Here is a 56,881-nt window from a genome sequence, read left to right as displayed (position 1 = left end):
ACGCTGCGCAAGGCCCTGCGCGCCAACGAGATCGCGTTCGACAACCGACTCCCGGTGGTGAACCTGGTCGAGTCCGGCGGTGCCGACCTGCCCAGCCAGAAGGAGATCTTCATCCCCGGCGGCGCGCTGTTCCGCGACCTCACCCGGCTCTCCGCGGCCGGAATCCCCACCGTGGCCGTGGTGTTCGGCAATTCGACGGCCGGCGGCGCGTACGTGCCCGGCATGTCGGACCACACCGTGCTGGTCAGGGAGCGCGCCAAGGTGTTCCTCGGCGGCCCGCCGCTGGTCAGGATGGCCACCGGCGAGGAGGCCGACGACGAGTCGCTCGGCGGCGCCGAGATGCACGCCCGCACCTCCGGCCTGGCCGACCACTTCGCGGCGGACGAGGCGGACGCGCTGCGGCTGGCCCGCCGGATCGTCGCCCGGCTGGACCACCGCAAGCCGGGCCCGTCGCCGGACCGGCTCGCCGAGCCGCCGAAGTACGACGAGGAGGAGCTGCTGGGCATCGTCCCGGGCGACCTCAAGGTGCCCTTCGACCCGCGCGAGGTGATCGCCCGGATCGTCGACGGCTCCGACTTCGACGAGTTCAAGCCGCTCTACGGCACCAGCCTGGCCACCGGCTGGGCCCGGCTGCACGGCTACCCGGTCGGCGTGCTGGCCAACGCGCAGGGCGTGCTGTTCAGCGCGGAGTCCCAGAAGGCCGCCCAGTTCATCCAGTTGGCGAACCAGCGGGACATCCCGCTGCTGTTCCTGCACAACACCACCGGCTACATGGTCGGCCGGGCGTACGAGCAGGGCGGCATCATCAAGCACGGCGCGATGATGATCAACGCCGTCGCCAACTCCCGGGTGCCGCACCTGTCGGTGCTGATCGGCGCGTCCTACGGCGCCGGCCACTACGGCATGTGCGGGCGGGCGTACGAGCCGCGCTTCCTGTTCGCCTGGCCGAGCGCCAAGTCCGCGGTGATGGGCCCGCAGCAGCTCGCCGGGGTGCTGTCGATCGTCGCCCGGCAGTCGGCCGCCGCGAAGGGGCAGCCGTACGACGAGGACGCGGACGCGGCGATCCGCGCCATGGTCGAGCAGCAGATCGAGGCCGAGTCGCTGCCGGTCTTCCTGTCCGGGCGGCTGTACGACGACGGCGTGATCGACCCGCGCGACACCCGTACGGTGCTCGGCCTGTGCCTGTCCGCGATCCACAACGCGCCGGTCGAGGGCGCGCGCGGCTACGGCGTCTTCCGGATGTGAGACGGAGCCGCGAGACGGAGCTGTGAGGCCGAGCTGTTCGACCGAGCCGTGAGACTGAGCCGCGAGACCGAGCCGCGAGGCGGAGCTGTGAGGGGCACCCGAGACATGATCACCAACCTGCTGGTCGCCAACCGTGGCGAGATCGCCCGCCGGGTCTTCCGCACCTGCCGGGCCCTGGGCGTCGCGACCACCGCCGTCCACTCCGACCCGGACGCCGGGGCCGCGCACGTCCGTGAGGCCGACGCGGCCGTGCGGCTGCCCGGCGCCGCGCCCGCCGACACCTACCTGCGCGCCGACCTGATCGTCCGCGCCGCGCTGGCGGCGGGCGCGGACGCCGTCCACCCCGGGTACGGATTCCTGTCGGAGGACGCCGGGTTCGCGCAGGCCGTGCTGGACGCCGGGCTGGTCTGGGTCGGCCCGCCGCCGGCCGCGATCGCCGCGATGGGCTCCAAGACGGCCGCCAAACGGCTGATGGCCGCGGCCGGGGTGCCCGTGCTGGACGCCCTGACCGACCCCACCGAGGCCGACCTGCCGCTCCTGGTCAAGACGGCGGCGGGCGGTGGCGGACGCGGCATGCGGGTGGTGCGCACGCTCGCGGAGCTCCCCGGCGAACTGGCCGCCGCCCGCGCCGAGGCGGCGAAGGCCTTCGGCTCGGACGAGGTGTTCTGCGAGCGCTACCTGCCCGCCGGGCGGCACGTCGAGGTCCAGCTGCTGGCCGACGCGCACGGCACGGTCTGGGCGGTCGGCGACCGCGACTGCTCGCTCCAGCGCCGGCACCAGAAGGTGATCGAGGAGGCCCCGGCCCCCGGTCTGCCCGAGGCGGTGCGCGCCGGGCTGCACGCGGCGGCCGTCAGCGCCGCCCGGGCGATCGGCTACACCGGCGCCGGTACGGCCGAGTTCATGCTCGGCGAGGACGGCCGGTTCCACTTCCTGGAGATGAACACCCGCCTCCAGGTCGAGCACCCGGTCACCGAGGCGGTCACCGGACTGGACCTGGTGGCGCTCCAACTCGCCGTCGCCGAGGGGGAGCGGCTGCCCGGGCCGGTCCCGCCGCCCGCCACCGGCTGCGCGATCGAGGCCCGGCTGTACGCGGAGGACCCGGCGAAGGACTGGCAGCCCGCCACCGGCACCCTGCACCGGCTCGAACTCACCGTTCCGCACCAGGAGTTCGACGGCCAGGGCGTCCGGCTGGACTCCGGCGTGGCGGCGGGCGACGAGATCACCCCGCACTACGACGCGATGCTCGCCAAGGTGATCGCCTGGGCACCGACCCGCGCCGCCGCCGCCCGCCGGCTGGCCGACGCGCTCGCCCGCGCCAGGGTCCACGGGCCCGCCACCAACCGGGAGTTGCTGGTCCGGGCGCTGCGGCACCCGGCCTTCCTGGCCGAACGTCTGCACACCGGCTTCCTGGCCGAGCACGCGGCCGAGCTCACCGCCCCGGACGGCAAGGAGGCCGCGCGCGCCGCCCTGGCCGCCGCCCTCGCCGACGCCGCCGCCCGGCGCACCGGGCCGCACGGCGCACTGCCGTCGGGCTGGCGCAACCTGCCCTCGCAGCCGCAGTCCAAGCGCTACCGCACCGACGACGGCACCGAGTTGGAGGTCCGATACCGCCTCACCCGGGACGGCCTGCGGGCCGACGACCACCCGCAGACGGAGCTGTTGGACGCCTCGCCCGAGCAGGTCACGCTGCGCGAGGGCGCCGTCCGGCGCGGCCACCGCGTCGCGCGCTACGGCGACCGGGTGTACGTCGACACCCCGAACGGCGGCATCGCGCTCACGGCCCTGCCGCGCTTCCCGGACCCCGCCGCCCGGGCGGACCCGGGCGCGCTGCTCGCCCCGATGCCCGGCACCGTCGTGCGCACCACCGCCGCCGTCGGCGACACCGTCACCGCCGGTCAGCCGCTACTCGTCCTGGAGGCGATGAAGATGGAGCACCGCGTCACCGCCCCCGCCGACGGCGTGTTGGTCGAACTCCGCGCCGCCCCCGGCCTTCAGGTCGAGCTCGGCGCCCTGCTCGCCGTCGTGCAGCCCGAGGCCGGGCTCACCGCCGAACCCGAGGCCGGGCTCACCGCCGAACCCGAGGCCGGGCTCACCGCCGAGCCCGAGGCCGGGCCCGCCACCGAGCCCGCCACCGAGCCCGCCGCAACAGCCGCCGTCCAGCCCGCCGCAGAAGCCTGAGGAAGGACCCCGCATGTCCACCATCGGCAGTCAGCTCATCGAGACCCCCGAACGCCGGGCCCTGCGCCAGGCCGTCGGCGACCTCGGCCGCCGCTACGGCTCCGCCTACTACATGGCCAAGGCCCGGGCCGGCGAGCCCGCCGACGAGCTGTGGGCGGACGCCGGCAAGGCCGGCTACCTCGGCGTGAACCTGCCCGCCGAGTACGGCGGCGGGGGCGGCGGCATCACCGATCTGGCCATCGTGCTGGAGGAGTTGGGCACGGCCGGCTGCCCGCTGCTGCTGCTCATCGTCTCCCCGGCGATCTGCGGCACCGTGATCGCCCGCTTCGGCACCGAGGAGCAGAAGCGGCGCTGGCTGCCCGGACTCGCCGACGGCAGCCGCAAGATGGCCTTCGGCATCACCGAGCCGGACGCCGGCTCCAACGCGCACCGGATCTCCACCGTCGCGCGCCGGGACGGCGGGGACTGGCTGCTGACCGGCCGCAAGGTGTTCGTCTCCGGCATCGACCACTGCGACGCCGTGCTGTTCGTCGCCCGCACCGAGGACGCTCGGACCGGCAGGCTCAAGCCCTGTCTGTTCATCGTCCCGCGTGACGCCGCCGGCTTCGAGTACCGGGCGATACCGATGGAACTCGTCGCCCCCGAGAAGCAGTTCCAGGTCTTCCTGGACGACGTCCGGCTGCCCGCCGACGCCCTGGTCGGCGACGAGGACGCCGGCCTGCTGCAACTGTTCGCGGGCCTCAACCCCGAGCGCGTGCTGACCGCCGCGTTCTCCCTCGGCCTGGCCCGCCAGGCCCTCGGCAAGGCCGTCGAGTACGCGAAGACCCGTACCGTCTGGTCCACCCCGATCGGCGCCCACCAGGGCCTGGCCCACCCGCTGGCCCAGTGCGCGGTGGAGATCGAGCTGGCCCGGCTGATGACCCAGAAGGCCGGGCTGCTCTACGACGCGGGGGAGGACCTGGCCGCCGGGGAGGCCGCCAACATGGCCAAGTACGCGGCCGGCGAGGCCGCCGCCCGCACCGTCGACCAGGCGGTGCAGACACTGGGCGGCAACGGCCTCACCCAGGAGTACGGGCTGGGCGCGCTGCTGGCCGCCACCCGGGTCGGCCGGGTCGCCCCGGTCAGCCGCGAGATGGTGCTCAACTTCGTCGCCCAGCACACCCTGGGCCTCCCGAAGTCCTACTAGTCCGCCTCCATCCAGGGCGCACCGCAAGCACCTGCCGAACCCACCGGACCCACCGGACCCGCTGCACCCACCAGACGCACCGGGCGAGCCTCCGGTGGGTCACCAGAGGGACTTCTCGGCGAACTTTGCAGTGGCGGACGTCATGGTCCGTATGCTCCTGTTCGTACCCTCGGTCGACCTTTCGCCGCGCCAGTCGATGCGTCAACTACCTTCCTGGAGGCTTACTTTGGTGTTCCGCAGCGAATTCCCGGACGTGCCGACGGTGGACCTGCCGATCCATGACGCGGTGCTCGGCGGCGCGGCGGCGTACGGTGACGGGCCGGCCCTGATCGACGGCGTCACCGGGGAGCGCGTCGGCTACGCGCGGCTCGCCGCCGGCGTCGATCGGGTGGCCGCCGGACTGGCCGAGGCCGGGGTGCGCCAGGGCGACGTGGTGGCCCTGTTCAGCCCCAACACGCTCGGCTACCCGACGGCCTTCTACGGCGCAACCCGGGCCGGCGCCACCGTGACCACGGTGTCCTCGATGGCCACGCCCGCCGACCTGGCCGGGCAGCTCGGCGACAGCGGCGCCCGCTGGCTGGTGACCGTCTCCCCACTCCTGGCGACCGCCCGCAAGGCCGCCGCCCTGCTCGCCGAGCAGGGCGGCCCACTGGCCGAGATCCTCGTCCTGGACGGCGCCGAGGGCCACCGCTCGCTCGCCGACCTGCTGGCCACCACCGGCCCCGCCCCCGGGATCGCCATCGACCCGGGCCGGGACGTCGCGGTGCTGCCCTACTCCAGTGGCACCACCGGACTGCCCAAGGGGGTGATGCTCACCCACCGCTCGATCGCCACCAACCTGGCCCAGTGCGACGCCCTCTACCGGCCCGCCGTGGGCGAGCGGGTGCTCGCCGTGCTGCCCTTCTTCCACATCTACGGCCTGACCGCGCTGCTCAACCAGCCGCTGCGCTGCGGCGCCACCGTGGTGGTGCTGCCCCGCTTCGACCTGGAGCAGTTCTGCCGCACCATCGAGGAGCAGCGGGTGCAGGCGCTGGTGGTCGCCCCGCCGATCGCGCTCGCCCTGGCCAGGCACCCGGTCGTGGACCGCTTCGACTTCTCCTCCGTCGAGTACCTGCTGTGCGCGGCCGCCCCGCTGGATCCGGAGCTCGCCGCCGCCTGCGCCCGCCGTCTGGGCCTGCCGCACCTCCTCCAGGGCTACGGCATGACCGAGCTGTCCCCGGTCACCCATGTGGTCTCCCCGCTGGAGAGCGACCCCTCGCCCGGCTCGGTGGGGCGGCTGATCCCGTCCACCGAGCTGCGGGTCACCGCCCTGGACGGCGCCGGCGAGGACCTCGGGCCCGGCGAGCCGGGCGAGCTGCTGATCCGGGGCCCGCAGGTGATGAAGGGGTACTTCGGCCGCCCCTCCGACACCGCCGCGGTGGTCGACGCCGAGGGCTGGCTGCACACCGGCGACGTCGGCTTCGTCGACGACCGGGGGTACCTGTACATCGTCGACCGGGTGAAGGAACTGATCAAGTACAAGGGCCACCAGGTGGCCCCGGCCGAACTGGAGGCCGTGCTGCTCGGACACCCGCAGATCGTCGACGCCGCCGTGATCGGCGTCCCGGACGCCGACGGCACCGAGTGCCCCAAGGCCTTCGTGGTCCGCGCTCCGGGCAGCGGCCTGAGCGCGGAGGACGTCACCGGCTTCGTGGCCGGGCTGGTGGCCCCGTACAAGAAGGTCCGCGCGGTGGAGTTCGTCGAGGCCGTCCCCAAGTCCGCGGCCGGCAAGATCCTCCGCCGCGAGCTGCGGGCCCGCGAGGCCTCGCGCCGTGCGTCGGCGACCGCGGCCGCCGCACCCAGCGCCCCCGAGGCCTCCCGCTGAGCGGCCGGGCCCCCGGCGGCCGAAGACCGGCGCCCGTCTGTGAGGATCGACCCGCCGAGCACGGCGGGCCCGCCGACCGTAGCGGGCCCGCCGGGCACGACCGGCCCGCCGAGCCCCCACCGGAACAGGAACCGCCGCCAGCCATGACCAGCCACCCCGCCGCCCGCACCCCCCAGCAGGACCGCAGCCGCGCCACCCGCGCCCGGCTGCTCGCGGCGGCCGTGGACTGCCTGGCCGAGCTCGGCTGGCACGGCTCCACCGTCACCGTGGTCGCCGAGCGCGCCGGAGTGTCCCGGGGCGCCGCCCAGCACCACTTCCCGACCCGCGAGGACCTGTTCACCGCCGCCGTCGAACACGTCACCGCCGAGCGGCTGGCCGCCGTCCGCGCCCACACGGACGAGCTGCCGGCCGCCGGCCCCGACCGCACCCGGGCCGTCGTCGACATGATCGTGCGCCTCTACACCGGCCCGCTGTTCCGCGCCGCCCTGCACCTGTGGACGGCCGCCGCCACCGAGGAACCGCTGCGCGAGCGGATCATCGCCCTGGAGGGGCACGTCGGCCGGGAGGCCCACCGGGCCGCCGTCGAGTTCCTGGACGCCGACGAGGCCCGCCCCGGCGTACGCGAGTCCGTGCAGGCCACCCTCGACCTCGCCCGCGGGCTGGGCCTGGCCAACCTGCTCACCGACGACAGCGTCCGACGATCCGGGGTGATCCGGCAGTGGACCGGCGTTCTGGAGAGTACGCTGCGGCCGGTACGCCCATGACTTCCGTACTACCGGAGCGGCCGGACGACCCCTGACCAAGGGGTCGCCGGGCGGCCGATGTCCGTGCAGTCTGGAGAAGAATCCCGGCCGGCACGGACCGTGAGGCCCCCGGCCGGGCACGAGCCGAACCGGGGTGCTGCCTGATCATGCACGGAAACGAGTGGGACGTGACCTCCGCCGCCGGCCCCGCACCGGGCGGCACCCCCGTACGCCCCGAAGGCCACCGACTCGTCCCGCTCGCGACGGCCCTGCTCCAGGGCGACGGCCTGATCCTGCACTGGAGCGAGGACGCCGAGGCGCTGCTCGGCTACTCCGCCGAGGAGGCCGTCGGCAGCTACGCCGCCCAGCTGCTCACCGACGGCACCGACCGCCCCGAGGTGCTGTCCCTGTTCGCCCACATCATGGGCGGCTCCACCGGCTGGTCCGGCGTCTTCCCGGTCCGCCACCGCGACGGCCACAAGGTCGACCTGGAGTTCCGCACCTACCCGATCGCCGGCCCGGCCGGCACCCTGCTGCTGCTCGCCACCGCCTCCGACATCCGCGCCCTCCAGGCCGTCGAGGCCGACCTCGCCGTCCTCGACGGCGTCTTCGACCGCTCGCCGATCGGCATGGCCGTCTACGACACCGAGCTGCGCTACGTCCGGCTCAACGAGGCGCTCGCCCGGATGAACGGCGTCCCCGTCGCCGCCCACCTCGGCCGCCGGATACCCGCGGTGCTGCCCGGCATCAACAGCGTCGAGATCGAGCAGACCATGCGGCAGGTGCTCAGGAGCGGCAAGCCCGTGGTGGACGCCCGCTCCCACGGCCGGGTGCCCGGGGACCCGAAGCGCGACCGCGCCTGGTCCGCCTCCTACTTCCGGCTGGAGGACTCCACCGGCCGGGTCTTCGGCGTCTGCTCCTCGATCATCGACGTCACCGAGCGCTTCCAGGCCGAGGCCCGCGCCGCCCGCGCCCAGGAGCGGCTCGCCACCATCGCCGAGGCGACGGCCCGGATCGGCACCACCCTCGACCTCCAGCGCACCGCTGAGGAGCTGATCGAGGCCGTCGTCCCCCGGTTCGCCGACTTCGCCACCGTCGACCTGCTGGAACCGGTGCTGCGCGGCGCCGAACCCACCCCCATCCCCTCCGACCGGACGGTCACCCTGCGTGCCGTCGCGGTCGGCGAGTCCTACGAGTCGGGCCTCGCGCACGCCGTCGACACCGTCGGCGAGACCTCCGAGTACGCCCCCGACCGCAGCTACACCCAGTGCCTGCGCAGCGGCCGCCCCCTGCTGCGCGCCCACGTGGACGCCGAGGTGCTGCGCGGCCTGGTCTCCAGCGAGGACCGGGTCGAGCCCGGCATCGCGGCGGGCATCCACTCGTACCTGATGGTGCCGCTCACCGCCCGGGGCATGGTGCTCGGCGGCTCCGAGTTCATCCGGATGCGCAACTCCGAGCCGTTCAGCGACGCCGACGTGGCGCTCGCCGAGGAACTGGTCGCCCGCACCGCGCTGGCCATCGACAACGCCCGGCTCTACCGGCGCGAGCGGGAGACGGCGCTCACCCTCCAGCGCAGCCTGCTGCCGCAGGAGATCCACCGCACCCTGGGCCTGGAGATCGCCTACCGCTACCTGCCCAGCAGCGTGGTCAGCGAGGTCGGCGGCGACTGGTTCGACGTCGTGCCGCTGTCCTGCGGACGGGTCGCCCTGGTGGTCGGCGACGTGATGGGCCACGGCATCCGGGCCGCCGCCACCATGGGCCAGCTGCGCACCGTCGCCCGCACGCTCGCCACCCTCGACATGCCGCCCGAGCAGGTCCTGACACGTCTGGACGAGACCGCCTCGGGCATCGGCGAGGGCCAGTTCGCCACCTGCATCTGCGCCGTCTACGACCCGCTGGAGCGCACCGTCCAGATCGCCTCGGCCGGCCACCTGCCGCCGGTCAAGGTCGCCCCCGACGGCACCACCAGCCGGGTCGAGGTGCCGCCCGGAGTGCCGCTGGGCGTCGGCGGGGTGGCCTTCGAGTCGATCGAGTTCACCCTGCCCGAGGGCGGCATGGTCACCCTCTACACCGACGGCCTGGTCGAGCGGCGCGGCCAGGACCTCGACGACGGCATCGACCTGCTGGCCGACACCCTCGCCGGGCCCGGCCGCACCCTGGAGGAGAACTGCGACGCCGTCCTCGGCGCCCTCGTCACCGACGGCACCGAGGACGACATCGCGATGATCATGGCGCGGGTGCTGCCGCTGCCCGCCGACCGGATCGCCACCCTCCCGCTCACCGGCGGCGGCCGGCTGCCCGGCCAGGCCCGCCGCTTCACCCGCGCCACCCTGGACGCCTGGGGCCTGACCGCCCTCTCCGACTACGCCGAACTGCTGGTCAGTGAGCTGGTCACGAACGCCCTGCTGCACGCCGGGGCCCCGCGGCGGCTGCGGCTGTTCCGCGACCGGGTGCTCACCCTGGAGGTCTCCGACGCCGGCGGGGCGGCCCCGCAGCTGCGCCCCTTCGCCGAGCAGGACGAGGGCGGGCGCGGCATGTTCCTGGTCAGCGAGCTGGCCCAGCGCTGGGGCAGCCGGCTGACCAGGGACGGCAAGGTGGTCTGGGCCGAGCTGGAACTGCCCTTCGGGGCTGTTTAGTTCCCCGTCGGCGCGGGTTGGTCCCCCGTCAGTGCGCTTCCCCGGTCAGTGCGCGGCGAGCGGGTAGTGGTCGGAGAGGTCGGTGTAGGTGTAGCTCTTGCCCCAACTGCTCACCGTCCACGGCGCGCTGTGCGTGCGCAGGACCTGGTTGGTGTACTGCTGCGGGCGGGCGTGGTCGGCCCGATAGAGCACGTAGTCCAGGTCCTCCTTGGGCTCGCCCGGGTAGCGGTAGGCGGCGATGGAGTTGTCGGCGGTGTCGAAGGAGTACGGCCAGCCGGTGCGGGCGGAGGCCGGTGCCAGGTTGGCGTTGTCCAGCAGGGCCTGGTACTCGGAGCCGTGCGAGTCGATGTTGAGGTCGCCGGCGAGCAGGATCGGCTCGTTCGCCGGGATCTGCTTGGCGTCCAGGAAGCCGCGCATGGCCGTGAGCTGCTTGGCCCGGATGGCGGCCGGCTGGCCGCTGGAGCAGCCCGAGTCGGTGGACTGCAGGTGGGTGCCGACCACGTGGGTGCGCTGGCCGTTGACGTTCAGGACGGCGTAGACGAAGCCCTTGTTCGAGAAGTAGTCCGAGCCGCAGGCGTCCTTGAAGACGTACTGCTCCTTGCGCAGGATCGGCCACTTGCTGAGCAGCGTCACGCCGCCGTCCTCGGGGGTGGCGGAGCTGTAGCTGCCGGAGGTCGCGTCCCAGCCGCTGGTGGAGCGGCCGACGACCGGGGTGTGGTACGGGTAGGCGGCCGAGGCCTTGGCGGTCAGGGCGTCGGAGGCCGCGTTGTCGAAGGCCTCCTCCAGGACGACCACGTCGTGGCCCTGGAAGAAGTCCGCCGAGGCGATCGCCTGCGCCCGGTACTGCTGGCCCCAGTTGGGGTAGAGGGTCGTGCTCATCAGGAACGTGTTGTACGTGAGGACGTCCAGCGCGGGCGCGGTGACCGGGGCGGACTCGGTCGTGGCGCCGGTGGCAGCCGTGGCGGGGGCGGTGGCGAGCGCGCCGAGCACGGCGGCGGCAGCACAGGCGGCGGCGGCCTTGCGGAGGGACGACAGCGGCATTGGGGCTCCGTGAGGGTGTGACGTGAACGCGACGGTCAGCGGATGTTGTACATCCAACGTTGCCGCCCGCACGGTGCACAAGACCGCGCACGAGCATTCGGTGAACGCAGTTGAAACACTGTCACCACCCAGAACGCGCGAACCCCACTACCCGGAGTGGGTAGTGGGGCTCGCGAGAGTCGTGTGCGTCAGACCTCGCCGAACTCGCCGGCCCGGACGGCGGCGACGAACGACGACCAGGCGGCGGCGGGGAAGACGAGAGCAGGACCCTCGGGGTCCTTGGAGTCACGGACGGGCAGTACACCCGGGAAGCCAGGAGCCACCTCGATGCAGTTGCCCCCGTTGTTGCTGTAGCCGGACTTACGCCACTCGGCACTGGCCAGGTTGGGGATGGGGCCGGTCATTCATAGTCCTTCCGAACAGTGCGGATCTTGGCAAGCGAAGCCACCTTGGAAAGTGACTCCACCTGGAGCTGATCGTAGTCACGGCTCCACGCCTCGACCGTCTTGCGGTCCCGTTCCAGGATGCCACGTGCCTGTGACTCCGCATAGCCGATGGTGGAGCGATCCGGCAGGGTCAACAGAACGATGGGCATCGTGAACGGGATGTGCTCGCCAAGCGTCACCGGGGCTACCTGGAGTGTGAGAAACGGGAGTTCGGCCAGGCTCTCAAGGTGCCGAAGCTGTGCCTGCATGACGGCCGGGCCTCCGACGGGTCGGCGCAGGCAGCTCTCGTCCATGACCGCGTGAAGCACGGGGATGCGTTCGGCTCGGATGATTTGCTGCCGATCCATGAGGAAGGCGACTCGTTGTGCGGCCTGCTCCTTGGTGATGCTGCCTCGGAGAACTGCGGCGTTCGCCAGGGCGCTTGCATACTCCTCGGTCTGGAAGAGTCCAGGGACCACGTTCAGCTCGAACGTCCGTATCTTCCGGCAGCGGGCCTCCTCCCTGGCGAACTCTTCGAACCCCTCCAGCAGGCTGGCGTGCTCGATCTGGCGGAACAGTTCCCGGAACTTGTCCCCTGTATCGAGCGCTTGATCGGCTGCCGTGGCGAAGTTAATGGTTACGGGCTTCTTAGCTCCTTCGACGTACGACACCAGGGCGTGACTGAAGCCCATGATTTTGGCGAGCTTGGTCTGGGAGAGGTTCCTCGCACGCCGTGACCTGCGAAGCTCGTTTCCGAAGCGAATGGCCGGAGATGACGGTTGATCAGTCTCCTCGAACTCCATGATTCACCGTGCCTTGTAACTCGACGAAACGGTCAACGGTTAAGCCCTTCCGATCGTAGAGGCTGTCGCGCCACCATGGCTACACCAAGTGACACGCCAAGAGCGAAGCGCTACGGAGACCCCCATGCCCGAAGACCCGAAATCCGTGCTGCCCGACTTCGTCCGCAACGAGGTGGTGCGGGACCTGAAGCACCGAGACGACGATGGCCAGCCGAAGGAGGGGGTCTTCATGGAGATCCTCTGCGGGGCGGCCTTCCTGAGGCCGCTCGGCGGGGGGTGCGAGTGGACGACCAGGCCCGATCAGCTGCGACGGTGCGACCCCAGGGAGATCGCGCCGGGCACGGGCAGCAACTCCCAGCGTCGGCCGATGTTTCCGGAGCCGGCGTGACCTCGGGGGAGTTGCTGCTCGCCGGGCTGCACCTCAGCTCGTTGGCGGCCGGCGGCTTCACCGTGGTGGCGGGGACGACGCAACGAAACGCGATCGAGCCGACCACCGAGCCGACCGCCGAGCCGCCGGTTCAACACCCGTGCAGCTGCGGCACGTTCATGCCGGACTGACAACACGCTCCCGCCACCGCGCCGCGAGTGCTCATCCCGCGCGGCGGCGGGGTCCAACGCCCGTCCGTGAAGGACAGTCACGGACGGGCGCCGGCAGGCCTACCTCCCCTGCCGGCCGGCTCCGAGGGCACGTTGGCGCCAGACCCTCGCCGAGCCGCACCGCTCCCCGCCAGTGGCCCCCTCTGGCGGGGAGCGGCCACCCCTCGATCACCGGTCGGTGGAGTCGAGATCACGTTCCTAGAACAACGTCTTTGGCTGCCAGAGCCAGAACGCTCTGGGCCGAGTAGGGGAGCCCGAGGCGATTCCAGTGGAAGATCACGTGATGGGTGATCACCGCGCGCAGGCCTCGGCCAAGTCGGCCCTCGGACCACACTAGGTACAGCGCGTGGCCCGTCTCCTCGGCGGCGTCCAACCAGGTCGTGCTGAGGTCTGCGGACTCGTCGGAGGCCGAGATGAGTCCCGACCGGGGATCGGCAACGAGCAACTGGCGCACGGCGTCCCGGAGCTTGCGCATCTGGTCTTCGGTCGCGCCGCCGGTGTTCGGCCGGTTCTCTGCCACGCGGGCCCAGACGTCGCCTTGCTCGTACCAGTCGAGGCCTGCACCGCGCATCAGCGCCGCGCACAGCAGCACCGACAGCTCCCGGCGGCGGTCCGGGCCGGGGAGTCGCAGGTAGTCCAGGACGTGTTGGCTGTCCTGGTGGAAGAACTGGTGGGCGGTGTTCATCGCCTGCTGGCCGCCGAAGGCGTGGATTTCGGGCTCGTAGGTCTTCTCAACCCAGCTTTCGACGGCACCGTGCTCCCGCATGGTTTCCAGTGCGCCCATCACCACGGCCTTGGCTGCGGTGGTGGCGGCCTGGTTCGTGGAGTTGTACCGCAGCCGCCACTCGCCCTTGCGGATGAAGAACCAGGACTCCACCGGCCCGGTGCCCGTCACCCGCAGCGCATCCCCGAGGTGGTCAGCCGCCGCCTGCTCGGTGCGGTGGCGGTCCGAGAACCGGATGTCCACCTGTTGCCACAGCTCGTGTCCGTCGTCCATCCCCATCCCCTTTCGCCGGTATGTCAGTTGAGCAGGAGACAGCTGTCCCACCCGGTGGCCGGAGCGGTTCCCGTCGCGGTGTGCAGGGCCAGCGTGAGCCCGGCCGAACCGTCCAGGAACCCAGAGTGGGGGACCTGCGGGCCGCTGACCAGGTACGGCAGCAGAGTGGCCAACCGCTCGGTGATCTCGGGGCCGGCCGCGTCGGCGGCGACGCGGCCGGCGGCCTGGAACAGCCCGGCCCAGCCGTGACACAGACCGCCGTCGGTGATCCGTGCCAGTTGGGCCGGGTCGGCGAGGCAGTCGAGCAGCGCGGTCTCGGCGAGCCGCTGGCGGGCAGGGTCGTCGGTGGCCTGTCCGGCGAGCTGTTGGGCCCGGGCCAGCCCCGGGGTGCCGTAGCACCAGGACGGCCGCATGGGTGCCTGTTGGTGGACGACGCCGGTTCGATGCTCGTCCAGGGTGATCCACTCCGGCCACCATGCCCCGGTGGTGGTGCGCTGCTGCCACTGGTCGAGCCAGTTGCAGATCCGGCCGATCGCCTGGGCGTGGCCGTCCACCGTGATCCCGCGCTTCATGGCCAGGCTCAGCAATGCGAGGGGCCCGGCGATGCCGTGGGCCGTGCCCTGGTTCGCGTGGCCGTCAGGGAACTGCGGCGAGAGTTCGCCGGAGGGAGCCAGGTCGGTCCACCAGCCGGGCAAGCCGTACGGGGGCACACCGATCGGTTCGGTCAGGCGCACCAGATAGGCGAGCACATCGCGGAGCACCTGGCCGTGCGGATCTCGGCGAAGGTGGTGGGCTCCGAGCCCGGTCAGGCCGTAGATCAGATCGAACTCGGCGAGGGCGGGCCGCTGGCGGCGGTCGATGCGGGCGTGAGCCGCCTTCAGCCGCTCCCGGGTCACGGCGGTGGTGGCGGAGTCCAGCACCGTGAGTGCCCGGTCGTAGCGACCGGGGTGAGCTGCGCCGTGGAAGGTGAAGGCGAGGGCCGGGGCGCCGTAGAAGAGCGTGGCGTGCTCGCCGGTCTCCGCACCTTCGCGGATCGAGGCGGCAAGCCAGTGGTGCGCGGTATCCCAGCTGCCCCGGCCGGCGGCGGCGCGCTCGACGGCCAGCAGCGCGAGGGCGGCGGTGCCGCGGATCAGCGACTGCGGGTCGAGATCGTCGTCGACGTCAGGGTGCACCACCTCCTCGGCAAGGCGGTCGGCCGCGACTTCGGAGACGCTCGCGGTCACCGTCGACTCCTCCCGATCCGGTTTGTCCAGGAGAGCGCGGCTGCTCGGGCGAGGCGGTTGGCCGCGCGTTCGCCGTCGCGGTCCAGGCCGTGGGTGCGGATGTGGTGCAGGTGCAGCAGGGTCGGCAGTACCTCGCCGGCCTCAAGGCCGCCAGTGGCCGCCAGACGGTCGCGGTAGGCCGCGAGCGCCAACCGGCGCTCTTCCCAAAGCTGGAGAAGTCCGGGATCGAGCAGGGTGCCGCGGGTGTCCGGGGCGGCCAGCTGGACAGCCTCGGCGAGCACCGCCCGGCCCAGCGGTTCCTTGTGGCCGGTGCTGATGTGGTTGACGAGCCAGTTCATCCCGGTCGGGGCGTCACCCAGGAAGGCGGTCGCCAGGTCTAGGAAGCTTGCGGCCGTCAGCGCGCCGGGGTCGGTGTGGCCGTTCGTGGCGGTGAGCTGGGCGACGGCGGCGGCGGAGTCGGCGACGAACACCCGCTCGGCCGCCGCCATCGCCTCGTTGCCGCCGAAGCGACCGGACTCCGGAAGGTAGGTATCGAACTGGAGGCGTCCGACCAGGCCCAGCCCGCGCAGGCGCACGGCCCAGGCGCCAACTCGGGCGGCGACGGGCCCGAAGTCCTCGGGGCCGCCGAGTCGCAGCCGCAGCCGCAGGTGGTGCTCGGGATCGGCGTAGCGCAGAAACCACCATCGGGGCCGCTCGTCGAAGCCGTCCAGAAGTTCCGGCAGATGGGCGGTGAGGATCTGCGCCTGGCGGGCAGGGTGGCCGTACACCTTGGCGTACAGCCACGTTGAGTGGCCGGGCAGGTGCCCTCGGACGGTCCCGACCGCCTTCCGGTGGACGCGGCGCAGGCGACCGGGCGGGGTGGTGGCGCTCAGCGGCAGGACGATCTCGTGCGTCCGGCCGTCCAGCCAGCCGTCGTCGTCCGGTTCGCCGGCCTCGGTCAGCACGGCTGTTCCTCGTTGGTCGAGGTGGGCGCGCAGCAACGCGAGGTGGGCGGGCTCGTCAAGATCCAGCCGCAGTTGGAGGCCGTTGTCGTCCAGCTGCACGAGGTCGGGCACGCGTAGCCGCGCCCGCCAGCCGTCCACCGCAGCGGCCCAACGTGGCCACGCTTCGCCGTGAACGGGCAGTCCGGCAGAGGCGAGGGTCCAGCGAGCGGGGGAGAGCACGGTCCGGCCGTACCGGATTCGGGGCAGGAACGGCAGCTCGTCGCCCGCACCCCAGTAGAACGCCTGGAAGGTGGCGGTGTGAGAGCGGACCAATTCGCACAGGAACCGGGCGACGGGCTGAGTGTGGTGGAGGAAGTCCACCGCGTTCATCACGGTGGGCTCGACCGAGCGGCCGGTCGAGAGGGAGACGAGCCGCAGACGGGAGCCGTCGCTGGTGACCGCCAGGTCGTCCAAGGGGATTGTCCGATCACCCGCCGGGGCGTGCTCGGCGAGCGGAATCACGGTGGGCAGCACGGCGGGGGAGCGATGGACGTTGCCGGTGCGCACGTACATCGGTGGACCGGACACCTGGGCCAGCACCGCGCCCTCGTCCATCGTTGCCAACCGCGCGTAGGCGGCGGCCATGCGGTCCCGATCCGCCGGGTCGAACAGATGGAGGAAGCGGCCGGCAGTCGCCCCAGCGGCCCGCATCGCACCGAGCACGACCAGCCGGAACGCCCCGCTGTCCAGAGCGGCGTGTGAGGCAGCCTGGAGACGGAACGACAGCTCGACGTGAGGCGTCGGCTGGGCGTTTGCGCTGCCGTCGACGGCGAGTTCGGCCACCGTCCGATCGTCCAGTACCACTTCGCCCCGGCCGTCGATCGCGGCATACTGCGCCAGGGCCAGGAGCCGGCGGTCACGCCGGGACACATCCGATGCGGGCTTCTTGAGGAGCGAACCGCGGTAGGTCGCAGGGAAGCCGAGCCCCGTGTCGGCGTGGACCAGGTCGGTTACGGGGATCAGCGCACCGGGCCCGTAGCGCTCCACGAACTGCTGGTGGTAGGCCCCCCACACCGAGCTGCCGAACGGGTACGGCGTCAACCGGGCCAGCACCCCGGCTGCGGCTGCGGCCTCACGGGCGACTTCCTCCGGTAGCGTGATCGCGCAGTCCAGCCGAAGGTCGGTCATCAACGGCTGAGCCACCGAGCTGCACGAGGCCCGCATGCGGTCGACGGCATGCCGACCGATGCGGCGCCGGTCGGCATCGGTTGCGGTGTTGTGCGCAGCCAGGGCCTCGCTGATCCCGCGGAGTTCGTCCAGCAGGATCTGCGCCTGGGGCAGATCCTTGGCGCCGGCGCGCTCCAACTGCTCCACGAGGTGGCTGAGTGGATCGGTGACGGTGGCCGGTGCGTGCAGGGCGGTGATCAGGAACCGCTGCTGGATGAGGCCGGCCAGTACGCCGGTGATCGCGGCAGTCGGCGCGTCGGGGAATCCGGCAGCCAGCAGCTCGCCGAGTTCGCGCACCGTCAGGGGGGTGCGGGCAGCGGCCATCACCGATTGGACGGGCCGACTGTGGCGCACGGCGACCTCCGACGGGCTGATGTCGTCGTTGCCGTCGGTGCTGGGCTGGAGCGGCAGTACCAGACGCTCGTCTCGGACGAAACAAAGGTTGTTCGCCACCACCGGTAACTGCTCCCGCAGTTCGGGTATCGCCTCCAGCTGCCGGATCGTCTCGTCCAACCACGCCGCGTCCGGCCTCGCCGAGGCGCGGTGCTCACCGCCCCAGTGGGTGGTGCTGTGCGACCCGAGGCCGACGGGTGCCACCCCGGCGAACAGACCGAACGGGGTGGCACGGCCGGTGAGCCTGAGCAGATACCGGACGGTGGACAGTACGGTCCGCCGAAGGTGCCGCTCAGACAGAGGACGACCGTCGCAGACCTGCCCGATGTGCTCGGCCAAACCGGGGCTGGCCACCTCGATAGCCTCGACGACCGTGGGAAGCTCCCGGACCTGGCACAGCCAGTCCCGCCAGCGCTCGGCCTGGCCGGGAGTCCGGTCTTCGCCCAGATGCGGCCACGGCGGCAGCCGCAGACCGGCGGGGTGGGAGACGGCCCGGATCAGGGCCGCATCGACGTGCTCGTACAACGTGCCACCTCGTGATTCTCCGCAGCCCCGGCCCGGTGCTCCAGGCGCACCGGGCCGGACGTGACCACTTGATGCAGGTGGATCAGGCGAGGATCAGGCCGCCCTCGCCGCCGCCACCACCGCCCTCGCCGCCGCCACCACCGCCGTTGCCGCCCCCACCGCCGGCACCGCTGGCGCACGCCGGGCAGGTGCTGCCGCAGCCGTCGTCGGTGCTGCGCATGATCGCCGACAGGACGTTGGTGTTGCGGACGATCGACACGTCGAGGTCGAACTCGGTCGTGCTGTCCATGACCTTGTTGGCCACTGTTGATCCCCTCTTTGCGTAGTGGTGATCAGGAGCACCTGGTCCCTCAGCAGGGCCAGGAGACGGTGAACCGGGTGTGTTTCTTGTCGATGACCAGGCTCCCGGGAAGCTGGTCGTCGGGAGTGCCCACCGGGTAGGCGCTGATGACCGGGGCCGCGCCGTTGCGGTGGCGGCTGTTCCAGGCGTTGACCTGATCGACCACCCTGGCGGCCAGGCCCTCGGCGTCGGTGCCGTGTCCGTACACGCCGAACTCGTGGCGGTCCGGGCCCAGCTGCCGCAGCACGACGTAGGCGAAGGTGCCGTCGCAGAACACCGCCGAGCTTCCCCAGGGACGGGCTTGGACGATCCCCTCCGCCACGGCAGAGTCGTGTGCCGTCAGCAGGCAGAAGCCGGGCAGGGTGGTCGCCAGGAACATGTCCAGGTCATCGAAGGGTTCCTGGTCGCCGACGGTGACCCCGGTCCACGCTTCCACCCGTGGCTGCTTCAGTGCGGCGGCCAGAAGAGCGCCGTTGGCCTGCTGCCCGTCGTCCACCCGGAGAGCCACCGTGTCGTTGTGCAGGTAGACCACCTCTTCACCGAAGGCGCCGGCTCCCTGCATCGCGACGAATCCGGCCCGCTCGATCGACCGGCTGACCAGGTGACCGCCGTCCAGCTGGAAGGCCGCCGAGCGGTTGAGGCTGCGGATTCGGATCGGCACGACGATTCGGCCGCCCGGGGCCAGCTGCTCCCACCACGCGGCCGGGATGTCCCATGCTCCGACGGTGACCACGATGCGGTTGAACGGTGCGTGCTTCGGGGCGCCGAACTCGCCGTCGGCGAGCACCACGTTCACTCGCCCGTACCCGGCCTCCGGCAGGAACCGCTTGGCACGGTCGATGACGAACGGGTCGATGTCCATCGTGGTGACCTCGCCGGCCTCGCCGACCAGCTCCGCGATGTACGCGGCGTTCACCCCTCCCGAACCGATCTCCAGAACGCGCATGCCCGGCTGGATGTCGGCTTGTTCCAGCATGAACGCCTGGATGCGGGGCGCGGAGACCGTGCTGATTGCAAGGCCACGCTCATCGCGCTTGGTCACGATGGGCTGGTTCGAGTAGACCTCCTCCACGGGAGCCTCGGGGGCGAAGACGTGGCGGGGGACGGCTCGGAAAGCGTCCGCTACCCGATCGGTGCGGATCGCGTTGAGGTCACGCAGCTGGTCGATGAGAGCCGCACTCAGCGACCCGAAGGGAGTGACGATCTTGTCACTTTCGGTGGTCATGTCGGGGAGCTTAGGCACTGTGGTCCCTTCGGTTGGGCACGTGCGGGTGATCTCGTGCGATGCAAAGCATTTGAGGCGTGGCACGGTGCGAGACTGGGCGCCCGCGAGGTCGGCGCGAGCCGATGCGCCGTGTGTGTCGAGCTCTCCACCCAAGTGGTCGCGGCCTGAGTGGCACCAACGACGGTAGGGAGTAACCAGTCGACCACTCAACGCACTTGCATCTGATTGCAGATTTAGTCGAGAGAGTCCAGCGCGTTCGTGATCAACTGTCGGGCCTTCGCTCCGTGGACCGCGAGTTCACCAAGTTCCGCGAAGGCGCGGCCGTACATCGCGATCTCGCTGGGCTGGGTAACGGTGAGGTAGCCGGAAACCAGCTCGACGCTGACTTGTGCGGTGTCGTAGATCCAGAACCCTTCGACAGGCCAGGCCCTTTCGCGATCCGATCGGAAGGGGATCACGCCGAGGCTGACCGTCGGGAGCCGGCCGATCGTCAGCAGGTGTCGGAGCTGGAGCGCCATCACCTCGGGCCCGCCGAGTCCGCTCCGAAGGACGCTCTCCTCGATCAGCAGCACGAAGCGATGGTTGCCGTCGTGGACGACACGCTGCCGGGCCATGCGCTCTTCCACCGCAGCGGGTACGTCGTCCACCAGGCCGCGGCGGTCGCGGATCGCGGACAGGATGGCGGTGGTGTAGCCACGGGTCTGCACGAGCCCCGGAAGAATCCACGGGGCGTAGGCGCGGAAGCGCTGAGTCCGCTCGTAGAGGGGGCGTACCGATTCCTGGGCGGCTCGAAGCCCGGTGCGCTCCATGCGCCGCCACTCCAGGAACATGGAGTCCGCCGCGCGGCTCTTGGCGATCAGATCGGCGGCTTGGTCCTCAGCTCCGCAGGCGGCGCACCACGCCCTGATATCGGAGTCGGACGGCGCCGTCTTCGCATTGATGATGCGACTGGTCTTGGCGGCGTTCCAGCCGCACAGGGCCGCCAGCTCTTGCCCTTGAAGCCCAGCGTCCAGCATCAGTTCACGGAGGCGGTCCGCGACGGCCTTCTGGGCGGCCTGAGCGCTGGAGGACGGAGATGTGGGCATTGGCTGACGGCCTGGCGTTGGATCAGATCTCGTACTGCTCGTGGTCGATGGCGCGGCTCCAAACTGAATCGAAGGCGGAGCTGCACAGCTTCACCACCGCGGGATCGGTGGTCGTCTCCATGTCCGGATCGGCCCACTGCCCGTTGCCCGTGAAGTGGTTGAACAGGGCCACTTGGTCATCGAACAGCCAGAAGTCCACGCCGGGCAGTGCGAGGTCCGTGGTGTTCCGGCGGGGCAGCCAACGAACCTGCTCGCCGGCGAGGATGTTCGGGAACGTCACGTCGTACTCGTACCGGATGTAGTCGTGCACCGGCTCCGAGACGACCCGTGCGCGGCGGAACTCCACACCGCGGGCGGCAGCGGTGGCGACGGTGTCACACCACGGGCGCCACCACGAAGCCCGATCCTCCCGGTTGATGCGGTAGCCCTGCTGCCAGCGGATGAACTCGGGGTCGTCCAGCATGTAGGAGTCGCGGAGTTCGAGGTGCAGCGCGGAGCGCCGGGCGCCTGCCAGGGCCTCAAGAAACATCGGGGTCCTCGTCGTCGGGCCGGGGGATGAACTGGATCATGTTCTGTGGAAGGCGAAACACGCCCTCGTGGGGCGGGACATCAGTGGTGTGCCCGGGGATGGAACCTACCTCCTGGGCCTTCTTGATGGTCGCCTCGTCAGCGAACCAGGACTGGATGATCAGGTCCCCCGTCTCCTCCTCCAGCCAGATGGTCGGCGATCCGTTGTCGGGGGTGTTCGGCCAGATCCCCAGAAACCTTAGAGCCACGGTGCCCTCCCGTACCAAGCCGGTTGCGCGTTCTTGCAAGCCAGGTAACCAGTCTGGTTGCCGTCGAAACTCCGGGGGGCAGAACGGCCCGAAGTGGTCGTCCCCGTTCGGGGCTCCAGCTATCGGGGCTTGCGTACGTGTCCGGAGAACTCGTCGACATCGGCCACCGGCACTCCGCAGACTCGCGGGGCCGTCTCCGTAACAGCCCACCGGGGGCGCCGAGATGGAGTGACAGCCGGGCGCGGGGCATTCAACGATGACGACCGCATGCGCATTCCGCGCCAACCGGGGCCCGGCTCAGCCGGGCGGGCCTATGCGTCGACCCGATGCGCGAGCCCCACTGCCCGTTGTGGGCAGTGGGGCTCCGACAAGGTGCGCGTCAGATCTCGCCGAACTCGCCGGCCCGGACGGCGGCGACGAACGACGACCAGGCGGCGGTGGGGAAGACGAGGGCAGGGCCCTCGGGGTCCTTGGAGTCGCGGACGGGAGCGAGGTGGGGGACGTCGGTGGCGACCTCCACGCAGTCACCACCGTTGTCGGAGTACGAGGACTTGATCCAGGAAGCGCCGGACAGGTCTGCGCGGTCACTCATGACTGGAATTCCTTTCGGGCCCGATGGCGAACTGTCAGGTGCAGTAGGGCTACCCCGGCGGCAAGACGGACAGGCGTTGGCGGTCAGCGGTCAGCGGTCAGCGGTCAGCCCGCGTCGACTTCCGCCCTCCACATGGTGCGGAGTTGCGCGTCGACGTCGTCGGCCTGGCGGAGGCCCGCCTGGTAGGCCGGTTCCCAGGCCGCCAGGTCGCCCGGGTCTGAGCCGAAAGCTCGCACCGAGGCCGGGTCGGGGCCGATGGTCACCACGGCGTCCGCCCCCACTGCCGCCAGCTGCTGGTTGAGCGGTTCCCGGGGGAACAGGTGGGCCATCGGCTCGACCACGACCAGCGTGCGGGCTCCGGCGGCGAGATCGGCGTTGGGGCCCGCGCGCAGCGCGCCGTCCATGTACCGCCGGCCGTCGATGGCGACGGGCGGTGCGGCTCCGGGGAAGGCGCTGCTCGCCGCCACCGCGTGCACCAGCGGCACGCCGCTGTCGCGGTCCCACACCACGGGCTCACCGGTGGTGGCGCAGACGGCGGCGATCAGCAGCCGTCGCTCCGGCCACGTGCCCGCACCGATCAGGGCGGCGCGTCCTGCGATCAGCGCCTCCTCGGCCTGGGGGTCGACGCCTTCGAGCGCGAGGCGGCCGACGCGACGCCTCGCCTCGCCGGGTTCCAGGCTGCGGTCGCCGAGTACGGCGAACACCGCGCCCATCCGCTCGGGGTCGGGCTTGACCCGGTGAGCGGTCCGGCGAGCCGAGGAAGCGAGCCGCCCCGGGTCCTGCCCGGTGGCGAGCAGTGCTCCGACGATCGAGCCGGCTGACGTGCCGACGATCAGGTCGGCCTCGCCCAGATCGACGCCGTTGCGGCGCAATCCGTAGGCCAGTCCGGCCGTCCAGGCCGTGCCGACGTGACTTCCGGGGCCCAGGACGAGTGCGCGGTCGACGGTGTGCATGCGGTCTCCCCTCGTTATTGAAACAGTCGTACCATATACTCGCCAATGCCGTTTCAACTCCGATGCGCCGAAGGGAGATCCACCGTGGGGCGACCCGCCGACCCCGCCCGTCGCGAGCGCACGCTGGCCCGGGCGACCGACTACGTGCTGGCGCACGGCCTGGCCGGGCTGAGCCTGCGACCACTGGCCGCGGCCCTCGACACCAGTCCACGGATGCTGCTCTACGACTTCGGCAGCAAACAGGAGTTGGTCGCGGCGGTCCTCGCCGAGGCCCGCCGCCGGGGCGCGGTGCGTCTGGCCGGGAACCCTCCGCAGATGAAGGGCTCCGTGCAGGAGCGGCTGCGGGGCATCTGGGGGTGGATGAGCGCGGACGAACGCGCGCCGTTCGTCCGGCTGTTCTTCGAGGTGCACGCCGACGGCCTGGTCCACCCCGAGAACTACCCCGACCAGGCGGAGGCGATCACGGACTGGTTCGACACTCTCGGCACCACCTTCCGGGACGTCTCCACCGGCCCTGACGACACCGTCACGCCCACGCTGGTCATGGCCGTCATCCGGGGTCTGCTGTTCGACCTCACGACCACCGGCGACCGCCGGCGCACAGATCTCGCGTTGGACCGCTTCGCCGAACTCCTGGGGCGGTGAACGCGCGAGAGCGGTCAACGCACAAGAGGCGTGACGGGCGAGAGGTGTGACGGACGGGGCTTCGTGCGGTGACGGTGACGGTGACGGTGACGTCAGCGAGGCCGCGGAAGGCGCACGTGCCGGTCCTGCCCCGCGCCGTACCCGGCCGCCGCCATGGCGATGCCGAGGACGGCCAGAACGATGAGCGGAAGCGTCCAACTGCCCGTGCTGTCGTGCAGGATGCCGAGGAGGAGCGGGCCGGCGGCCGCCACGAGGTAGCCGATGGACTGCGCCATGCCGGCCAGTGCGGCGGCCTCGCCGGAGCTGCCGGCGCGTTCGCTCTGGAAGGTCAGTGCGAGGACGAGGCACGCGCCGCCGCCCAGCCCGAGCAGGGTGCACGCCACGACGGACAGCGCGGGGGCGGACACCAGCACGGTGAAGCCGCCGGCCACGATGACCGAGGCCCCGGCCGCCGTCCACCGCTGGTCGTGGCGGCCCCGGGTGAGCAGGGGCAGCAGGCCGCTGGTCGCCAGGGAGATCAGCTGGTAGTAGAAGAGCATCCATCCGGCCGCGGTGCTGCTCGTGCCGTGGTGGATCAGGATGCTGGGCAGCCACGCGACGGCGGTGTAGAAGGCCAGGGACTGCAGGCCCATGAACATGCTGACCTGCCAGGCCAGTCCTGACCGCCAGGGGGCCGGACTGCGGGTCGCGCCGGTGGAGGCCCGGGCCCCGTCGCCCCGCATCCGGGGCAGCCAGACGAGGAGCGCCGCGACGGTGAAGGCGATGCCCCAGGCCAGCGCGGTGTGCCAGGAACCCGGCAGGGAGTGGGAGAGCGGGGCTGAGATCCCGGAGGAGACGGCGGCCGTGACGCCCATGACGGTGACGTAGAGCGCGCTGATGCCCTGGATGCGGTGGGCGGGCACGCTGCGCCTGATCATGGCGGGCAGCAGCACGTTGCCGAACGCGATGGCGGCGGAGAGGATCACCGTCCCGGCGAACAGGCAGCTCACGGAGGGCAGCGACCGGACCACCGTTCCGACGGCCAGCGCGCCGAGGGCCGCCACCAGCAGGCGCGCGCTGCCGAACCGGTGGGAGGCCCGGGCCACCAGGGGCGACGTCGCGGCGAACGTCAGCAGGGGGAGGGTGCTCAGCAGCCCGCCCCAGCTCGCCGTCAGGCCGCTGCCCTGCTCGATCGCCGGCAGCAGCGTGCCGACGCCGGTGAGGCTGGTCCGCAGGTTGGCCGCCACGAGGCAGATCGCGAGGACGAGCCCGATCGACACGGCGGGCCGCGTGCTGTCGGTGGCCGCCGGCCCGGAGACGGAGTTCGGTCCGGAGGCGGAGTCCGGTCCGGAGACGGAGTGCTGACGGGTCGTCGAGGACAGTTGTGGACTCATTGCTGCTCCGTCGCCGGTGATGTCTGGACCTCGCGGTCGTGGGTGGTGTGTTGCATGGAGGCAGCCTATACAAACATCAGACATTTGAACATCGGATGTTTCTGGGCCTGAAGTGGCCTCGGTTCCGGCCGCCCGGCACGCGGTACGCCGCCGGCGGGAACGGCCGTGGCCGTTCCCGCCGGCGGGTGCGGAGGTGGGTGCGGAGGGAGAGGGTGGACCGGCTACAGCAGGTGCTGCGCCCGGAGGTCCGCCACGTACTTGGTGATCAGGTCCCGCGACAGGTGCGGGATGTCGTTGTCCTCGTTGAGGGCGGCGGCCCGGACCGCCGCGCGGAACCGGTCCGCCGGCAGGGCGGATCCGGGCAGCGGCTCCGACGGCGTGGCGAAGGCGTGCAGCAGGGGGAGCAGCGAGTGCTGCCGCTGGCGGTCGGGCAGGGCGCGTATGGCGCTCTCGAAGCGGTCGAGCCACTCGTCGTAGTCGTGGATGCGCGTCAGCGGGTGTCCGGCGGCCACCAGCCAGTCGACGAAGGTGTCGAGGGAGATTCCGTCCTCGTGCGGGTTCACGATGTTGAAGGTCCGGTACCCCTCCCGGGTGTCGTCGCCCAACGCGGCGACGGCCTGCGCGGTGAAGTCCACGGGCAGCGCGTCGTAGTGGCCGCCGCCGTCACCGGTGCCCCGGGCGTAGAAGCTGCCGGGGGCGATGCCGGTCGCCAGCAGGCTCAGCAGGAGGCGGGTGAACACGTCCGGGACGTTCAGCTGCCCCCGGTAGCGCGGGTGGGCGAGGATCAGGTTCGAGCGGAACACGGCGACCGGGAGGCCGAACGCGTCGTGCGCCTCGCGCAGCAGCACCTCGCCCGCCCACTTGCTGGCCGCGTAGCCGTTCGCGTAGCCGCTGCCGAGGTCGCGCGTCCCGCAGGCCGTGCGGATGTCCGCGTCCTCGTCGGCCGCGGCCGCGGCCGCGGAGTCGAAGACGACGGCGACCGTCGACAGGTAGGTGAACTGTTTGGCCCTGGAGGTGACCGCGAGCCTGATCAGTTCGGCGGTGCCCAGCACGTTGGGGCCGAACAACTGGTCGTAGGGCAGGACGTGGTTGACGAGTGCCGCCGGGTGGACGATCAGGTCCACGGTGTCGGCCAGCCGCTGCCAGGTCTCCCGGTCGAGCCCGAGGTCGCGCTCCCCGACGTCGCCGGCGACCACCTCCAGGTGCGCGGCGGCCAGGCCGTGGTAGCGCCGGAGGAGCTCGGGGTCGCCGCTGTCGAAGGCCGCGTCGAGCCGCGCCCGGGCCGACTCGTCGGTGGCACCGCGGACCACGCAGACCAGTGTGCCGCCGCGCTGCGCGACGCGCTCCAGCCATTCGAGGCACAGGAAGCGGCCCAGGTAGCCGTTGGCGCCGGTCAGCAGGACGGTCCGGGCCTCGGGCAGCGGGCCCCTAGGCCTGCCGGTCGGCGTCTCGGTCCCCGGGTCGAGGAGCGCGTCCAGCGTCAGGTCGCCCGCCAGGAGCCGCGTCGCGCCCGGTCCGTGGACCTGGTCGGCGGTCGGGCGCCGGTCGCCCGACGCGAGGGCGTTCTCGATGTGGTCGGCCACCTGCTGGAGCGTGTTGACCGGGTTGATGACGACGTCGACGGGGACGTCGACGCGGTAGACCTCCTTGAGCAGTTGGGAGAACGACAGCGCGGAGAGGCTGTCGCCGCCGAGTTCGAGGAAGCGCGTCCCGGGGTGGACGTCGTCCTGCCGGCTGCCGAGCAGCGCGCGGGCGGCCTGGCACACGGTCTCCGGTACGGGCCGGGACGGGCCGACCTGGCGCAGCGCCCGGAGTTCGTCGCCCTCGCGCTCGGTCAGCTCGGCGTACAGGGCTTCGAGGCGCTCGCCGTAGCGCTTCGCCAGCGCGGGGCGCAGCAGCTTGCGCACGCCGGAGAGCAACCCGTTCTGCTGGCTGAACGGCTCGGTCTCGATGAGGAAGTCCCGTGGGATCTCGTACGAGTTGAGGCCCGCCCCGGTGGCGAGGCGGTGCAGCGACTCGCGCAGGAGCGACCTGAGGCGCGGGCCGTCCTCGGCGGCGAGGTCGAGCGCCTCCTGGGTGGGCACGATGACCGCGAGCAGGTAGGCGCGGGCGCTGTTGCCGTAGACGAAGACCTGCCGGACGAGCGGGCTGTCGGTGAAGAGGGCTTCCAGCCGGGAGGTGGCCACGAACTCGCCCTGCGACAGTTTGAGGACGTTGGAACGGCGGTCGACGTACACGAACTCGTCGGGGCCGGTGAGGGCCACGATGTCGCCGGTGCGGTAGAAGCCGTCCTCGTCGAAGACCTGGGCGGTGGCGTCCGGCTGCTGGAAGTAGCCGGGAACGAGGCGTTCCGACTTGACCAGCAGTTCGCCCCTGGGGTGCGGGGAGTCGGTGCGGAAGTACCCCAGCTCGGGCACGTCCGCCAGCCGGTGGTCGGTCACCGGCGGGCGCAGCACCCGGCCGTCGAGCGAGACCAGCCCGGCTTCCGTCGACCCGTAGCCGTTGAACACCCTGATCTGCAGGCAGCTCTCCAGGAACGCCGCCAGCTCCGCGCTCATCGGGGCCGAGCCGTAGGTGGCCCACAGGAGGCGGCCGCCGAGGGTCTTCTCCCGCAGCTCCTCCTTCGCGCGGTCCGCCTGCCCGGCGGTGTCGCCCCCCGCCTCGCTCCGGTAGCGCTCGAAGAGCATGTCGCAGATGCGGGGCACCAGGATGAACTCGGTGGGCCGGACCAGGGAGAGGTCCTCGAAGAGGGTCGACAGGTCGCTCGACGCCACGAAGTGGGCGGTGCCCCCCTTGGCGAGCGTGCCGAACAGCACGCCCCGTCCCATCATGTGGCTCAGGGGCAGGTAGTTGAGCACGATGGACGGCTGCGGCCCCTGGCCGGGCACGAAGTCGATCCAGAAGTGCTTGACGAGACGTTCGGTGTACACGGCGCCCTTGGGGGTGCCGGTGCTCCCCGAGGTGTAGATCAGCGCGCTGAGCGTGTCGGCCGTCGAGCCCTCGGGGACCCGGGGGAGCGGCGGCAGGCTCCTGCCCCGCTCGACGACCGACGCCAGCGTGTCCAGGGTGACGCCCCGGCCCTGCGCCGCGAGCCGTCCGCGGGCGGCGTCCAGCGCCTCCTGGTGGTCGGTGACCTCCGGGCGGTGGCCGAGCACGACGATCCGGCCCAGTGACGGGGCGTCCGCCGCGATCCGGAGCGCGACGTCCAGGTGTGCCACGTCCACCGCCAGCAGGCGCGGTCCGGTCTGCGCGACGACAGGGGCCAGGTGTTCCGCCGAGGCGCCGGCCTGGAGGGGGACGACCACCGCGCCGGAGCGGACGCAGGCCAGGTCCAGCACGGCGTACTCGGGGCTGGTGGAGCCGAGGACGGCGACGAAGTCGCCCGGGCCCACGGCGTGGTCGGGGTGGTGGCGCCACTCGGAGGCCGCCGCGCCGACGCGCTCCCACAGTTCGCCGTAGGTGACGGTGTCGAACCGGTCCAGGAGGCGCAGGGTGGTGCGGCCGGTGTCCGGGTCGGTCACCGGCTCGGTGGCGCGCTCGCCCAGGGCGGGGCGGTCCGCGTACCCCTCCATCACCGTGGCCACGAGGTCGGCGAGCGGGAGGCCCGGCCGCCGGATCGCCTCGCTGACGGAGTCCAGGGGTGCGGCGGCGCGGAACTGCGGATCCGTCGCGTACAGGTGGGCGGTGCGCTGGGCGGTGCGGGCGTCGAGGTCGTCGGCCGGGGGCGGTAAGACGGGCATCGGTGTTCTCCTCGTTCTCCTCTACGGCCTCGAAGGCCGGGGCAACGGGCGGGCGGTCCTCATTCTTCGGTGGAGGCCGGTCCGGTGGAAGTGAGTGGTGCCTGGACCTCGTGGTCGTGGGTGAGCCGGACGATCGCCGCCGCCGCGGTGCGGGCGCCGTTCTCGTCCTGGGCCTCGATCGCGTCGACGAGTCGCCGGTGCAGACCGGCGTGCTCCTCGGCGGCGGTGGCGTCCCAGGACAGGCCTCCCAGGGCGGAGGTGAGGGCCGTGCCGAGGTAGTCGTAGACCTCGATCAGGAGGTCGTTCCCGCTGGCCCGGACGACGGCCCGGTGGAACAGCGCGTCGACGCTCATGGCCGCGGACCTGTCCTCGCCGGCGCAGGCCGCGTCGGCGTCGGCCAGCAGCTCCCTGAGCTGGTGCAGCTGGTCCTCGCTGCGCCGCAGGGCGGCGGCCCCCGAGGCGTACTCCTCCAGGACGGTGCGCAGTTCGAGGACGTTGTCCCGCCGCGCGGAGCTCGCCCGCCGCACCATGACCGACTGGAGCTCGCTCGACGCGCGGACGTAGGTGCCGTCCCCGGCCCGGGGTTCCAGCAGGCCGAGGTGCACGAGCGCGCCGATCGCCTCGCGCAGCGTGCTGCGTCCGACCCCGAGCTCCTCGACGAGGACCTGCTCCGGCGGGATCCGCGTCCCCACCGGCCAGCCGCCCGCCTCGATGTGCGAGCGGAGGCTGTCCACGAGCTGCGCGGACAGGCTCGCCGTTCTGCGCGGTGTGCTGATGCGTGTCATGGGGGCAGCCTATACAAACATCAGACATTTGAACATCGCGTGCTCCTGCGCCTGGGCCGCCCCGGTTCCGGCCGCCCGGCCCGCGATACGCCACCGGCGGGAACGGCCGTGGCCGTTCCCGCCGGTGGCAGGGGAGTCGGGCGTGCTTACGCGTCGACCTTCTCCGACTTCTGCGGGTTCTGCGGCTTCTCCGGAGCGGGCACCTCGACCGCGGTGGCCGCGGTGACCTCGGCGACCTCGGCGACCGCGCTGGTCGGGGTGTCCAGGCCGCGCAGCAGCCGCCAGGCCATCGCGGCCGCGCCGATCAGCAGGACGGCGGCCAGCAGGCCGGCGCTGTTCATGCCGTGCGTGAAGGACTCCCGGGCGCTCGCCAGCAGCGGCTCCGCGACGCCCTGCGGCAGTGCGTGCGCCGTCTCGACCGCCGCGCCCAGCGACTCGCCGGCCCGCGCCGCGGCCGCCGGGTCCGTCCCGGCCGGGACGACGAGGCCGCCGGCGTAGATCGAGCCGACCACCGAGCCGACCAGCGCGATGCCGAGCGCGGTGCCCAGCTCGTACGCCGTCTCCGAGACCGCCGAGGCCGCGCCGGCCTTGTCGGCGGGTGAGGCGCTCAGCACCAGGTCGGCGCCGAGCGTGTAGACCACGCCCTCCGCCGTCCCGACCAGCAGGAAGGAGGCGGCCAGCAGCAGGTACGTGGTGTCCTGCTGGAGCCAGCCGAGCATGCCCACGCCGAGGCCCATGGCCAGCAGGCAGCCGGTCAGCGCCGCCCGGGCGCCGGTGCGCCGCACCAGCCAGGCCGTCAGCAGACCGCCGACGACGGCGCCGACGAAGGCCGGCAGCTCGGCCATCCCGGCCCGCAGCGGCTCGTAGCCGCGCACCAGCTGGAGGTACTGCGAGGTCACGAAGACCACCCCGGACAGGCCGATCAGGGCGATCAGCGAGGCCAGCACGGCGGCGGTGAACCGCCGGTCGCGGAACAGCCGCACGTCCAGCAGCGGGGTCTCCAGCCGCAGCTGGCGGCGGACGAAGACGGTCAGCGCGGTGACACCCAGCACGAAGGCGACCGGGACGTCCCAGCGCGCCACGCCGTGCGCGGCGGCCTCCTTGATCGCGTAGACCGTGCCGATCACCCCGGCCATCGACAGGGCGACGCTCAGCACGTCCCAGCGGCCCGGCTTCGGGTCCTTGGACTCCGGCAGCAGCCAGGCGCCGAGCACCAGCAGCAGGAGCAGGATCGGGATGTTCAGCAGGAACACCGAACCCCACCAGAAGTGCTCCAGCAGCACCCCGCCGACCACCGGCCCGAGCGCGGCGCCGGCGGTGGCGGCCGCGCCCCAGATGCCGATCGCGGTGGCCCGCTCCCGGTCGTCCGGGAAGAGGCCGCGGATCAGCGACAGGGTCGAGGGCATGATCGTCGCGCCGGCGACGCCGAGCAGCGCGCGGGCCAGGATCAGCCAGCCGGCGCTGGGCGCGTAGGCGGCGAGCAGCGAGGCGGCGCCGAAGGCGGCCGCGCCGATCAGCAGCAGCTTCTTGCGGCCGATCCGGTCGCTGAGCGAGCCCATGCTGACCAGCAGGCCGGCCAGGACGAAGGAGTAGGAGTCGCCGATCCAGAGCAGCTGGGTGCCGCTGGGCTCCAGCGTCTCGCTGATGGAGGGGATGGCGAGGGACAGGACGGTCGCATCGAGGGCGACCACGGTGACGGCCAGGACGAGGACGGCGAGGCCGGTCCAGCGCTGGCGGGGGCTGGCAGAAACGGTACTGCTCATGCGCCCACCTCGCTTCGCTCGGCAGGCGCTTCGCGCAATGCGCACCCGCTGATGATTCGTTCGCTTCGCTTACTCATGGGATATCGGTTTCCGGTGTGCGGGCCGAAGGTGCTGTGGGCGGGGGAGTGGCGGCGTCCGGCCGGCGCAGCGCGCCGCCGAGGAACAGCTCGGCGAGCGAGAAGGCGGCGTCGCGCGGGGCGAGGCGGCCGTCCTGGATGGCCCAGCCGACGCCGGCCACCAGGTCGAAGAAGGCCTCGCTCAGCCAGGCGGCGCTCAGCTCGATGCGGAACGTGCCCTGCTGCTGGCCGCGCAGGAAGAGCGCGTGCAGTCGAACGATCTGGAGCTCCCAGAGGTCGTTGATGCTGTCGTCGTCGTAGAGCTGGTTCTCGCCGGCCAGGAAGGCGCAGAGCGTGGCGTCCGGGACGGCGGCGTCGACCAGGCGGCGCAGCGCGGCCTCGGCGTCGCCGTCCTCGACGGCGGCGGTGTCCAGGGCGGCGGCGAACCGGCGCAGGCCGAGCAGGCCGACCTCGCGGATCAGGGCCTCGCGCCCGGGGAAGAGCCGGTGCAGGGTGGCGCGGCTGATCCCGGCGGCGCGCGCGATCTCGTCCAGGTGGGCGGTCGGGCGGCGGGAGAGCACGCCGACGGCGGCTTCCAGGACGGTGTCGCGATCGGTGGCCATGAATCCAGTCTAGGTCATGTGAGACATAGATGTCTCAAAATTATGGTGGGCGTCTCGAATGAGGCGTCGATCGTCGCGGTCGGGGCAGCAAAAACCGGGGACGGCGGGTGCCGTCCCCGGTCGGGGTGCCGCAGTCGTGCGGCCGGTTCAGCTCGGTCGGTTCAGCCCGGTCGGGCCGTGCGCCGCCCGGATCAGCTCTGGTTGTAGAACCCGGTCTCGTCGAGCGGGCGGTCGATCACCATGACCTCGACGTCGGCCGGGGTGAGCAGGAACACCCGGCGGGCGATCCGCTCGATGCCGCCCTGGGTGCCGAAGATCAGCCCGGAGGCGAAGTCCACCATCCGCTTGGCCTCGGCCTCGTTCATCTCGGTGAGGTCCATGACCACCGGGATGCTCGCCCGGATGTGCTCGCCCACCGTGCGGGCCGCCTCGAAACCGGTCGGCCGCAGGGAGACGATCTTCGCGGGCGCGGGCGCGGCCGGCATCGTCTCCTGATCGACCCACTCGTCCTCGTACACCGCGGCGGGGTAGTTTCCCGAGGGCATCAGCCACCCGTTGTGGTGCTCGTCGCGAAGTGCTCCCATGCCGCGCCTCCCTGCCTCGTCCCGTCCTGGTCCCCCGGGGTCGCGTGTCCTTTTTGACACGTCATCCACTCGTCGGAACTGTCCGAGTATCGCACTGTTCACCGGTCCCGTGCCCGCTCGCGCCCCCCGTACGAGTCGCGCCGCGCCGGAAACCCGGGCGAACCCGGGCAACATCAGCGACGCGGCGGTGAGCCGTACGGTTGCGCGCGTAGACCATATCGGTCGCGGTCACCGCGCAATTGACCTTCTGTCAACAATGCGGAAACGATTTCACCCGCCGGTATTGCCGTCCACCAGTTCGCGCAGAAGATCGGCGTGGCCGTTGTGCCGCGCGTACTCCTCGACCATGTGGACCAGGATCCAGCGCAGCGTCACCTCCTCGCCGCGGCGCAGCTTCTTGCCGACCGTGTCCAGCGACAGGCCGGCGACCGCGCGGCGGGCGGCCTCGACCTCGGCGCGCCAGGTGGCGAAGTCGGCCGCGACGTCGGCGGTGTCGACGCCGTTGAAGTCGCCGTCCTCGTCGGCCTCCGTCCAGTAGTGGTTCTCGGCGGACTCGTCGCCGTGCAGGACGGTCCGGAACCAGTACTGCTCCACCTCGGCCATGTGCCGGACGAGACCGAGCAGCGAGAGGGCGGACGGCGGGACGGAGCGCAGCCGCAGCTGGTCGTCGGTCAGGCCCTCGCACTTGAGCGCGAGGGTGCTGCGGTGGTAGTCGAGCCAGGCGGTGAGCATGGCGGTCTCGTCGGCCGCCATCGGCGGGTCGACCCGCGGGGAGAGTTCGGTCATGCGGGCCATCCTGACGTCCGACGGCGGGCGGGCGCGAGCGAATTGTCGAGCGCCCCCCGAGTGCCTCGGAATCTCGGCCGGTCAGGGGGTGTGGCGGTCTGACGGTCAGGCGGTCAGGCGGCCGGTGCGCGGCGGCGGGCGGCGGCGGCCCGCCACAGCCCGACCACGCTGCCCAGCACGAGCAGCGCGATCACCCCGGCCGACACCAGGAAGGCCGCCGAGCCCGGCTCGCCCGCGCTGGCCGCCGCCGTCACGTACACCGCGGTGGTCGGCACCACGCCGATCGCGGTGGCGAACAGGAAGGGCGCGAAGCGCACCCCGGAGAAGGCCGCGCCGTAGTTGGCCGCCTGGAACGGCATGCCCGGCAGCAGCCGCAGCACCAGCACGCTGCGGAAGCCCTGCTCGGTGAAGCGCCGGTCCAGCGTGCCGAGCACCCGCCCGCGCAGGTACGGCCGCAGCGCCTCGCGCCCGAGGCCCCGGCCGAGCCCGAAGGCCATCGCCGCGCCCAGCGTGGTGCCGAGCACCGACAGCAGCACGCCCTGCTGGATGCCCAGCAGCAGCCCGGCGGCGGCGTTCAGCGCCGGCCGGGGGACGAAGGCGAGCGTGCCGACCGCGTACACGGTGGCGAACAGCGGCGCGAACCAGTACCCGGGCATCCGGTCGGCGAGGCCGCCGTTCAGCAGCGCCGTCGGGCTCCACAGCAGCAGCGATCCGGCCGCCGCGCCGAGCAGCACCACCAGCAGCGCGAACCGCCACCACGGCGAACGCGGCGCGCGGCCGGCCGGCGGCGGCTCGACGGCGGGCGGGGGCGTCGCGGGTGCGGCCGTTGCGGGCGGGGGCGTGACGGGTGCGGGCACCGGCCGAGCCTAACCGGTGCCCCTCCGCGGCCGTCGAGGGCGGTCGCGGTCAGCTGTACGGGGGCTTCTCCGGGTTGTAGTGCCAGAACTGGTTGTCGCCGCTGTGGAACCCCCACTGGATCACCGGGGTGCCGTCGGTCAGGGCGCCGCCCGAGACGTCCAGGACGAGGCCGCTGTAGCCGTTCACGATCCGGCGGGGCGTGCCGGGGTGGCTGGCCGGGGGGTCGCTCCAGCTCTGGTTGGCGCCGCCGTCGCAGGTCCACTGGTCGGCCTGGGTGCCCCAGGTGGTGCTGAAGGCCGGGATGTCCAGGCACTTGCCGCTGTTCAGGTTCACCCAGCCGCGGGCGCTCTGGGTCCACTGCTGGTTGGCGCCGCCGGTACAGGTCCAGATCCGGACCGGGGCGCCGTCGTCGGTGCGCCAGTCGGCGACCTCCAGGCACAGGTCGTTCGGGCCCGCGTACATGCCGGTGCGGATCTCGGCGGGCCCGAAGTCGGCGGCGGGGGTGGCCGCGGGGGCGGGCGGCGCGGTGAGCGCCACTGCGGCGGCGGCGAGGGCGGCCGTGGCTGCGGCGAGCCGCGCACGACGGGGCAGGAGATAGCGGCAGGGCAGACGGGACGGGCGGGACAGGCGGGACATCAGAGCGTCCTCCGGGGGGTCGCGGATGCGGAGCGGTCTGCGCGGAGCGGTCGGCGAGGAATCCCAGCAGACGTCGCCAGGAGTCCCGGGCCGCGTCCGAACATTCGACGGCGGAGGGCGCGAAGAGGTTGTGCGGCGCGCCCGGGCAGGTGACGAACTCGTGCGGGCAGCCGGCGGCCACCTCGGGGCGGCCACCTCCGGGCGGTGCCGCCCTGGTCGTGGCGCACCGGGTCCACCCCGGGGAACGCGGGACCGCCGGGCGCGGAATGCGCCCGGCGGTCGGCGGTCGGCGGGAGGAGGGGCGAGGGGGAGGGGGGAATTCCTGGGAATTCCCCGGCTCAGATCGCCGAGAGGTCCTTTGCGGACGCGCCGCCCGGTGGCGTCGCGGCCACGGCCGCGTCCTCGACACCGGATCCGGGGGAGTTCCGTTCGGCCCGGCGCAGCGCCCCGGCGCTCAGCAGCAGCGCGAAGGCGAGCGCGGTGACCAGGCCGAAGGAGACGGTGAGCGAGGTCGCCTGGGCGAGGGCGCCGATGATCGCGGGCGCGACCAGGCCGGAGGTGTAGGTGACGGTGGCGACGCCCGCGATGGCCTGGCTGGGGTTGCTGCCGATCCGCCCGGCCGCCGCGAAGGCCAGCGGGACGGTGACCGCGATGCCGATGCCGATCAGGGCGAAGCCCGGGATGGCGAGCGCCGGGCTGTCGGCGGCCACCACCAGCAGGCCGCCGACGGTGGCGACGGCGCCGCCGAGGCGGGTGGTGCGCACGGCGCCGAGCCGGCGGACCACCGCGTCGCCGCAGAGGCGGCTGACGGCCATGGTGAGCGAGAAGGCGGTGTAGGAGGCGGCGGCGATGGTGGCCGAGGCGCCGGTGACGTCGCGCAGGTAGACGCCGCTCCAGTCCATCGAGGCGCCCTCGGCGAAGACGGCGCAGAAGCCGACCAGTCCGATCACCAGCGAGCTGCGCGGCGGCAGTGCGAACCGCGGCGGCTCCTCCGCCCCCTCCGGCGCCCGCAGGTCGGGCAGGTTCCGGCAGACGGGCTGCGCGAGCACGAGCAGCACGAGCGCGGTGACGGCCAGCTGGAGCCGGGCGTCGAGGTCGAGGTGGGCGGCCAGGATGCCGAAGCCGGAGGCCAGCAGCCCGCCCGCGCTCCACATCCCGTGCAGTCCGGACATGATCGAGCGGCCGAGCCGCTGTTCGATCTCCACGCCCTGCGCGTTCATCGCGACGTCCGCCATCCCGGCCGAGGCGCCGTACGCGAGCAGCGCCACGCACAGCACCGGCAGCGAGGGGGCGAGCGCGGGCAGGGCGAGGGCCAGGCACCAGAGCGAGATCAGTCCGCGGACGGCCGCCCGCCCGCCGTAGCGGTGGACGAACCGGCCGGCCAGCGGCATCGCGAGGGAGGAGCCGATGGCGGGCATCACCAGGGCCAGGCCGAGCTGGCCGGGGGAGAGGTCGAGGCGGTCCTGGATCCACGGGATGCGGGTGACGAAGCTGCCGCTGACGGCGCCGTGCACGCCGAAGACCAGGGCGATGCCCGCCCTGGCCCGGCGTGGGGAGGCCAGTGGCTCCAGTGAGTGTGCGGTCGTGCTCATCCGGCGTTCCCTCCCGGGTCGCGCAGGCGGGGCGGCGCGACGGTGCCCTGTGTGGGTGGTTGACGTGCTGATGGGTGGTCTGACGTGCCCGGCAGTGGTTCTGACGTGCCTGAGGGTGGTCTACGTGCAGGCCGTTCGGTCCGCGCGGCGGCGACGGCCGTCCGGCGGATGGTTCGATAAAATTATCAGGAAGGGACCCTGATAGAAACACTCTGGAAGGATGAGCCGCCATGACCACCGCGCGCACGGCCACGCCGAGCACCGCCCGGGCGATCAACGACCGGCTGGCCCTCAACCTGCTCCTCGAACAGGGCCCCCTGACCGCGACCGAGCTGCGCGACCTCACCGGCCTCTCCCGGCCGACCGTCGCCGACCTGCTCGACCGCCTCCAGCGCACCGGCCTGGTCGCCGTCGTCGGCGAACGGGGCGAACAGCGGCGCGGTCCCAACGCCCGGCTCTACGCGCTGGTCGCCTCCCGCGCCCACCTCGCCGCCTTCGACGTGCGCTCCGGCGGCGTCAGCCTGGTCGTCGCCGACCTCACCGGGCGCACCCTCGCCAGCGCCGAGGTCCCGGTCCACGGCGACGGGACGCCCGACACCGCCGGACACCTGGTGCGCACCCTGCTGGACACCGCGCGCGGCGTCGGCGTCGAACGGCTGCACACCGTCGCCGTCGGCGCCCCCGGGCTGGTCGACCCCGCCACCGGGCGCCTCAACAGCACCGGGAAGCTCCCCGCCTGGCACGCCGAACTGCTCGCCGAGCTGCGCGGGCTGCCCGGCACCGACGTGATCCTGGAGAACGAGGTCAACCTGGCCGGCCGGGCCGAGTACCGGATCGGCGCCGCCCGCGACCGTGACACCTTCGTGCTGCTCTGGCTCGGCCACGGCGTCGGCGCCGCCGTCGTCCTGGACGGCCGGCTGCGCCGGGGCTTCTCCGGCGGCACCGGCGAGATCGGCTTCCTGCCCGTCCCCGGCACCGGCGGCCTGCCCAGCGCCACCGGCTGCGACGGCGGCTTCCACAGCCTGGCCGGCAGCGCCGCCGTCTGCGAGCTCGCCCGCGCCCACGGACTGCCCGCCGGCGCCGCCGGGGACGCCCCCGCCGCCGAGGCGGCCGTCCGCGCCGCGCTGGACGCCCTCGGCCCGGACGGGCCCGGCGGGCCGTTCCTGGACGAGCTGGCCGCGCGGATCGCGGTCGGCGCCGCCAGCATCTGCGTCGTCCTCGACCCGGGCTGCGTGGTGCTCGGCGGCGAGCTCGGCCGGGCCGGCGGCGCCGAACTGGCCGGCCGGGTCGAACGGCGGCTGGCCGAGCTGTCCCCGCTGCGCACCGAGGTCCGGCCCGGCGCGGCGGGCGGCGGCGCGGTGCTGGCCGGGGCCGTCCTCACCGCCGGGGACGCGGTGCGCCGCGACCTCTTCGGCGAGTCCTGACCCGCCTCGCTTGGCGGCCCCGGCCGCCGGTACGGCAGGATGACGGCGACGGCCCGCCGCGCGTGCGGCGTCCCCGTTACCGTCCCACGTTGTTCCCGTCCCACGTTCCCCGAGTCAGCCCCGGGGGCAGTCCCCGAGTCAGTGTCAGGAGTCGCACATGGGCCAGTCCGAGGCGCCGGTCAACCCGTACCGCATCGGCGAAGCCGCGGCGCTGCTCGGGGTCAGTGCCGACACCATGCGGCGCTGGGTGGACGCGGGGCGGGTCGCGGCCGAGCGGGACGAGCACGGCCACCGGATCATCCCCGGCGTCGACCTCGCCGCCTTCGCCCGTGAGCTGGCCCGCCCGGAGAACGCCGAGGCCGAGGGCCGTCCGTCCTCGGCCCGCAACCGCTTCCCCGGGATCGTCACCCACGTGGTGCTCGGCGACGTCGCGGCCCAGGTGGAGGTCCAGGCAGGGCCCTTCCGGGTGGTGTCGCTGATCAGCCGGGAGTCGGCGGAGGAGCTGAACCTCGTCCCCGGCGCCCCCGCCACCGCGGTCATCAAGTCCACCAATGTGATGATCGAGCGGCGTTAGGCCCGGCCTGACCCGCACGGCACGCCCCACCGGGTGCCGCGCGCCGACGGCGCGTCGAGCCCCGTCCGTACCGGTTCCGAACGAGAGGCCCCGCCCGGGATGTCCCACCCGCATCTGCCGACCACCCAGAGCGCCGTCAGCGCGGTCGGGGAACCGGCCGCCGACCGCCGCCGGGTGCTCGCCGTCGCGCACCGCGGCGACCCGTACCGCCACCGCGAGAACACCCTGCCCTCCGTCGAGTCCGCGCTCGCCGCCGGCGCCGACGCCGTCGAGGTGGACGTCCAGCTCACCCGCGACCGGGTGCCCGTCCTGCTGCACGACCGCACCCTGGAACGCCTCTGGGGCGACCCGCGGTCGATCGGCCGGGTCACCACCGCGCAGCTCGACGAACTGCGCCGAGGGCCGCTCGCCGTCCCGACCCTCGCCGAGACGATCAAGGTCGTCGCGGCCGCCGGAGGCCCCCGGCTGCTCATCGACCTCGACGACCCCGGCCCCGTCGCCGCCACCTGGTCCGTCGTCAGCGAGCTCGACGCCGAAGGGCTGGTCTCCTTCTGCGGCCCCGCCACCGCCATGCTCGCCGTCCGCGCGCTGGCGCCCGGCGCCGAGATCGCCCTCACCTGGAAGGAGCCCCGGCTGCCCGTCCGCGCCCTGCTCGACGACCTGCGCCCGCGCTACCTCAACCCGCCGTTCGGCCTGGTCACCCCCGAGTTCACCGCCGCCGCCGCGGACGCCGGGCTCGCCGTCTCCACCTGGACCGCCGACCTGCGCCGCACCATGCGCCGGCTGCGCGACACCGGGGTCGCCTCCATCACCAGCAACCGGATCGGCGTGCTGCGCGCCGTCCTGGACGGCCGCCGCTGAGCGTGCCGACCGGCTGAACCGGGGCGGCCGCTCCGGGGGGACGGGGCGGCCGTTTCGAGGCGAACTGAGGTCCGGCGCTCGAACGCGTCCGCCAGGGCGCTTCGTCCGATGAGGTGAGCTCCACCGGCTGCTCTGTACGCGGCGGACGGGGGCGGATTGAATCGGCTCCACCCTTGATCGGCCGGACGGCGGTGTGCCGTTGTCGCCGGAGAGACGGCCGGAGGCGGGCACGCTGGCGGACCGTCCGCCGAGACGGGGCGATTCGGACTCGTCGACGAGCCAGGCGGAGGTGGCCGTGCCCGAGGAGCACCCGGCCGGGGAGGGCCCGGCGGCGGAACCCCGATTCGTCGGCGGGGCCGCGCCGGACCCCCGCAGGCCGTACCTGATGCTGCCGCCGGTGGTCCGGCAGGCGGCCGCCTGGTCGGCGGCGGTGATCCTGCTGCTCACCCTCGCCTCGCTGCTGGTCTTCGCGCTGGTCGAGCTGCGGGCCGCCACCGTGCCGGTGGTGCTGGCACTGCTGGGGGCCTCGCTGCTCTACCCGGCGGTGCCGTGGATGGTCCGGCGGGGCGTGAGCCGGGGGCTGGCCGCCGGGCTCACCTGCGTGCTGCTGGTCGCGGCCGTCAGCGGGGTGATCGCGCTGCTGGTCAACGCGCTGGTGCACAGCGCCCCGCAGATCGCCGAGTCCCTCCAGCAGGCGGGCAACCAGCTGGCCGCGTGGCTCGGCCCGACCGGGGAGAAGATCCGGCACGCGCTGGACAACGCCAAGGGGGAGACCAACTCGCTGGTCTCGACCGTCACCAACGGCGTGCTGTCCGGGCTGGGGCTGGCCACCCAGCTGATCGCCGGCGGCGTGCTGGCGCTCGCCCTGGTGTTCTTCTTCCTCCGGGACGGCCACCGCACCGGCGACACGATCCGCTCCTACCTGCCCGAGCGCAGCGCCGAGACCGTGATCGCCTGTGCCGAGCGCGCCTTCGACGCGATGGCCGGCTTCATGCGCGGCACCTCGCTGATCGCGCTGATCGACGCCACCTTCATCACCATCGGCCTGGTGGCGCTCGGCGTGCCCGGCGCGCCGGGGCTGGGTGCGCTGGTGTTCATGGGCGCCTACATCCCGTTCGTCGGGGCCTTCCTGTCCGGGGCGGCGTCCGTGCTGGTCGCGCTCGCCGACGGCGGGATCGGGACGGCGCTGTGGGCGCTGGGCGTGGTGATGGCGGTCCAGCTGTTCGAGGGCAACGTCCTCCAACCGCTCATCCAGAGCCGGACGGTGGAGCTGCACCCGGCCACCATCATGGTCGCGGTGGTGGCCGGCTCCGGGATCGCCGGCATCCTCGGGGCCCTGCTCGCCGTCCCGGTGTGCGCCGCCGGCGTGGGCATCATCTCCGTCCTGCGCGGCGTCCCCGCCCCGCGGGCCGCCCGCCGTGCGGGGAACGGGGTGTAACCCGGTTGCCGGGGGCCGGGAGGGCGTGCGAGGATCACTAATGCGACGGAAGTCGCAATAGTGAGGACGGGGGTTCGCATGACACGGATCGTGGAGCTGATCGAGGTCGCCGAGGAGGGGGCCGGGCCGTACGGCGTCGCCGTGGGGCCGGACGGGGGCGTGTGGTTCACGCTGGTGCACGCCGGGGAGATCGGACGGCTGGCGGCGGACGGCACGGTCGAGCGCTACGGCCTCGGGGCGCCGGAGTGCGGGCCCGCGGTGCTCACCGTCGGCCCGGACGGCGCACTCTGGTTCACCCGGATGCGCGACCACCGGATCGGGCGGATCGACACCGACGGGAAGGCGTGCTCCTTCGCCGTCCCGACGGCGGGCGCCGGGCCCTACGGGATCGTGGCGGGGCCCGACGGGGCGCTCTGGTTCACCGAGCTGAACGCCGACCGGATCGGGCGGATCACCGTCGAGGGCGAGGTGACGGAGTACCCGCTGCCGCGCGCCGGGGCCTTCCCGTCGCTCATCACGGCCGGCCCGGACGGCGCGCTCTGGTGCACGCTCAACCAGGCGGACGCCGTCGCCCGGATCACCGTCGGGGGCGAGGTGGCCGTCCACCCGCTGCCGACCGGGGGCACCGCCCCGGTCGGGATCACCGCCGGGGCGGACGGTGCGCTCTGGTACGTCGGCATCGGCGGCGGGCTGGTCGGCCGGATCACGGTGGACGGCGAGGTCACCGAGTACCCGCTGGCCGACCGGGCGGCCCGGCCGCACGCGATCACCTGCGGGCCGGACGGCCGACTCTGGTTCACCGAGTGGGGCGCCGGCCGGATCGGGGTGCTCGGCCCGGACGGGCAGCTCGACGGCTACCGGCTGCCCGGCCCGGCCGCCGAGCCGCACGGCATCGCCGTCGGCCCGGACGGCGCGGTGTACGCGGCGCTGGAGCGCGGGTCGATCGCGAGGTTGGCGCCGCGTCAGGGCTGACGGCGCAGCAGCTCCTCCAGGTCGGCCAGCAGGTCGAGGGCGGCGGCGCGGTCGGGCACCGCCGCCGGGGCCGGGGAGCGCTCGGCGATGACCCGCAGGGCGGCGGCGGCCTGGCGGGCGAACAGGGCGAGCAGGTCCAGCTCGGGCAGGCTGGACCGGGCCTGCGGGGCCGGGTCCAGCACCTCCAGGACGCCCAGCACCCTGCTGCCGTGCGTCAGCGGCGCCGCCATCAGCGCGTTCGGAACGTACGCGGTGGACTCGGCGAAGGCCCGGTCGAAGGTGCGGTTCGCGCCCAGGTCGTCGACCACCATCGGCTCGCCCGAGGCGGCGACCCAGCCCGCGATGCCGCTGCCCGCCGGGAAGCGGCGGCCCACCAGGGACTCCTCGCCGCGCCCCGAGACGGCCTGGAACACCAGCTCCCCGGCCGCCTCGTCGAGCAGGCAGACCGAGCCGGCCTCGGCGCCGAAGATCGCTCGGGCCACGTCCACCACGGACTGCAGCAGCTCGCGGGCCAGCGGGTCGACGGCGGGATCAGTGCTGAGGGTCATCGGGCGCCTCCGTGATGGGGGTGGACGGGGTGGGCCCGGTCGTCGAACTCCCGCCTGGGGGACGGCGAGGACCGGCACCGGGGCCGACCTGGACGTTGGCTGCGGTGAGGTAGAGCGCGCTCTTCAGCTGGAAGGTCGTCAGCCTCGGGTGGCCGGACAGGATGCGGGCGCACAGCCCGGCGACGTACGGGGTGGCGAAGCTGTTGCCGGTGGTGCGGATGGTGGAGCCGCCGAGCCAGGGGACCCGGACGTTCTGGCCGGGGGCGAAGAACTCGACCGGCGGCGCCGGGTTGTACAGGTGCAGGGCCGGGTCCTCCTCCTGGTGGCTGCCGACCGAGATGACCGAGGAGAACCGCCAGGGGTAGCTCTCCACCGGGGTGTTGTGGGCGGAGGCGACGATCGCGGTGCGGGCGAAGAAGGCGTCGTCGGCGATCGCGTGCAGCTCCTCCAGGAAGCGGGTCCGGGTGGTGGAGAGGCTGAGGTTGACGACGTCGAAGCCCTGCTCGACGGCCCAGCGCAGCCCGGTGATCAGCATGTCGCCGGTGCCGGTGAAGCGTTCGCCGAGCACCCGGACGCTGTACAGCTCGCAGTCCGGGGCGGTGCGGCGGATGATGCCCGCGCAGGCGGTGCCGTGGCCGCAGGTGTCGCCGGTGCGGTCGGGGCGGACCACCAGCTCCCGGGTCGTCGGGTCCTTGACGACCACCCAGGAGCCGTTCAGCGGGCCGACCAGCGGGTGGTCCGGCTCGATGCCGGAGTCCACGACGCACACCCGCACGCCCTTGCCGGTGCCCCCGCCGCCGGGACCGGTGGTGTCGGGGCCGGTGGTGTCGTGGGCGGTGGTGTCGTGGGCGGTGGTGTCGGCGAGCACCGGCAGGTCCGCGGCGGCCCGGCCGCGCAGGCTCCAGGTGAGGCCGGCCGGGCCGCTCACCGGGTGCCCCCGAGCCGCTCGGCCCGGCGCACGCCCGGCAGGTGGCCCTTGGCGGCGAACCGGTCCCGGGCGGTGGCGGCCGCCACGGCAGCCTCGGCACGCCGGTCGAGCAGCAGCAGCGCGTGGGCGCGGTCCAGTGCGGTGAGCGCCTGGAGCAGCAGCGACTCGGTGGCCTCGGCGGCCTGCACGGCGGACGCGGTCAGCTCCTGCGCCTGGTCGGCCTCGCCCCGGGAGGCGGCGAGCCGGCCGCGCAGCGCGTCCAGCTCGATCGCCAGCACCGGCGGCAGCGCGGCCGCGGCGTCGACGCCGTCCAGGTGGCGGGCGGCCGGGCCCGGGCGGTCGGCGTCCAGCAGGGCGCGGGCGGTGGTGAGGGCGAGCCGGGGCAGCGGGGCGGAGTTGCCCAGCCGACGGGCGACCTCGGCGGCGTCGGCGAGCAGGTCCAGCGCCTGCGCGGTCTGGCCGGTGGCAGCCGCGGCCTGGGCGGTCAGGGCCGGCAGCGAGATCATCGCGTCGGCCAGCGACAGCTCGCCCGCCAGGCCGTTGGCCTCGGCCAGCAGCAGTTCGGCCTCGCCGGGCCGGTCGCGCAGGGCGAGCAGGACGGCCAGCGGGCCGTTGAGCGCGACCCGCACCGTCCGGTGGCCGGCGCCGTGCCCGGCCAGCAGGGCCCGCAGCCGGAAGACGGCGTTCGGGACGGGCTCGGGGCCCGCCAGCAGGGAGGCGGCCAGCGCGGCCAGCACGGCGGCCCGGTCCAGCTCGGCGTCGGTGCGGGCGGCGTGGTCGAGGGCGTCGTCCAGCAGCCGTTCCGCCTCGGTGTGCCGGCCCGCCAGCAGGTGCTCCTCGGCCAGGCGCAGCCCGGCCCGGGCCCGGCCCAGGTCGTCCCGCAGGTCGATGAAGAGCGGGAGGACGGCGCGGGCGGTGGCGGCGGGCTGCTCCGGGCCGGGCGGCAGGCCGCGCGCGGCCAGCGCGAGCCGGGCGTGCGCGGCGTCCAGCGGGTCGGCGGCCGAGTCGCGGACCTGCGCCAGGACGGGCAGGGCCTCGTCGGCCCGGCCGAGTGCCAGCCGGGCCTCGCCGAGGCGACGCAGCGCCGGGCCGGCGGTGCGCTCGTTCGGGTAGTGCAGCCGGACGGCGCGCTCCAGCAGGTCGGTGGCGGCGGGCAGGTCGGCGTGGGCGAGGGCGTGGGCGCCGGCCACGCCGAGGGCGGCCGCCGCGCGGGTGCGCAGGGCGTCCGTCCGGGCGTCCAGCAGGCCGAGTTCGAGCCGGTAGCGGTGGGCGCGCTCCAGGTGGCCGCCGACGGCGGCGTCCCCGGCGGCGCGGACGGCCGGCAGGTCGGCGGCGCGTTCGTGGCGCTCGGCGCGGGCCCGCTTGGACATCGACTGGTAGACCGACTCCTGGACCAGGCCGCTGCTGAACCGGAAGCTGGTGCCGGCCGGTTCGACCAGGCGGCGTTCGGTCAGCCGGGCCAGCGCGGCGTGCAGCCGCGGCGGGGTGTCGTCGCCCGCGGGCAGGCCGGGGAGGCCGTCGAACGGGCCGGTGAAGACGTCGTCCTCCGGGTCGGCGAAGGCGTCCTGGTCGGCGCCGCCGTGGGCGAGCTGGGCGAGTTCGGCGGCGGTGAAGGCGCGGCCGAGCACGGCGGCCAGGTCCAGGGTGGTGCGCTCGTCGCGCTCCAGGTCGTCGATCCGCGCGCTGAGCAGCGCCCGGCCGGTGGGCGGGAGTTCGTCGGCGAGGGCGGGGCCGTCCGCCTCGGTGAGGGCGGCCAGCAGTTCCTCCAGGTGCAGCGGGTTGCCCTCGGCCCGCTCCAGCAGCCGGGTCGGCACCGTGTCCTGGTGGGCGCTCAGCTCCGTCAACTGGGCGGCCAGCAGCGCCGATTCGTCCCAGGACAGGCCGCCGACCGGCAGCGCCGGCAGCTCCGGGCGGGAGGCCGGCAGCTCCGGCCGGGCCAGGCACAGCAGCAGCACCGGGGCCGGGCCGAGGGCGGCGACCAGCCGTTCGGCGGCGTCCAGCAGCACCGGGCCGGCCCACTGGCAGTCGTCCAGGACCAGCACGGCCGGGCGCTCGACGGTCCGCCCGCGCAGGATCGCGGCCAGCCGGTCCAGTGACTCTTCGGCGCTCACCCCGGGCGCGGTGGCCTGCGCCAGCCGGTCCAGCGCCTCGGCGGGCGCGGGCGTCCCCGGGCCGCCGAGCAGGGCCCCGACGGCCTCCGCGAGCGGGGTCAGGACGCCCTGCTCGCCGTAGCTGCGGCAGCGGCCGGTGCCGCAGCGCGCGGTGTGCCGGCCCGTCCGCTCCTGCCACTCGCGCACCAGCCGGGTCTTGCCGATCCCCGCCTCGCCGACGACCAGCAGCAGTTCGGCGCCCTGGCCGCCGGCCACCCGGGCCAGCGCGGCGTCCAGCTGGGCGAGTTCGCGCTCCCGCCCGACCAGCGGGACGTCGAAGCGGCGCAGCAGCTCGGGGTCGTCCTCGTCCAGCCCGACCAGGCGGTACGCGGTGACGGGCTCGGTCTTGCCCTTGAGCCGCAGCGGGCCGACCTCGTGCACCTGGGCGGCCGGCCCCGCCGCGCGCAGGGTCTGCGGGCCGATCAGTACCTGGCCGGGGGCGGCCTGGGTCTGCAGCCGGGCGGCGATGTTCACGGTCTCGCCGGAGATCAGGGCCTGGCGCGCGGAGGCGTCCGAACCCGCCACCACCTGGCCGGTGTTGACACCGATCCGGACGTCCAGGCGGACCCCGAGGGTGGCGTCCAGCTCGGTGTTGAGGTCCTCCAGGTCCTCCAGCATGGCGAGCGCGGCGGCCAGCGCCCGGTGGGCGTCGTCCTCGCGGATCACCGGGACGCCGAACACCGCCATCACCGCGTCCCCGATGAACTTCTCCAAGGTGCCGCCGTGCGCCTCGATCTGACGGTGCATCCGTTCGAAGTAGCGCAGGATCACCTCGCGCAGCGTCTCCGGGTCGAGCGCGCCGGACAGGGCGGTGGAGTCGACCAGGTCGCAGAAGACCACCGTGACCAGCTTGCGCTCCTCGGCGGCCAGGTCGAGGGCGGCAGCCCGGGGGGTGCCGCAGGCGGGGCAGAACTGGTCGTTCGTGCTGGCGAGTTGGGCGCAGAGCGGGCAGGGCATGGTGGCAGTCCTTCGCTAGTCCTTCGCGGTGCGGGGAGTGCATCGGGGCGTGCGTGGGGTTGGGGATCGCGCGGGGTCGAGGTGCGCGGGGAGCCGGGGTGGGCGTGGTCGGAACCGGGCGTGCGGGCGTGCCGGGCCAGGCTCCCGGGCCCGGCTTCGGGCCCGGTTCGCAGCCGCCTTGCCGGCGGTATGGCCGCAGTCCGGAGCGGGTGCGCGGGCCCGCCGGGCGGGCTCGGCGGGCCGGGATGCGCCGCCGCCGGCGCCCCGACCTGCGGCCATACCGGTGCCGTACCGGTTCGCAGGCCGTGCGCAGCCCCGCCTGCCTAACGTCTTCACCACGGCGGGCCACCACCCGTCGAACCCCCACCGATCAAACCAGTGAGAGGAGTTCAGCCATGGCCGAGAACATCGACCCGATCGTCGGCGAGGACAGCGAGGAGACCCCGGAGGTGCAGGCGCACGCCGCCAACGTCCTGGACCTCCAGGCGATGAAGGTCCTCCAGGAGGCCTCCGACGGCAGCTGCTTCAGCCTGATCAGCTACGTCAGCTCCGCCGAGACCTCCGCCTGATCAGCGGCAGGTCGAAGGTGTCCGGCGCGGGGGCGGGCGCACCACCGCCCCCGGCCGCCGGGCAGTGATTGGCTTCCGGGGCGGTCCCGCCGGTGCGGGGCCGCCCCGGCCCGATTCCACCCCCCACCCCGGAGGACGGCCATGGAGCCCACCTCGCTTTCCCGCAACCGGGACTTCCGGCTGCTCTGGGTCGGCGGCCTGATGGCCTCGCTCGGCTCCCAACTCGCCTCGATCGCACTGCCGTTGCTCGTCCTTCGGGAGACCGGATCGGCCGCCCAGGCGGGCGCCATCGGCACCGTCTCGATCGGCGCGCTGCTGCTCACCATGCTGCCCGGCGGCGTCCTCGCCGACCGGGTCGAGCGGCGCCGGCTGATGCGGGTGTGCGACGTCGGCAGCCTGCTCGCCGTCACCGCGCTGGTGATCGCCGTCCTGCGCGGCCACACCCCGCTGCCGCTGGTCCTGCTGGTGGCCGCCGCCGGGGCGCTCATCACCAGCGCCTACGGGCCCGCCGCCGGCGGCCTGCTGCGCGCGGTGGTGCCGCGCGAGCAGGTCCGCGCGGCCTCGTCCCGGATGCAGGCGCGCGGCGCCGCCGCCCGGCTGGTCGGGCCGATCGCCGGCGGCGCGCTGTTCGCCTGGCACCCGGTGCTGCCGTTCCTCGCGGAGGGCGTCGGGCTGCTGCTCTCCACCGTCTGCGTCGCGCTGATGCGGACCCGCTCGGTGCCCGCCGCCAGGAGCGGCGCGGCGTTCAGCCGCGGCGAACTGACCGCCGGGCTCAGCTTCATCTGGCGCCAGCCCTACCTGCGCACCCTGCTGCTGATCTTCGGGCTCGGGATGAACTTCGCGTTCAGCGCGCTGATGTTCACCACCCTGGCCGTGGCGTCCGACGGCGGCCGCTCCGGGATCGGCGGCGGCACCGTGGTCTCCTGCACCGCGGCCGGCGCCCTGGCCGGCGCGCTGCTCGCCCCGAGGCTGGAGGCCAGGGCGCGCTCCGGGACGCGCCCCGGGGTGCGCGACGGCAGGCTGGTGGCGCTCAGCTGCTGGGCGGCCGCGGCCACCGCCGGGGTGCTGGTGCTCACCCGGATCCCGCTGCTGATCGGGCTGCTGTGCGCGGTGTGCATGTGCCTGTCCACGGTCGCCAGCATCGGCTTCGTCTCCGGGATGCTGCTCGCCGCGCCGCCCGACCGGATCGGCCGGGTGCAGAGCGCCGCCGGTTTCCTGTCCACCCTGGTCCAGCCGTTCGGCCCGCTGGTGGGCGGCGCGCTGCTCGGCGCGCTGGGCGGCACCCGGACCTTCGCCCTGCTGGCGCTCGCCATCTCGCTCTGCGCGGCCGTGGTCACCTGGGCGCCGCCGGTCCGGCGCGGCCCGGCGCCGGCCCCGGCACCGCTACCCGTACCCGCACCCGCGGGCTGAACCGTTCGGCGGCCCGGGAGCCGAGCGACCCGGAAGAGCCCGGAAGACGACCCGGAAGAGGAGGCGCGCCATGGCCGGCGCCCAGGAGACCCAGCTGTACTGCCTCGCCGATCCGACGTACTACGACACCCCCGGCCGGCTCCGTGACCGGGCCGGCCGGTACCGGCTGGGGCTCGGCGCACCGCCCGCCGGGTGGCGGCGCGAGCGGCGCGGGCTGTGGACGGCGCTGCGGCCGGACGGCGCCCGGCTGCCGGAGCAGGGCTGGAAGATCCACGTCTCGACCGTGCCGGAGGAGGCCGAGGAGACCCTGCTGGCCGTCGCGCGGGTCTGCACGGCACGCCGCACGACGTTCAAGTTCCTGCGCAGCGACGAGGCGTTGCGGGTCGCGAACGGCAAGTACATGGGGCGCGGCAGCAGCGGCAAGTTCGTCACCGTCTACCCGGGGTCGGAGCAGGAGTTCCTGGCCGTGGCGGCGGAGCTGGCCGAGGTGTTGGCGGGCCGCCTGGGGCCGTACGTGCTCACCGACCTGCGGATCGGAACGGCGCCCGTGTACGTGCGCTACGGCGCGTTCGTCGAGCTGTGGTGCCAGGACGAGGACGGGCGGCCCGTGCCCGCGCTGCGCGACCCGTCCGGCGAGCTGGTCCCCGACCGGCGCGACCCGGTGTTCCAGCTGCCCGCCTGGGTCGAACCGCCCGAGGAGCTGCGCCCGCACCTGGCCGCCCGGGAGGCGGCCGGCGGCGACCTGCCGTACCGGATCGTCGAGGTGCTGCAGTTCTCCAACGCCGGCGGGATCTACCTCGCCGAGCACCGGACCACCGGGGAGCGGGTGGTGCTGCGCGAGGCCCGCCCGCACGCCGGGCTGGACGCCGCCGGGGACGACGCCGTCACCCGGCTGCGGCGCGAGCAGTGGGCGCTGGAACGGCTCGCCGGACTGGACTGCGTGCCCCGGCTGCACGAGGTCCGGACGGTCTGGGAGCACACCTTCCTGGTCCAGGAGCACATCGAGGGCGTCCAGCTGTTCGCCGAGGCGATCCGGCGTTACCCGCTGGTGCACCAGAACTGCACCGCCGGGCAGCGCGCCGAGTACGCGCACTGGGTGGCCGGGGTCGTGGCCGGGCTGGAGAAGGCGCTCGGTGCCCTGCACGAGCGGGGCGTCCGGTTCGGCGACCTGCACCCGGCCAATGTGATCGTCCGTCCGGACGGTTCGGTGGTGCTCGTCGACTTCGAGTACGCGGAGGAACTCACCGGCCGCAGTGTCCCGATCGCCGGTGCGGGCGCGCTGCAGCCCCCGCCCGGGCTCGACGGGGCCGACGCCGACCGCCACATGCTCTGGGCCACCTGGCTGATGCTGCTGATGCCCGTGATGGAGCTCGCCGAACGCGATCCCGGCAAACTGCCCGCGCTGGAACGGCGGGCACGGCAGTGGTTCGGCCTCGGGCCGGAGGAGGGGCCGGTACGGCCGGGCGCCGTGGCACCGGTGGCGCCGGTGGAACCGGTCGGCGAACGGCGGGTCCGTGAACTCCTCGCCGGGCCCACCCTCGACGCCGCCAGGAACGAACTCGTCGCCGGCATCCACGCCGGGGCCACCCCCGACCGGCCGGACCGGCTCTTCCCCGGCGACCCGGCCGGATTCGCCGACGGCGGCACCGGCGTCGCCCACGGCGCCGCCGGCGTGCTGTACGCGCTGCACCGGGCCGGGGCGCCCTGCCCCGACGAGTACGCGGACTGGCTGATCGCGGCGATGCGGCGGCGCGGCCCGAGGCCGGGCGCCGGCGGGCTCTTCGACGGGCCGCTCGGCGTGGCGGCCGTGCTCGCCCGGGTCGGCCGCGGCGACGAGGCCGCCGAACTGGCCGCGCAGGCCCGGCAGGCCCGGCCCGCGCCCACCGTCGCCCTCCACGGAGGCCGGGCCGGCGCCGCGCTCGCCCGGCTGCGGCTCGCCGACGCGCTCGGCAGCCGGCGCGAACTCGCGGACGCCCTCGCCGACGCGCGGGCGCTCGACGCGGTGCTGCGCGGGCGGACCGTCCCGGGGCTCGGCGCGCCGACGGCGGCCGGACTGCTGTACGGCCTGGCCGGGATCGCCCTCGTCCAGCTGCGGCTGTACCAGCGGACCGGTGAGGACTGGCTGCTGGCCTCCGGGCGCGAGGCGCTGGGGCGGGCCGTGGCGCAGTGCGTGCGGGTGCCCGACGGGTCGGTCCAGGTCCTCGACCGGGGGAGGCGGCTCGCCTACCTCGACCGCGGCAGCAGCGGGATCGCGCTCGTCGCCCGGGAGTACCAGGCGCTCGGCGGCAGCGGGTCCGAGGGGCTCGAAGGGTCCGAGGGGTTCGACGGGTCCGAGGGGTTCGACGGGTCCGAGGGGTTCGACGGGTCCGAGGGGTTCGGCGGGTTCGGGGAGTTCGGCGGGTTCGGGGAGTTCCTCGCCGACGTCCGGCGGGTGTGCGCACCCGGATTCGTGCGCGAGCCCGGGCTGTTCCGGGGCCGCGCCGGGCTGCTGCTGGCGCTGGACCGGCTGGGCGGGCCGGCGGCCCGGGACGCCGTCCGCGAGCAGGTCCGCAAGCTCCAGTGGCACCTGGTCGCGCGGCCGGAGGGGCTGCTCGTCCCCGGGATGCGGCTGCGGCGGTTCTCGGCGGACCTGCACACCGGGGCGGCGGGCGTCCTGCTGGCCCTGCGGGCCGTCGAACAGGGCCTGGAGGGCGGGGAGTTGCTGGACGCGCTGACGCTCGGCCCGAGGGGCGCCGGCCGGCGCGGCGGGCTCAGCTGAGGCTGTCGGTCAGGGCTGCGCTGTGCTCACGGGCGTGCAGGTGGGTGAGGCGGGGGAGGGCGTAGAGGGCGGCGTGGGCGGTGACCTCGCCGGTGGGGGAGGTGACGGCTCCGGTGTCGGTGAGGGCCTCCAGGGTGCGCAGGGCGAGGCGTTCGGGGCGGCCGAGGGCGGCGGCGGCCTCGGGGAGGGTGAACAGCAGGGAGAGCGGGAGGGCGGCGAGCCGGCCGAGGGCGAGGCGGCCCTGGTCGGTGAGGTCGCGCCAGCCGGAGTCGAGGCGGGCGCGGACGGTGACGTCCCCGGCGACGAGTTCGTCCAGGGCGCCGGCCGGGTCGGCGAGGCGGGCCGCGTACTCGGCGAGCGGCAGGTGGCGCAGGACGGCGAGCCGGGTGCCGGCGACCCGGACGGCGAGCGGCAGCAGCCCGCAGGCCTCGACGATCCGGGCGGCGGCGGCGCGGTCGGTGCCGGTCCGGCCGGTGCCGACGATCCGGCCGAGCAGGTCGAGCGCCTCGGCGGGGGCGAAGGGCGGCACGGTGACCCGGTGCACCGAGGCCAGTCCGGCGAGTTGGCTGCGCGAGGTGACGAGGGTGGCGCTCGGGCCGAAGCCCGGCAGCAGTTCGCGGACCACGGCCTCGCCGGGGGCGTCGTCGAGGATCAGCAGCATCCGGCGTCCGGCCAGGGAGGCGCGCCAGAGGGCGGCGGCCTGGGCCGGGTCGGCCGGTCTGGGGCCGGATCGGCCGGTGAGGGCGGCGAGTTCGGCGAGGATGTCGGCGAGCGGGCGCGGGGTGCCGTCCTCGGTGCGCAGCCGGAGCAGCAGCCGGCCGTCGGGGAAGCGGTCGGCGAGCAGGTGTCCGGCGTGCACGGCGAGGGCGGTCTTGCCGATGCCGGCCGGGCCGGAGAGGACCGCGACGCGCTCGCCGCCCTCCGCCAACGCGTCGATCAGCTCCCGAAGTTCGTGGCTCCGTCCGGTGAAGTCGGTGGTGTCGGAGGGCAGCAGTGCGCCGCTCGGGCCGGGGTGCTGCGCCGGCCGGGCGGTGACGGGCCGGGCCGGGCCGTGGGCGAGCAGCTGTCGGTAGCGGGCGGTCAGGGCGGGGCTGGGTTCGAGTCCCAACTCGCGGGCGAGCAGCTGGCGGTGGGTGTCGTAGACGGCGAGCGCCTCGGCCTGCCGGCCGGACAGGTGCAGGGCGTTCATCCGGGCGGCCTGGAGGCGTTCGCGCAGCGGGTGGCGCTCGGCGAGGTCGGCGAGTTCCTCGGCGACGGCGGTGGCGTTGCCGAGCTCCAACTCGGTCTCCGCCCAGTCCTCGTGGACGCCCAGGCAGCGGGCCTCCAGCCGGTCGGCCTCGGCCTGGACGGCGGGCGAGCAGCGCAGGTCGGCGAGCGGCGGGCCCTGCCACAGGTCGAGGGCCTGGCGCAGCAGCCGGGCGGCGGGGGCGAGCGCGCCGCTGTCGGCGGCGGCCCGGCCGGCCCGGGCGAGGGCGCGGAACTGCAGGACGTCGAGCTCGGGTTCGGCGACCCGCAGCAGGTAGCCGCCGGCGGTGTGGACCAGCCGCTCGGGCCCGGGGTCGCGGCCGAGCAGGGTGCGCAGGGTGCAGATGTAGACCTGGAGGTTCTTGCGGGCGGTGCGCGGCGGCTCCTCGGGCCAGACCGCGTCGGTGAGCAGGTCGACCGGGACGGCCGTGTTGGCGCGGCTCAGCAGGACGGCCAGCACCAGCCGCTGCTTCAGCGGGCCGAGGGCGAGCGGGCGGCCGTCCGCCTCACCGGCCAGCGGGCCGAGGACGGAGAAGCGCGGCCGGGTGGGGGCGGCGGGCTGGGCCAGGGGCATCGGTGTACCTCCGGGGCGTGGGTGGGGGCCAGGGCGTGTCCGAACGGGGGCGTGACCGGTGCGGTGCGGGCGTGGCCGCAGGCTACTTGACGGCCGATCCGATCTGTAGGGCACGGAATCGGCCTGTTTCGGTCACGTCACCATCACACTTCGGGCGCCTGGGGGAGGGGGTATCCGGGGGCGGGAGCGGCCGGGGGCGGTGGCGGCCGGCGGGCGCGGTGTCGTGGCCGGTGGGGTGGGGTGGGAGGGGCCGGCGGGGTGCGGCGGAGGGCCGGGGCCGGGGGTGCGGGCCCCGGGGCGGACGGGGCCGGGCGGGGGCCGTCCGGGGCGCGGGCGCCGGGGCGGTTCCGGCGTTCCTCCAGCGGCGCTCGTCGGCGCGGTGAGCGCCGCCCGAGGCGCCGGGGCGGGACCGACGGCCACCGGAGGTCCCGGTCCGGGTGCCGGAACGCGGGCCGTGCGGCCCCGGGGGCGCGGGCCGAACGGCCCTAGGGGGCGGGGGCGGTGCGTTCGGATCATGGATCGCCAGCCATTCGCACGACGTTCCTAAGGAGTGCGTCCTTGAGCGCCACCCCGGCACAGGGCGACCCCACGCCAATGCCAACCTCCGTACCGCAGCCGTCGGTTCGGCCGAAACGGCCCGGTTCGGCCGTGGTCAGACTGCTGACCACCACCGACCACAAGACGATCGGCTCCATGTACCTGGTGTCGGCGTTCGGGTTCTTCCTGATCGGCGGTGTCCTGGCGCTGGTCATGCGCGCCGAACTCGCCCGGCCCGGAACGCAGATCCTCTCCAACGAGCAGTTCAACCAGGCCTTCACCATGCACGGCTCGGTGATGCTGCTGCTCTTCGCGATGCCGCTGTTCACCGGCTTCGCCAACTGGATCATGCCGCTGCAGATCGGCGCCCCGGACGTCGCCTTCCCGCGCCTGAACATGCTGTCCTTCTGGCTGTTCATGTTCGGCTCGCTGATCGCCGCCGCCGGCTTCGCGACCCCGCAGGGCGCCGCCGACTTCGGCTGGTTCCTCTACGCGCCGCTGTCCGACGCCGTCCACTCGCCCAGCGTCGGCGCCGACATGTGGATCATGGGCGTGACGCTCTCCGGCTTCGGCAGCATCCTCGGCGCCGTCAACTTCATCACCACGATCATCTGCATGCGCGCACCCGGGCTGACCATGTTCCGGATGTCCATCTTCTGCTGGAACGTGCTGCTCACCTCGGTGCTGGTGCTGCTGGTCTTCCCCGTCCTCGCCGCCGCCCTGCTCGCCCTCGAGTGCGACCGCAAGTTCGGCTCGCACGTCTTCGACCCGGCCAACGGCGGGGCGATGCTGTGGCAGCACCTGTTCTGGTTCTTCGGCCATCCCGAGGTGTACATCCTGGCGCTGCCGTTCTTCGGGATCATCTCCGAGATCATCCCGGTCTTCAGCCGCAAGCCGATGTTCGGCTACGCCGGGCTGATCGCCGCCACCGTCGCCATCGCCGGCCTGTCGGTGACGGTGTGGGCGCACCACATGTACGTCACCGGGCAGGTGCTGCTGCCGTTCTTCTCCTTCATGACCTTCCTCATCGCCGTCCCGACCGGGGTCAAGTTCTTCAACTGGGTCGGCACCATGTGGAAGGGCTCGCTCAGCTTCGAGACACCGATGCTCTGGACGGTCGGCTTCCTGGTCACCTTCCTGTTCGGCGGCCTCACCGGCGTGCTGCTCGCCGCCCCGCCGATCGACTTCCACGTCTCCGACTCGTACTTCGTCGTCGCCCACTTCCACTACACGCTGTTCGGCACCGTGGTCTACGCGATGTTCGCCGGCTTCCACTTCTGGTGGCCCAAGATGACCGGCAAGAAGCTCGACGAGCGGCTCGGCCGGATCACCTTCTGGACGCTCACCGTCGGCTTCCACGGCACCTTCCTGGTCCAGCACTGGCTCGGCGCCGAGGGCATGCCCCGCCGCTACGCCGACTACCTGGCCTCGGACGGCTTCACCACGCTCAACACCCTGTCCACCATCTTCTCCTTCCTGCTCGGACTGTCGATCCTGCCGTTCCTCTACAACATCTGGAAGACGGCCAAGTACGGCGAGAAGGTCGAAGCCGACGACCCGTGGGGCTACGGCCGCTCGCTGGAGTGGGCCACCTCCTGCCCGCCGCCCCGGCACAACTTCGTCCGGCTGCCGAGGATCCGCTCCGAATCCCCGGCCTTCGACCTCCACCACCCCGACATCGCGGCCCTGGACGTCCTGGAGAACACCGGCAAGCCCGCCACCCACCTGGGCGACGTGAGCCCGGCCAAGTACGACCTGCCGAACACCAGGGCGGAGCGGGCGCGGTCCGCCGTGGACAGCTGACCCGGGGGCCGGGCGCGCCCCGGCCCCCCGCTCCGAACCCCCCGACCGCCGTCTCCGCCCGCGCCCCCGTCACGGGCGGGGACGGCTCCCTCCCCTCGCGACCTGGAAGGCCGGCCCCATGACCCACACCGTCCTCGCCATCGGCACCGCCGCGCTCACCGCGAGCGGCTGCGTCTGGTACCTGCCCGCCATCGCCGACCTCCAGGCCGGCGCCGACCGGCCCCGCTCCACCCGCACGGCCGCGGCGGCCTGCGTCCTGTGGTGGGCCGCCCTCGCCATGGCCGGCGGGCTGCTGCTCGCCGTGCCCGACTGGCGGCCCGCCGCGCAGATCGCCCTCGCCGGGCTGGTCGGCGGCGTGGCGCTGCGGGTCCGCGCCCGGTGGGACCGGCGCGGGGAGCAGCACGAGGCCGCCGCCCGCTGGGCGGCCCTGGGCGCCCGGCCGGCGCCGCGCTCCGGCCGCCCCGCCGCCGTCACCCTCGCCGGGTGGCTGGTCGTCGGCGCCGCCGTCGCCTCGCTGGGGGCGGTGGCGATCCTGCTGTCGGACGAGGGCGCCGTCGGCTCCCGGGTGGTGCTCGCGGCGGTCAGCGGGGCCGGGGTGGCGCTGGCCTTCCTGCTGGCGGGCCTCGGCAGCGCGCGGCGGCGCTGACGGCCCCTCCGGTACGGGCGGCGCGGCTCCTGCGGGGGCCGCGCCGCCCGCGTGCTCGCCCGGAATGGGGTCGTTGGGCCCTGGGCCCTGCGGCGGCCGGCGGGTGATGATGCCCTGGGCCCTGCCGGGAGTGTGCGGGGGTGACGAAGGTGGAGCCGCGTGATGGCGACCAATACGGCGGGCGCCGGGGCACCGGCGCCGGTGCGGGTGTTCCTGCTGGACGACCACGAGGTGGTGCGCCGCGGGGTGCACGACCTGCTCGACGGCGAGCCCGATCTGGAGGTGGTCGGCGAGGCCGCCACCGCCGAGCAGGCGCTCGTCCGGGTGCCCGCGCTGCGGCCCGACGTGGCGGTGCTGGACGTCCGGCTGGGCGACGGCGACGGGGTGTCGGTCTGCCGTGAACTGCGCTCCCGGATGCCCGGCCTGGCCTGCCTGATGCTGACCTCCTTCGACGACGAGGAGGCGCTGCTGGACGCCGTCATGGCGGGCGCCGCCGGGTACGTGCTCAAGCAGATCAGCGGCACCGACCTGGTGGCCGCCGTACGGACCGTCGCCTCCGGTCGCTCGATGCTGGACCCGGGCGCCGCCACCCGGCTGCTCAACCGGCTGCGCAGCGACGCCGAGCCCGCGCAGCCCGTCACCACCGGGCCCGCGCTGACCGTGCGCGAGCAGGAGGTGCTGGCGCTGATCGGCGAGGGCCTGACCAACCGGCAGATCGGCGAACGGCTCTACCTCGCCGAGAAGACGGTGAAGAACCACGTGTCGCGGCTGCTCGCCAAGCTGGGGGTGGAGCGGCGGGTGCAGGCTGCGCTGATCTCCACCGAGCTGCGCCAGGCGGCCGCCGCCGCGCAGCCGGCGCACCTGCGCTCCCTCCGGGGCTGACGCGACGTCCGGGCCCGGGACCCCCGGCGGGACCATCGGCCCTCGCGGCGCCGCCACCGCCGGGGCGAGCATCGAGGGCATGAACGGTGATCACGACCTGCTCGAACTGGACCGGGAGCGGGCGCTGGAACTGCTGGCCAGGGCCGCGGTCGGCCGGGTGGTCTATACCATCCGCGCCCTCCCGGCG

Annotated in this window: 48 protein-coding genes (2 of these 48 running past the window's edge); 21 read left to right on the top strand and 27 right to left on the bottom strand. The window is 73.7% G+C overall.

Annotated features, from left to right (window positions below; translation table 11 throughout):
- From ACFVTF_RS22945 to ACFVTF_RS22920, 6 genes are all read left to right on the top strand, one after another.
- On the top strand, positions 1 to 1,245 hold the 3' portion of the coding sequence (locus tag ACFVTF_RS22945) for an acyl-CoA carboxylase subunit beta (protein ID WP_387816043.1). Its footprint begins 354 nt before the window's first position; only the last 1,245 of its 1,599 coding nucleotides appear in the window; the start codon falls outside the window, past its left edge; it ends in the stop codon at positions 1,243 to 1,245.
- Between the two features lie 105 nt (positions 1,246 to 1,350).
- A complete protein-coding gene (locus tag ACFVTF_RS22940; RefSeq protein ID WP_387816041.1) occupies positions 1,351 to 3,423 on the top strand; it encodes an acetyl/propionyl/methylcrotonyl-CoA carboxylase subunit alpha in 2,073 nt (690 codons plus the stop codon).
- A gap of 13 nt (positions 3,424 to 3,436) precedes the next feature.
- Positions 3,437 to 4,609: an acyl-CoA dehydrogenase family protein gene (locus ACFVTF_RS22935; protein ID WP_387816039.1), complete on the top strand. Its 1,173-nt coding sequence runs from the start codon at positions 3,437 to 3,439 to the stop codon at positions 4,607 to 4,609.
- A gap of 226 nt (positions 4,610 to 4,835) precedes the next feature.
- Positions 4,836 to 6,473, top strand: a complete 1,638-nt coding sequence (locus tag ACFVTF_RS22930; protein ID WP_387816037.1) for an AMP-binding protein — start codon at positions 4,836 to 4,838, stop codon at positions 6,471 to 6,473.
- A gap of 143 nt (positions 6,474 to 6,616) precedes the next feature.
- A complete protein-coding gene (locus tag ACFVTF_RS22925) occupies positions 6,617 to 7,237 on the top strand; it encodes a TetR/AcrR family transcriptional regulator (RefSeq protein WP_371515797.1) in 621 nt (206 codons plus the stop codon).
- Positions 7,238 to 7,383: 146 nt separating this feature from the next.
- Entirely contained in the window at positions 7,384 to 9,852 is a 2,469-nt protein-coding gene (locus ACFVTF_RS22920) for a SpoIIE family protein phosphatase (RefSeq protein ID WP_387816035.1), read from the top strand.
- 45 nt (positions 9,853 to 9,897) lie between these two features.
- On the opposite strand, the gene sph is transcribed toward ACFVTF_RS22920, so the two are convergent.
- The 3 genes from sph to ACFVTF_RS22905 form a co-directional block, all read right to left on the bottom strand.
- Positions 9,898 to 10,893, bottom strand: a complete 996-nt coding sequence (gene sph / locus ACFVTF_RS22915) for a sphingomyelin phosphodiesterase (protein ID WP_371515795.1) — start codon at positions 10,891 to 10,893, stop codon at positions 9,898 to 9,900.
- Positions 10,894 to 11,081: 188 nt separating this feature from the next.
- A complete protein-coding gene (locus ACFVTF_RS22910; RefSeq protein ID WP_387816033.1) occupies positions 11,082 to 11,297 on the bottom strand; it encodes a DUF397 domain-containing protein in 216 nt (71 codons plus the stop codon).
- Positions 11,294 to 12,121, bottom strand: a complete 828-nt coding sequence (locus ACFVTF_RS22905) for a helix-turn-helix domain-containing protein (protein ID WP_387816031.1) — start codon at positions 12,119 to 12,121, stop codon at positions 11,294 to 11,296. Before ACFVTF_RS22905 ends, ACFVTF_RS22910 begins: the two co-directional genes overlap by 4 nt.
- A gap of 124 nt (positions 12,122 to 12,245) precedes the next feature.
- Between ACFVTF_RS22905 and ACFVTF_RS22900 the strand changes: the two genes are divergently transcribed.
- A complete protein-coding gene (locus tag ACFVTF_RS22900; protein WP_387816029.1) occupies positions 12,246 to 12,509 on the top strand; it encodes a hypothetical protein in 264 nt (87 codons plus the stop codon).
- The gene (locus ACFVTF_RS22895; protein ID WP_387816027.1) at positions 12,506 to 12,679 is read left to right on the top strand and encodes a hypothetical protein; all 174 of its coding nucleotides are present in this window, start codon (positions 12,506 to 12,508) and stop codon (positions 12,677 to 12,679) included. Before ACFVTF_RS22900 ends, ACFVTF_RS22895 begins: the two co-directional genes overlap by 4 nt.
- Positions 12,680 to 12,908: 229 nt before the next feature.
- Here the strand turns inward: ACFVTF_RS22895 and ACFVTF_RS22890 are convergent, their stop codons facing one another.
- The 10 genes from ACFVTF_RS22890 to ACFVTF_RS22845 form a co-directional block, all read right to left on the bottom strand.
- The gene (locus ACFVTF_RS22890; RefSeq protein WP_387816025.1) at positions 12,909 to 13,715 is read right to left on the bottom strand and encodes a thiopeptide-type bacteriocin biosynthesis protein; all 807 of its coding nucleotides are present in this window, start codon (positions 13,713 to 13,715) and stop codon (positions 12,909 to 12,911) included.
- A gap of 23 nt (positions 13,716 to 13,738) precedes the next feature.
- On the bottom strand, positions 13,739 to 14,938 hold the full coding sequence (locus ACFVTF_RS22885; protein WP_387816023.1) for a lanthionine synthetase C family protein: 1,200 nt from the start codon (positions 14,936 to 14,938) through the stop codon (positions 13,739 to 13,741).
- Positions 14,935 to 18,006, bottom strand: coding sequence for a lantibiotic dehydratase (locus tag ACFVTF_RS22880; RefSeq protein WP_387816021.1), 3,072 nt, complete (start codon positions 18,004 to 18,006; stop codon positions 14,935 to 14,937). Before ACFVTF_RS22880 ends, ACFVTF_RS22885 begins: the two co-directional genes overlap by 4 nt.
- Positions 18,007 to 18,088: 82 nt before the next feature.
- Positions 18,089 to 18,295 carry an FxLD family lanthipeptide gene (locus tag ACFVTF_RS22875; RefSeq protein WP_387816019.1) on the bottom strand — a complete coding sequence of 69 codons (207 nt, stop codon included), beginning with the start codon at positions 18,293 to 18,295 and terminating at the stop codon, positions 18,089 to 18,091.
- A 61-nt stretch (positions 18,296 to 18,356) separates the two neighbouring features.
- On the bottom strand, positions 18,357 to 19,571 hold the full coding sequence (gene fxlM, locus ACFVTF_RS22870) for a methyltransferase, FxLD system (RefSeq protein ID WP_387816017.1): 1,215 nt from the start codon (positions 19,569 to 19,571) through the stop codon (positions 18,357 to 18,359).
- 233 nt (positions 19,572 to 19,804) lie between these two features.
- Positions 19,805 to 20,656: a helix-turn-helix domain-containing protein gene (locus ACFVTF_RS22865; protein ID WP_387816015.1), complete on the bottom strand. Its 852-nt coding sequence runs from the start codon at positions 20,654 to 20,656 to the stop codon at positions 19,805 to 19,807.
- A gap of 22 nt (positions 20,657 to 20,678) precedes the next feature.
- Positions 20,679 to 21,185, bottom strand: a complete 507-nt coding sequence (locus ACFVTF_RS22860) for a DUF6879 family protein (protein WP_387816013.1) — start codon at positions 21,183 to 21,185, stop codon at positions 20,679 to 20,681.
- Complete coding sequence (locus ACFVTF_RS22855) at positions 21,175 to 21,432, bottom strand: hypothetical protein (protein WP_387816011.1); 258 nt, start codon at positions 21,430 to 21,432, stop codon at positions 21,175 to 21,177. The genes ACFVTF_RS22860 and ACFVTF_RS22855 overlap by 11 nt, the downstream gene beginning before the upstream one ends.
- A gap of 379 nt (positions 21,433 to 21,811) precedes the next feature.
- Positions 21,812 to 22,024: a DUF397 domain-containing protein gene (locus ACFVTF_RS22850; RefSeq protein ID WP_387816009.1), complete on the bottom strand. Its 213-nt coding sequence runs from the start codon at positions 22,022 to 22,024 to the stop codon at positions 21,812 to 21,814.
- Between the two features lie 104 nt (positions 22,025 to 22,128).
- Entirely contained in the window at positions 22,129 to 22,977 is an 849-nt protein-coding gene (locus tag ACFVTF_RS22845) for a patatin-like phospholipase family protein (RefSeq protein ID WP_387816007.1), read from the bottom strand.
- An 84-nt stretch (positions 22,978 to 23,061) separates the two neighbouring features.
- Here ACFVTF_RS22845 and ACFVTF_RS22840 point away from each other — a divergent pair, with 84 nt between their 5' ends.
- Entirely contained in the window at positions 23,062 to 23,622 is a 561-nt protein-coding gene (locus ACFVTF_RS22840; RefSeq protein ID WP_387816005.1) for a TetR family transcriptional regulator, read from the top strand.
- Positions 23,623 to 23,714: 92 nt separating this feature from the next.
- Here ACFVTF_RS22840 and ACFVTF_RS22835 read toward each other — a convergent pair whose 3' ends face one another.
- The 10 genes from ACFVTF_RS22835 to ACFVTF_RS22790 all read right to left on the bottom strand — a co-directional run bounded on the left by ACFVTF_RS22835 (position 23,715) and on the right by ACFVTF_RS22790 (position 36,418).
- Positions 23,715 to 24,995 (bottom strand): CynX/NimT family MFS transporter, encoded by a 1,281-nt coding sequence (locus ACFVTF_RS22835; RefSeq protein WP_387816003.1) that lies wholly within the window; start codon positions 24,993 to 24,995, stop codon positions 23,715 to 23,717.
- A gap of 221 nt (positions 24,996 to 25,216) precedes the next feature.
- A complete protein-coding gene (car, locus tag ACFVTF_RS22830; RefSeq protein ID WP_387816001.1) occupies positions 25,217 to 28,735 on the bottom strand; it encodes a carboxylic acid reductase in 3,519 nt (1,172 codons plus the stop codon).
- Positions 28,736 to 28,794: 59 nt separating this feature from the next.
- Positions 28,795 to 29,520: a FadR/GntR family transcriptional regulator gene (locus ACFVTF_RS22825; protein WP_371515779.1), complete on the bottom strand. Its 726-nt coding sequence runs from the start codon at positions 29,518 to 29,520 to the stop codon at positions 28,795 to 28,797.
- A 146-nt stretch (positions 29,521 to 29,666) separates the two neighbouring features.
- Complete coding sequence (locus ACFVTF_RS22820; protein WP_387815999.1) at positions 29,667 to 31,283, bottom strand: MFS transporter; 1,617 nt, start codon at positions 31,281 to 31,283, stop codon at positions 29,667 to 29,669.
- A gap of 73 nt (positions 31,284 to 31,356) precedes the next feature.
- Positions 31,357 to 31,962 (bottom strand): TetR/AcrR family transcriptional regulator, encoded by a 606-nt coding sequence (locus ACFVTF_RS22815; RefSeq protein ID WP_387815997.1) that lies wholly within the window; start codon positions 31,960 to 31,962, stop codon positions 31,357 to 31,359.
- A 191-nt stretch (positions 31,963 to 32,153) separates the two neighbouring features.
- Positions 32,154 to 32,546, bottom strand: a complete 393-nt coding sequence (locus ACFVTF_RS22810; RefSeq protein WP_363584675.1) for a cell division protein SepF — start codon at positions 32,544 to 32,546, stop codon at positions 32,154 to 32,156.
- Between the two features lie 270 nt (positions 32,547 to 32,816).
- Positions 32,817 to 33,332, bottom strand: a complete 516-nt coding sequence (locus tag ACFVTF_RS22805; RefSeq protein WP_387815995.1) for a DinB family protein — start codon at positions 33,330 to 33,332, stop codon at positions 32,817 to 32,819.
- 113 nt (positions 33,333 to 33,445) lie between these two features.
- Positions 33,446 to 34,189 (bottom strand): TVP38/TMEM64 family protein, encoded by a 744-nt coding sequence (locus ACFVTF_RS22800; RefSeq protein WP_387815993.1) that lies wholly within the window; start codon positions 34,187 to 34,189, stop codon positions 33,446 to 33,448.
- Between the two features lie 49 nt (positions 34,190 to 34,238).
- The gene (locus tag ACFVTF_RS22795; RefSeq protein ID WP_387815991.1) at positions 34,239 to 34,826 is read right to left on the bottom strand and encodes an RICIN domain-containing protein; all 588 of its coding nucleotides are present in this window, start codon (positions 34,824 to 34,826) and stop codon (positions 34,239 to 34,241) included.
- A 338-nt stretch (positions 34,827 to 35,164) separates the two neighbouring features.
- The gene (locus ACFVTF_RS22790) at positions 35,165 to 36,418 is read right to left on the bottom strand and encodes an MFS transporter (RefSeq protein ID WP_387815989.1); all 1,254 of its coding nucleotides are present in this window, start codon (positions 36,416 to 36,418) and stop codon (positions 35,165 to 35,167) included.
- A 230-nt stretch (positions 36,419 to 36,648) separates the two neighbouring features.
- Between ACFVTF_RS22790 and ACFVTF_RS22785 the strand changes: the two genes are divergently transcribed.
- From ACFVTF_RS22785 to ACFVTF_RS22765, 5 genes are all read left to right on the top strand, one after another.
- Complete coding sequence (locus tag ACFVTF_RS22785; protein WP_387815987.1) at positions 36,649 to 37,842, top strand: ROK family transcriptional regulator; 1,194 nt, start codon at positions 36,649 to 36,651, stop codon at positions 37,840 to 37,842.
- A gap of 157 nt (positions 37,843 to 37,999) precedes the next feature.
- The gene (locus tag ACFVTF_RS22780; protein WP_208869038.1) at positions 38,000 to 38,416 is read left to right on the top strand and encodes a molybdopterin-binding protein; all 417 of its coding nucleotides are present in this window, start codon (positions 38,000 to 38,002) and stop codon (positions 38,414 to 38,416) included.
- Between the two features lie 99 nt (positions 38,417 to 38,515).
- The gene (locus ACFVTF_RS22775) at positions 38,516 to 39,277 is read left to right on the top strand and encodes a glycerophosphodiester phosphodiesterase (protein ID WP_387815985.1); all 762 of its coding nucleotides are present in this window, start codon (positions 38,516 to 38,518) and stop codon (positions 39,275 to 39,277) included.
- A gap of 295 nt (positions 39,278 to 39,572) precedes the next feature.
- Positions 39,573 to 40,715: an AI-2E family transporter gene (locus tag ACFVTF_RS22770; RefSeq protein ID WP_387815983.1), complete on the top strand. Its 1,143-nt coding sequence runs from the start codon at positions 39,573 to 39,575 to the stop codon at positions 40,713 to 40,715.
- 78 nt (positions 40,716 to 40,793) lie between these two features.
- Entirely contained in the window at positions 40,794 to 41,687 is an 894-nt protein-coding gene (locus ACFVTF_RS22765; RefSeq protein WP_387815981.1) for a virginiamycin B lyase, read from the top strand.
- Here the strand turns inward: ACFVTF_RS22765 and ACFVTF_RS22760 are convergent.
- The 3 genes from ACFVTF_RS22760 to ACFVTF_RS22750 form a co-directional block, all read right to left on the bottom strand.
- Positions 41,678 to 42,235 (bottom strand): GAF domain-containing protein, encoded by a 558-nt coding sequence (locus ACFVTF_RS22760; protein WP_350879761.1) that lies wholly within the window; start codon positions 42,233 to 42,235, stop codon positions 41,678 to 41,680. The genes ACFVTF_RS22765 and ACFVTF_RS22760 overlap by 10 nt on opposite strands.
- Positions 42,219 to 43,010: a S8 family serine peptidase gene (locus ACFVTF_RS22755; protein WP_387816094.1), complete on the bottom strand. Its 792-nt coding sequence runs from the start codon at positions 43,008 to 43,010 to the stop codon at positions 42,219 to 42,221. Before ACFVTF_RS22755 ends, ACFVTF_RS22760 begins: the two co-directional genes overlap by 17 nt.
- A gap of 149 nt (positions 43,011 to 43,159) precedes the next feature.
- Positions 43,160 to 46,270 (bottom strand): adenylate/guanylate cyclase domain-containing protein, encoded by a 3,111-nt coding sequence (locus tag ACFVTF_RS22750; RefSeq protein ID WP_387815979.1) that lies wholly within the window; start codon positions 46,268 to 46,270, stop codon positions 43,160 to 43,162.
- A gap of 395 nt (positions 46,271 to 46,665) precedes the next feature.
- On the opposite strand from ACFVTF_RS22750, the gene ACFVTF_RS22745 reads away from it, so the two are divergent.
- From ACFVTF_RS22745 to lanKC, 3 genes are all read left to right on the top strand, one after another.
- Positions 46,666 to 46,839, top strand: coding sequence for a hypothetical protein (locus ACFVTF_RS22745; RefSeq protein WP_350879764.1), 174 nt, complete (start codon positions 46,666 to 46,668; stop codon positions 46,837 to 46,839).
- Between the two features lie 141 nt (positions 46,840 to 46,980).
- Positions 46,981 to 48,249 (top strand): MFS transporter, encoded by a 1,269-nt coding sequence (locus ACFVTF_RS22740; protein WP_387815977.1) that lies wholly within the window; start codon positions 46,981 to 46,983, stop codon positions 48,247 to 48,249.
- A 70-nt stretch (positions 48,250 to 48,319) separates the two neighbouring features.
- On the top strand, positions 48,320 to 51,007 hold the full coding sequence (lanKC, locus tag ACFVTF_RS22735; protein ID WP_387815975.1) for a class III lanthionine synthetase LanKC: 2,688 nt from the start codon (positions 48,320 to 48,322) through the stop codon (positions 51,005 to 51,007).
- Here the strand turns inward: lanKC and ACFVTF_RS22730 are convergent.
- The gene (locus tag ACFVTF_RS22730; protein ID WP_387815973.1) at positions 51,000 to 52,826 is read right to left on the bottom strand and encodes a BTAD domain-containing putative transcriptional regulator; all 1,827 of its coding nucleotides are present in this window, start codon (positions 52,824 to 52,826) and stop codon (positions 51,000 to 51,002) included. The genes lanKC and ACFVTF_RS22730 overlap by 8 nt on opposite strands.
- Before the next feature lie 594 nt (positions 52,827 to 53,420).
- On the opposite strand from ACFVTF_RS22730, the gene ctaD reads away from it, so the two are divergent.
- The 4 genes from ctaD to ACFVTF_RS22710 form a co-directional block, all read left to right on the top strand.
- Positions 53,421 to 55,166: a cytochrome c oxidase subunit I gene (ctaD, locus tag ACFVTF_RS22725; RefSeq protein ID WP_387815971.1), complete on the top strand. Its 1,746-nt coding sequence runs from the start codon at positions 53,421 to 53,423 to the stop codon at positions 55,164 to 55,166.
- A 118-nt stretch (positions 55,167 to 55,284) separates the two neighbouring features.
- Positions 55,285 to 55,812 carry a hypothetical protein gene (locus ACFVTF_RS22720; protein WP_363621700.1) on the top strand — a complete coding sequence of 176 codons (528 nt, stop codon included), beginning with the start codon at positions 55,285 to 55,287 and terminating at the stop codon, positions 55,810 to 55,812.
- Between the two features lie 162 nt (positions 55,813 to 55,974).
- Positions 55,975 to 56,694, top strand: coding sequence for a response regulator (locus ACFVTF_RS22715; RefSeq protein WP_387815969.1), 720 nt, complete (start codon positions 55,975 to 55,977; stop codon positions 56,692 to 56,694).
- Between the two features lie 79 nt (positions 56,695 to 56,773).
- Positions 56,774 to 56,881, top strand: partial view of a pyridoxamine 5'-phosphate oxidase family protein gene (locus ACFVTF_RS22710; protein ID WP_387815967.1) — the 5' portion only. The gene runs 270 nt beyond the window's last position; 108 of the gene's 378 nt are visible here — the first part of the coding sequence; the start codon lies at positions 56,774 to 56,776; its stop codon lies off the right edge, out of view.

Source organism: Kitasatospora sp. NPDC057940 (genome assembly GCF_042887425.1).
GTDB lineage: Bacteria > Actinomycetota > Actinomycetes > Streptomycetales > Streptomycetaceae > Kitasatospora.
Note: the sequence above shows the minus strand (reverse complement) of the source record. Positions and strands in the feature narration are given on the sequence as shown.

Coding starts and splice junctions, on each gene's coding strand:
- ACFVTF_RS22850 (WP_387816009.1), bottom strand. CDS start 22,024: ATGAGTGACCGCGCAGACCTGTCCGGCGCTTCCTGGATCAAGTCCTCG.
- ACFVTF_RS22745 (WP_350879764.1), top strand. CDS start 46,666: ATGGCCGAGAACATCGACCCGATCGTCGGCGAGGACAGCGAGGAGACC.
- ACFVTF_RS22820 (WP_387815999.1), bottom strand. CDS start 31,283: ATGAGCAGTACCGTTTCTGCCAGCCCCCGCCAGCGCTGGACCGGCCTC.
- ACFVTF_RS22835 (WP_387816003.1), bottom strand. CDS start 24,995: ATGAGTCCACAACTGTCCTCGACGACCCGTCAGCACTCCGTCTCCGGA.
- ACFVTF_RS22720 (WP_363621700.1), top strand. CDS start 55,285: ATGACCCACACCGTCCTCGCCATCGGCACCGCCGCGCTCACCGCGAGC.
- ACFVTF_RS22845 (WP_387816007.1), bottom strand. CDS start 22,977: ATGCACACCGTCGACCGCGCACTCGTCCTGGGCCCCGGAAGTCACGTC.
- ACFVTF_RS22780 (WP_208869038.1), top strand. CDS start 38,000: ATGGGCCAGTCCGAGGCGCCGGTCAACCCGTACCGCATCGGCGAAGCC.
- ACFVTF_RS22810 (WP_363584675.1), bottom strand. CDS start 32,546: ATGGGAGCACTTCGCGACGAGCACCACAACGGGTGGCTGATGCCCTCG.
- ACFVTF_RS22890 (WP_387816025.1), bottom strand. CDS start 13,715: ATGGACGACGGACACGAGCTGTGGCAACAGGTGGACATCCGGTTCTCG.
- ACFVTF_RS22760 (WP_350879761.1), bottom strand. CDS start 42,235: ATGACCCTCAGCACTGATCCCGCCGTCGACCCGCTGGCCCGCGAGCTG.
- ACFVTF_RS22750 (WP_387815979.1), bottom strand. CDS start 46,270: ATGCCCTGCCCGCTCTGCGCCCAACTCGCCAGCACGAACGACCAGTTC.
- ACFVTF_RS22875 (WP_387816019.1), bottom strand. CDS start 18,295: ATGGACAGCACGACCGAGTTCGACCTCGACGTGTCGATCGTCCGCAAC.
- ACFVTF_RS22905 (WP_387816031.1), bottom strand. CDS start 12,121: ATGGAGTTCGAGGAGACTGATCAACCGTCATCTCCGGCCATTCGCTTC.
- car (WP_387816001.1), bottom strand. CDS start 28,735: ATGCCCGTCTTACCGCCCCCGGCCGACGACCTCGACGCCCGCACCGCC.
- lanKC (WP_387815975.1), top strand. CDS start 48,320: ATGGCCGGCGCCCAGGAGACCCAGCTGTACTGCCTCGCCGATCCGACG.
- ACFVTF_RS22715 (WP_387815969.1), top strand. CDS start 55,975: ATGGCGACCAATACGGCGGGCGCCGGGGCACCGGCGCCGGTGCGGGTG.
- ACFVTF_RS22785 (WP_387815987.1), top strand. CDS start 36,649: ATGACCACCGCGCGCACGGCCACGCCGAGCACCGCCCGGGCGATCAAC.
- ctaD (WP_387815971.1), top strand. CDS start 53,421: ATGCCAACCTCCGTACCGCAGCCGTCGGTTCGGCCGAAACGGCCCGGT.
- ACFVTF_RS22765 (WP_387815981.1), top strand. CDS start 40,794: ATGACACGGATCGTGGAGCTGATCGAGGTCGCCGAGGAGGGGGCCGGG.
- ACFVTF_RS22775 (WP_387815985.1), top strand. CDS start 38,516: ATGTCCCACCCGCATCTGCCGACCACCCAGAGCGCCGTCAGCGCGGTC.
- ACFVTF_RS22935 (WP_387816039.1), top strand. CDS start 3,437: ATGTCCACCATCGGCAGTCAGCTCATCGAGACCCCCGAACGCCGGGCC.
- ACFVTF_RS22925 (WP_371515797.1), top strand. CDS start 6,617: ATGACCAGCCACCCCGCCGCCCGCACCCCCCAGCAGGACCGCAGCCGC.
- ACFVTF_RS22900 (WP_387816029.1), top strand. CDS start 12,246: ATGCCCGAAGACCCGAAATCCGTGCTGCCCGACTTCGTCCGCAACGAG.
- ACFVTF_RS22815 (WP_387815997.1), bottom strand. CDS start 31,962: ATGGCCACCGATCGCGACACCGTCCTGGAAGCCGCCGTCGGCGTGCTC.
- ACFVTF_RS22740 (WP_387815977.1), top strand. CDS start 46,981: ATGGAGCCCACCTCGCTTTCCCGCAACCGGGACTTCCGGCTGCTCTGG.
- ACFVTF_RS22805 (WP_387815995.1), bottom strand. CDS start 33,332: ATGACCGAACTCTCCCCGCGGGTCGACCCGCCGATGGCGGCCGACGAG.
- ACFVTF_RS22825 (WP_371515779.1), bottom strand. CDS start 29,520: ATGACACGCATCAGCACACCGCGCAGAACGGCGAGCCTGTCCGCGCAG.
- ACFVTF_RS22920 (WP_387816035.1), top strand. CDS start 7,384: ATGCACGGAAACGAGTGGGACGTGACCTCCGCCGCCGGCCCCGCACCG.
- ACFVTF_RS22865 (WP_387816015.1), bottom strand. CDS start 20,656: ATGCCCACATCTCCGTCCTCCAGCGCTCAGGCCGCCCAGAAGGCCGTC.
- ACFVTF_RS22940 (WP_387816041.1), top strand. CDS start 1,351: ATGATCACCAACCTGCTGGTCGCCAACCGTGGCGAGATCGCCCGCCGG.
- ACFVTF_RS22910 (WP_387816033.1), bottom strand. CDS start 11,297: ATGACCGGCCCCATCCCCAACCTGGCCAGTGCCGAGTGGCGTAAGTCC.
- ACFVTF_RS22790 (WP_387815989.1), bottom strand. CDS start 36,418: ATGAGCACGACCGCACACTCACTGGAGCCACTGGCCTCCCCACGCCGG.
- ACFVTF_RS22860 (WP_387816013.1), bottom strand. CDS start 21,185: ATGTTTCTTGAGGCCCTGGCAGGCGCCCGGCGCTCCGCGCTGCACCTC.
- ACFVTF_RS22795 (WP_387815991.1), bottom strand. CDS start 34,826: ATGTCCCGCCTGTCCCGCCCGTCCCGTCTGCCCTGCCGCTATCTCCTG.
- ACFVTF_RS22730 (WP_387815973.1), bottom strand. CDS start 52,826: ATGCCCCTGGCCCAGCCCGCCGCCCCCACCCGGCCGCGCTTCTCCGTC.
- sph (WP_371515795.1), bottom strand. CDS start 10,893: ATGCCGCTGTCGTCCCTCCGCAAGGCCGCCGCCGCCTGTGCTGCCGCC.
- fxlM (WP_387816017.1), bottom strand. CDS start 19,571: ATGACCACCGAAAGTGACAAGATCGTCACTCCCTTCGGGTCGCTGAGT.